This is a genomic window from Actinopolyspora lacussalsi (assembly GCA_030803735.1).
GTDB classification, from domain to species: Bacteria; Actinomycetota; Actinomycetes; order Mycobacteriales; family Pseudonocardiaceae; genus Actinopolyspora; species Actinopolyspora lacussalsi.
Genome location: JAURUC010000001.1, coordinates 1,681,893 through 1,738,664, shown reverse-complemented (window position 1 = coordinate 1,738,664; position 56,772 = coordinate 1,681,893). Strand labels below are relative to the sequence as shown.

Sequence of the window (56,772 nt, the reverse complement as noted above, 5' to 3'; positions counted from 1 at the left end):
TGGATTGACCGGGTTCGCGCGGTTCGGTCCTCGACGTTGTTCGGTCGGCGGACCCCTCGCGGGGCTCTCGCCCCGGGAGCCCCGACATCGGAGCGGTCGCTCCGGCTGCCCGCACCGACTGGTGATCTCGGGGAAAACTCGTACCGTGATTCGAGGGGGCCGTATCAAGGCCGTTCGGGAGCCGAGGCTCGACCGAAACCGGTTCCGTGAGTCCGGGCCCTCGACATCGCCGGTGGGACGCGAGGTGTCCGATGATCACGAATCCCAAGTTCGTGGTGCTCTACGTGACCGACCAGCAGACCGTGCTCGATTTCTGCACCCATAAGCTGGGGTTCGAGCTCAGGACCGATGTGCCCTACGGGGACGGTCACCGTTGGATCGAGGTGAGCGTGCCGGGTGCCGAGACCTACCTGGTGCTCGCCGAGGGGGACCCGCGGGTGCGTGATCTCGTGTTGCAGCGGTTGGGCGAGCTCAGCCACGTCTGGTTCGACTGCGACGACCTCGACGCCACCTTCGACGAGTTGCGTGCCAGGGGAGTGCGGTTCCCGGTCGAACCGCGCACGGCGCCGTGGGATCCCGAAGGCAGAACCCGCTGGGCGCAGTTCGCCGATCCGGAGGGAACGCTCTACGGGCTCACCGAACGCGGGGCGTGATTCGACTACGACAGTGCTCGGCCGCTGTCCCGGCGGGCGCCGCCCCGGCGGTACCGGGGCGGCGACGCGTACTCGAAAGCCACGACGGAGCCCGCGGGGCGAGCTCTCGTCACGCGCTCTCAGCCGCCGAGAGTGGAGTCCTTGGCCGCTTCGCGGTCCAACAACCACAGCGTCCGGTCCCGTCCCCGGGCACCCGCCGCCGGGATGTCGACCGGATCGGCCCCGGTCAGTGCCCGTGACACCGCCTCGGCCTTGCCCGCTCCCGTGGTCATCAGCCACACCTCGGAGGCGGACGCGATCGCGGGCAGGGTCAGTGAGATCCGCGTCGGCGGTGGCTTCGGGCAGTCCCGAACAGCCACCGCGGTGCGCTCGCGTTCGCGCACGTAGGGCGTGTCGGGGAACAGCGAGGCGGTGTGCCCCTCCTCGCCGACACCCAACAGCAGCACGTCGAACCGGGGGACCCCAGTGTCCGAATCCGTACCCGCCAGGGTGCGCAGCACCTCGGCGTAGTGGTCCGCCGCCGACTCGGCGTCCGCGCCGAACCGGCCGTCGGACGGGGCCATCGGGTGTACCCGCCGCGGGTCGAGCGGCACGTGATCCAGCAGTGCCGCACGCGCCTGGGTCTCGTTGCGCTCGCCGTCGCCGTCGGTCAGGAACCGCTCGTCACCCCAGAACAGGTTCACCGCGGACCAGTCCACGGCCGAGCGGGCGGTCGAGTCCCGCACCCGTTCCAGCACGCCGATTCCGGTGCGCCCGCCGGTCAGCACCACCGAGGCGACACCGCGGGCCGCCTGGGCGTCCACGATGCTGGTGAGCAGCCTGGCGGCCGTCGCCTCCGCGAGCACCTCCGCGTCCGGGTGCACGATCATCTCGTTGTCGCTCATCACTGCTGTCCCGCCGAGACCGGTTCCGCCTGTTCCTCGTTCTCGGAGCCCTCGCCCCGCACCACGTTCGAGAGGCCCCGTAACGTGCTCTCGTAGATCTCGTCCGGGCCGAGTCTGCGCAGCTCCTCGGCCAGGCAGTCGCGTACCGCTCTGCGGTGCAGCGTCACCCTGCGGTCCTGCTGGCCGGGTTGGGTGAGGTAGCCGACCTTGCCGTCGGGTCGAACCACCTCCACGTTCCCACTCGGGCGTTCCAGCACCGCGGAGACGATGCCCGGACCCCGGTGGACCTCCCTGCGCACCGGGATACCGAGGCTGGCCGCCAGCCAGCCCGCCAGCAGATCCGTCGAGGGCGAGTCGGACTCGCCGCTTACGACCGCTCCCTCGATCGGTTCGAACGGCGGCAGGTCCAGCGAGGCAGCCAGCAGGGCACGCCACGAGGTGAGCCGGGTCCAAGCCAGATCGGTGTCGCCGTCCACGTAGGAGCGCACCCTGGTGCGCAGCGCCTCGATCGGGTCCGGCTCGGCGGCGGCGTCGGTGATCCGCCGATGCGCCAGTTCCCCGATCGGGTCCTTGGCCGGGAACTCGGGGGCGTCGTTGGGCCACCACACCACTACCGGGGCGTCCGGCAGCAGCAGCGGCACGACGGAGCCCGCACCCTCCTCGGCCAGCGGGCCGTACAGCCGCAGCACCACCACTTCCGAGGCCCCGGCGTCGCCACCGATGCGGATCTGGGCGTCCAGCCGGGCCGCGGCCTGCCTGGCACCCCTGGCGACCACGATCACCCGCGCCGGATGCTCCCGACTGGCCTCGTTGGCCGCCTGGATCGCCTCTTCGGTCTCGGTCCCGTCCCCGGTGACGATTACCAGCGTCAGCACTCTGCCGAGCGCGACGGCACCACCGGACTCGCGCAGCTCGACCATTTTCTTGTTGACCTGCGAAGTGGTGGTGGAGGGCAGATCGACGATCACGGCCGCCTCCAGACGCGTCCAGTGCGGGCCAGCATCGACTCCGCCGACGGTGGCCCCCAACTTCCTGCCTTGTACTTCTCCGGATATCCGTGTTCGGCCCAGTAGTCCAGGATCGGATCCAGGATCTGCCAGGACTTCTCCACTTCCTCGTTGACCGGGAACAACGACGGCTCACCGAGCAGCACGTCCAGCAACAGCCGTTCGTATGCCTCCGGGGAGGACTCGGTGAAGGCGTGGCCGTAGCCGAAGTCCATCGTCACGTCCCGCACCTCCATCGAGGTGCCGGGAACCTTCGCGCCGAACCGCATCGTGATGCCCTCGTCCGGCTGCACCCGGATCACCAGGGCGTTCTGACCGAGCTCCTCGGTCATGGTGTCGTCGAAGGGCTGGTGCGGCGCCCGCTTGAACACCACGGCGATCTCGGTGACCCGCCTGCCGAGGCGTTTGCCCGTGCGCAGGTAGAACGGCACACCGGCCCAGCGGCGGTTCTCGATCTCCAGCGTGATCGCCGCGAAGGTCTCCGTCTTGGAGTCCGCGGCGAAACCACCCTCCTCGTGCAACCCGGGAACCTGCTGGCCACCCTGCCAACCGCCGGTGTACTGGCCCCGAGCGGTGGTGTCGGCGAACGGGCCCACCGGTTTGGTAGCCGAGAGCACCTTGCTCTTCTCGGCACGCAGGTCGCTCGGCGCGAAGGACAGTGGTTCCTCCATCGCCGTCAGCGCCAGCAGCTGCAGCAGGTGGTTCTGGATCACGTCCCGGGCCGCGCCGATGCCGTCGTAGTAGCCTGCACGACCGCCGAGCCCGATGTCCTCGGACATGGTGATCTGCACGTGGTCGACGTAGTGGGCGTTCCACAACGGCTCGAACAGCTGGTTGGCGAACCGCAGCGCCAGGATGTTCTGCACCGTCTCCTTGCCGAGGTAGTGGTCGATGCGGAACACCGAGTCCTCGGGGAAGACCTCGTTGACGATCCGGTTGAGTTCCTGGGCGCTCTCCAGGTCGTGCCCGAAGGGCTTCTCGATGACCACCCGCCGCCACTGGTCCTCGGTCTGTTCGGCGAGTCCCGAGTTGGACAGGTGGGTCAGCACGGTCGGGAACATCGAGGGCGGTACCGAGAGGTAGAACGCGTGGTTGCCACCGGTGCCGCGCTCCGCGTCGAGCTGCTTGACCGTACTGGTCAGCCGTTCGAAGGTGTTCGGATCGTCGAAACTACCGGAGACGAACCGGATCCCCTCGGCCAGTCGGTCCCAGACGGCCTGGTGGAACGGCGTGCGCGCGTTCTCCTTGACCGCCTCGTAGACCACCTCGCCGAAGTCCTGGTTCTCCCAGTCGCGCCTGGCCACTCCCGTCAGGGCGAATCCCGGCGGCAACAGTCCCCGGTTGGCCAGGTCGTAGATGGCGGGCATCAGCTTCTTGCGGGACAGATCCCCGGTGACGCCGAAGATCGTCAGGCCAGCCGGGCCCGCGATGCGCGGCAACCGCTTGTCACGCGGATCGCGCAGTGGATTGTGCTCGGGGGAGCTCACGTGTTTTCCTTTCCTGCCGCTCGCGCCTCAGCTCGCCGTACGCAGATCCTGCACCGCTTTGACCAGCTCCACCAGTCCGGTGGTCCGGTCCGTGAGGTGCAGCCGGAGCACCGGCCGGTTCCGCTGCGCGAGAACCTGGCCGTCCCCGAGGGCCTGGGCACGTTGCAGCCCCGAGAGGGTGTACGGACGTCCCGGAACCTCCATGTCCTCATCGACCGCGCCGGTCACCTGCAAAAACACCCCGTTCTGGTGACCGCCCTTGTGGTACTGGCCGGTGGAGTGCAGGAAGCGGGGACCCCACCCGAAAGTCGTCTGCAGCCCGCTGCGGCGAGCCAGTTCGGGACGAAGCACGCTGATCGAGGCGTCGTCGAGCCGATCGAGGTAGGCCTGTACCGCGAGGTAGCCGTTCGCGGGAGCCGCGTTGACCAGCGCCCGCAGCGCCTCGGCCACGGTGCCGACACCGGGGGAGAGCCACTCACCCGCCGCGTGGATCTCGATGTCCCCGTCCACGGCGGCCGGCGTCGCCGCCGGGCCTCCCGCCGGACCGTCCAGCAGGCCGCGTGTCGCCTGCTTGGCGGCCTCGACGTCGGGCTGGTCGAACGGATTGATACCGAGCAGCCTGCCCGCCAGTGCCGTGGCGAACTCCCACAGCAGCATCAGGCCACCCAGCGAGCCGTGCGTGCCCACCGCCGCGGCACCGGCCGCGGGGCCGATGGTCACCGGTGTGGCGTCGCCGCCCGCCGTGGCGAAACCGGGCGCTTCCACGTTCTCCACCGGCACGGGAAGCAGTCCGATCCCGGACTTGCCGGTGGACTCGGCGATCAGCTGTTCGACCCAGTCGGCGAAGCCCACTATGCCGGAGCCGCTGTCGGCGAGTACCACCTTTTCCGACCCCGAGCCGTGGGCGGCCGACAGCGCGGCGGCCAGCCGGATCGCGGGGTTCGACTCGTCGTCGGCACTCACCGAGGGGAAGATCGATTCGGCGTCGTCCAGCAGCCCGGCGATGTCGGCACCCGCCAGCCCGGCGGGCACCAGGCCGAAGGCGCTCAGCGCCGAGTAGCGTCCGCCCACGTTCGGGTCCGCGGTGAACACCTTGCGGTAGCCGGACTCCTCCCCGGTGGTCTGCAGCGGGGAGTCGGGGTCGGTGACCACGATCATGCGCCGTGCGGGGTCGATGCCCTCCTCGGAGAACGCCCGCTCGAAGATGCGCCGGTGGCTGTCGGTCTCCACAGTGGTGCCGGACTTGGAGGAGACCACCACCACGGTGCGCTCCAGCTCGCCCTCCAGGGCGTCACGCACCTGGGCCGGATCGGTGGTGTCCAGCACGACCAGCGCGGTACCGGCCGTGGCCGTGATCACCTCCGGAGCCAGCGAGGAGCCGCCCATGCCCGCCAGCACGACCCGGGTCAGCCCTTCCTCGTAGAGCTCGGCGCGCAGTGCGTCGATCTCGGCGACCAGACCGCGCGAGGTTTCGTGCAGGGTGGTCCACGACAGCCGGATCGATGCCTCCGACTCGGCCTCCGGACCCCACAGCGTCGGATCCTGCGCGGCGAGTTCGCTCGCGGCACGGTCGTTGACCAGCCGCTGGACCAGGGGCTCGGCCTCCCGTGCCAGCGAAGGATCGGCGATCTCGGCTGAGGTTTCAGTCGTCATATGGTTCCTTCGCGTTCGATCGTCAACACACGACGAGACGGATGGTGCACACGTTTACAGGCGGCCGCCGGTTCGCGAGGCCCTTTCACGAGCGAGGGCGTGGTCCGGGAGGACTTCCCGGTACCACCGCCGTGTTCCGGCCGGTCGTCCGTGCCGAACACCCACTCGTCAGGATTCCTCGATCCGACCGGGCGGCCGCCTGCGTTCGCGTGGTTTTCACCCGTGCGGGGAGTGCTCCCCACACGGGTGAGGCACCGTTACCGAGCCTGTTCGAGCTGCTGCGAAACCGTCCGCAGCAACTCGTCCCAGGACTTCTCGAACTTCTCCACGCCTTCCCGCTCCAGCACGGTGTAGACGTCGTCGAGGTCGATGCCGATCTCGGACAGCGAGTCGAACACCTGCTGCGAGGCCCCGGCGGTGCCGCTGACCGTGTCGCCCAGGACGTTGCCGTGGTCGGCGACCGCTTCCAGGGTGGACTCCGGCATGGTGTTGACCGTGTTCGGTGCCACCAGTTCGTCGACGTAGCGGGTGTCGGAGTAGGCGGGCTCCTTGACACCGGTCGAGGCCCACAGCGGTCGTTGCCGGTGTGCTCCGACCTGTTCGAGGGCCTGCCAGCGCTGGCCGGTGAAGACCTCCTCATAGGCCGCGTAGGCCAGCCGGGCGTTGGCGATGGCCGCCTTGCCGTACAGGTGCTCCGGTCCGTCCAGTTGCTTCAGTCGCTTGTCGATCTCCGAGTCCACGCGGGAGACGAAGAACGAGGCGACCGAGAAGATCTGGCTGATGTCGTGCCCGTTCTCCCTGGCCCGCTCCAGGCCGGTGATGAAGGCGTCCATGACCTCGCGGTAGCGCTGCACCGAGAAGATCAGCGTGACGTTGACGCTGATGCCCTCCGCCAGCGTGCGCGTGATCGCGGGCAGTCCCTCCACCGTGGCCGGGATCTTGACGAACAGGTTGGGGCGGTCCACCGCCTTGGCCAGTTCCAGGGCCTCCTTGACCGTGCTCTCGGTGTCGTGGGCCAGCCTCGGGTCGACCTCCAGCGAGATGCGGCCGTCCTCACCACCGGTGGCGGTGTGCACCTCGCGGAAGACGTCCGCCGCGTCGCGGATGTCCTTGGTCATCAACTCGCGGACGGCCTCTTCCACCCCGGCACCCCGACCGGCGAGTTCACGTACCTGGTCGTTGTAGTCCGCCGCGTTGGACAGCGCGCTCGCGAAGATCGTGGGGTTGCTTGTGACCCCCACCAGGTTCTTGTTATCGATCAGCTCGGCCAGATTGCCCGAGTTGATCCGCTGCCTGGACAGGTCGTCCAGCCAGATGGCCACGCCGGCGTCGCTGAGTGCCTGCAGATTGCTGTTGCCGCTCACTAGTTACCTCCGTCGTTCGCAGCGGTTGCGGTTCGGCCGGGTGCGACCGGTCTCAGTTCGACCGCGCGCTGCTCAGGCTCCGCCGGGCCGCGGCGACCACGGCTTCGGTGGTGATACCGAACTTCTCGAACAACGTCTTGTAGTCGGCCGAAGCACCGAAGTGCTCCAGCGAGACGATCTCGCCGCTGTCACCCGTGAAGCGGTGCCAGGGTTGCGCGATGCCCGCCTCGACGGCGACCCGCGCACGCACCGCCGTCGGCAGCACCCGCTCCCGGTAGCTCTCGTCCTGCGCGTCGAACCACTCGACGCACGGCATAGAGACCACGCGAGTGGGGACGCCCTCGTTCTCCAGGATCCCGCGGGCCTCCACAGCCAGCTGCACCTCGGAGCCGGTGGCGATGAGTACCAGCTCCGGTGTACCCGAGGAGGCATCGGCCAACACGTAGCCACCCCGCGCGACACCCTCGCTGTCGGTGCCCTCCAGCGTCGGCACGCCCTGGCGGGTCAGCGCCAGCCCGGCCGGTCCCTCGGGCCGTTCCAGCACGCTCTTCCACGCGGCCGCGGTCTCGTTGGCGTCGGCCGGACGCACCATCGACAGCCCGGGGATCCCGCGCAGGCTCGCCAGCTGCTCCACCGGCTGGTGGGTCGGCCCGTCCTCGCCCAGCCCGATCGAGTCGTGGGTCCAGACGTAGATGGTGGGAACCCGCATCAGCGCCGCGAGCCGCACCGCGGGCCGCATGTAGTCGGAGAAGATCAGGAAGGTGCCGCCGTACGGCCGGGTGCCGCCGTGCAGCGCGATCCCGTTGAGCAGCGAGCCCATGGCGTGTTCCCGGACGCCGAAGTGCAGCGTGCGGCCGTGGGGCTGTGCCTGGAACATCTCCGTGGAGATGCTCTCGGGGCCGAACGAGTCGGCGCCCTTCATCGTGGTGTTGTTGCTCTCGGCCAGGTCGGCCGAACCGCCCCACAGCTCGGGAAGCACATCCTTGAGCGAGGCCAGCACCTCGGCTGACGCCTTGCGGGTGGCGATGCCCTTGGCGTCCGGTTCCCAGCTGGGCAGCGCGTTCGCCCAGTCGGCGGGCAGCTCACGGGCGCTCAACCGGTCGAGCAGTGCCTTGCGCTGCGGATTCTCCGCCGCCCACGAGTCGAAGGCGATCTGCCACTTCTGGTGCGCGGCCCTGCCCTGCTCGGCGACCGTGCGGGTGTGGGCGATCACCTCGTCGGCCACCTCGAAGGACTTGTCCGGGTCGAAGCCCAGTGCCTTCTTGACCTCGGCGACTTCCTCGCCGCCCAGCGCGGCGCCGTGGGACTTGCCGCTGTTCATCTTGTTCGGGGCCGGGTAGCCGATCACCGTGCGCAGCACGATCAGGCTCGGACGCTCGGTCTCGGCCCGCGCGGCTTCCACCGCGTCCAGGAAGCCCCGCACGTCCTCGCCGCCGTCGACGGTGACCACGTGCCAGCCGTAGGCCTCGTAACGTTTGGCCGTGTCCTCCGACAGGGCGATGTGCGTGTCGTCCTCGATGGAGATCTCGTTGGAGTCGTAGATCACCGTGAGGTTGCCCAGCCGCTGGGTCCCGGCCAGGGAGGACGCCTCGGAAGTGACACCTTCCTCGATGTCACCGTCGGAGGCCAGCGCGTAGATCTGGTGGTCGAAAACGCTCTCGCCCGGCTCGGCGTCCGGGTCGAACAGGCCGCGCTCGCGCCTGGCGGCCATCGCCATGCCGACCGCGTTGGCCAGTCCCTGGCCCAGCGGGCCGGTGGTGGTCTCTACACCCGTGGTGTGGCCGTACTCCGGGTGTCCGGGAGTGGCCGAGTCCCAGGTGCGCAGCGCCTTGATGTCTTCCAGCTCCATCCCGTATCCGCACAGGTAGAGCTGCAGGTACAGCGTCAGGCTCGAGTGCCCGGCGGAGAGCACGAAGCGGTCCCGGCCGATCCAGCTCGCATCGTTGGGATCGTGGCGCAGTACCCGCTGGAACAGCGCGTACACGGCCGGGGCCAGGCTCATCGCGGTACCGGGGTGGCCGTTGCCGCACTTCTCGACCGCGTCGGCGGCGAGTACGCGGATCGTGTCCACGGCGCGTTGGTCCAGCTCGGTCCAGTCCTCGGGAACTCGTTTGGTGGTCAAACGGGCAAGGTCGTCTGTGACGGACACTCCTCGCGGCTCCAGTTTCCCTCGCGCGGTGAATCCGGTCGAACTTGACCGATTCGTTCCGCTGTTATCCCTCGTCCAACGTGCAGCGTAATCCTGTTGTGTGCTCGGTGTCGCGACCCGTCCGCCTCGTGGATGCGTTCGATGCCTCACCCCCGTTCGTGTGAACGCGCGAAACGTGCTATCCGTGTTCGGATAATCACTCGGAGTTATCGAATCGAGGCTTCCTCGTCGCCTTCGACGCGGGAAGTCGCCTTCGACGGAGGAAGCGGAAAAGCACGGATCCGTTTCCCGTGAACAGGATGCCGGTGCCGCGGTTCGGACGAACTCACTCCGCCTCGGCGTGGCATTCCGCCTCGGGGCAGTGCTCCGGCTCTTCCCGTCGCTGCCGGCGCGCGCGAGCCCGTCGAACGAGCACGAGCCCCGCGATTCCGACGGCCAGCACGCCGAATACCCCCCAGCTGGCGTTGCCGAGTATCGCCCCCACACGTTCCAGCGAAGCCCTGGCCAGCGCACCAGTGCACACGTAGACCAGTGACCACAGCGCCGCCGCGGACAACGAGGCAGGCAGAAAGCGGTTGTAGCGCAGTTGCGAGACCCCCGCCGCCGCGGGTGTGAAGGTCCTGACTATCGGCACCAACCTGGTCAGAAAGATCGCCAGGCCCCCGTGTCGATCCAGTGTGGCGGTGGCCTGGTCCCAGCGTCGCACCCCCATGCGTCGCACGATCGAGGTGGAGCGCATCGCCGGGCCGTAGCGTCTGCCCAACAGGTAACCCACGTGGTCACCCCCGGAGCCGCACACGGTGACCACCAGCAGCATCACACCGAGCAGTGCCCGGTTGTCCACGGAGGCACCGGCGATCAGCACGCCGGTCTCGCCGGGGATGAACATCCCCATCCCCAGGCCGGACTCCACGAACGCCATGGCCCCCGCGACGGTGAGGAGCAGCTCGTCGGGAAGTGACGAAAGCGTGTCCAACACGTCGGAGACCAGCGGCATACGTGTGCTCCAGAACTACGTAGTGATCGCGCGGGAGTTTCCCGCACGATCCTACACAGTCACTCTTTCGATTCAGTTTTTCAGTAGGGGTTCGCCGTCACGGTCTTCGTGGCCGTTTCCGTGACGGAATCCCGCACGTGGCAGCGGGGTCGACTGCGCAGGCAGCAGATGCGTCCCCGTCCGGTCCGTGGTGGCGCACAGCGAACAGACGACGTCCTCGTGCGTCGGACAGGCCAGCACGTCGGGCCGTTCGAAGTCCTGCCCGCACACGTGGCAGCGGTACGCGGTCGCCACGGGAGTGCCCGTGCCGTCGAACCTGGGCTCGGGGATCCCGTCGTCGGTGCGCCGCAGGTAGAACCTCCCTCCGGTGGCGATGGCGACCATCGGGGGCAGCACCAGCGCGAGCAGCACCGCCGCGATCGGCGAGTAGGGCTGCAAGGCGGAACCCAACGCCCCGAAGTACATCGCGATCGAGATCACGCTCGCTGCCGAGAACGAGATCACTCCGACCGGGTTGATCGGGTGCAGCATCCCCCTGCGGTACTCCGGCACCCGCGGCGAGAGACGCAGCAGGTACTTGTTCAGCACGATGTCCGAGGCGACCGTGACCACCCACGCGATCGCGGTGTTGGCGTAGAAGCTCAGCACCGAGTTCAGGAACGCGAACATGTTCGCCTCCATCAGCACCAGTGCCACGGCGAGGTTGCCGAACACGAACACGTTGCGTCCCGGATAGCGACGCGTGAGCCTGGTCGCCGAGTTCGTCCAGGTCAGCGAGCCGGAGTAGGCGTTGGTGACGTTGATCTTGATCTGGCTGACCACGACCAGCACCACGGCCAGGGCCACCGCCAGCCATCCGGGCAGGAACAGCCCGTAGACGCCGAGGAACTGCTCCACGGGTTCGGTCGCGGCGGAACCGGCCACCCCCAGCACGAAGAACGCCAGAAAAGCCCCGGTCGCCTGTTTGAGCGCGCCGAGCACCACCCAGCCCGGCCCGGCCGCGACCACCGAGATCCACCAACGCCGCGAGTTCTCCCGGGTCTTGGGTGGCATGAAGCGCAGGTAGTCCACCTGCTCGCCGATCTGGGCCATCAGCGACAGCGCCACCCCGGCACCGAGCAGCACCGCGGCGACGCTCACGCCGCCCGAGCCGTCCCGTCCCGCGAAGGCCAGCCACTCCCCCAGGGAACCGGGATCACTGAGCACCAGGTAGGCCATCGGGGCGACCATCAGCAGCAACCACACCGGCGTCGTCCAGACCTGCAGTTTGCTCAGGGCCGACATGCCGTAAACCACCAGTGGGATCACGATCAGCGTGGTGATCAGGTAGCCGAGCCACAGCGGGATCCCGAGTCCCACCCGCAGCCCCTGCGCCATGATCGCCCCCTCGGTGGCGAAGAAGATGAAGGTGAAGCTGCCGAAGATGACGCTGGTCAGCACCGAGCCGTAGTAGCCGAACCCGGATCCGCGAGTGACCAGGTCGAGGTCGATGTTGTAGCGCGCGCAGTAGTACGCGATGGGCAGCCCGGTGGTGAATATGATCAGTGCGGCCACCGCTATGCCCAGCAGCGCGTTGCTGGTGCCGTGCGTGAGCCCGATGCCGGCTCCGATGGAGAAGTCGGCGAGGTAGGCGATGCCGCCGAGTGCCGTGGTCGCGACCACGGGAGGACTCCATCGCCGATAACCGCGCGGGGCGAACCGCAGGGTGTAGTCCTCGAGCGTTTCGTCGGCCGCTCGGGTGGTCGTGCTCGCGTCGCTGGTCTGCCGCGGCAATACGCACTCCTCTCACCGTTTTCGCTCTCCCGGCGGGCTGAGCCGGGTGCGGCGGGGATTCTGGTGCGGTTCTGTTGCGCGGTGACTCCGAACGTGTTTCCGGAGTGTTTTCCCGTAGCGTTCTCCGCTCGAACACACGGCGTGCTTGTTCGGGAGCTCCGAGACGGTCGGGCGGTGTTCGTCGGCAGGGCCGTGAAGTTACTTCCGGTGTTTACGCGGCAATTACGTCCCGGAAAAGCGAGCAGGATTCACTCGGGGGTGACGTCGAATTCCCAGTTCCGGAGGCAGTGATGACCACTATTCACGAGCAGCTCGGTGGCGAGCCCGCAGTACGCGAAGTCGTCTTCCGGTTCTACGAAAAGGCACTGGCCGATTCCCGGCTGGCCGGGTACTTCCACCGGGTGGATCTGAGCCTGCTGCGGGAACACCAGGTCCGGTTGTTCACCGCCGCGCTCGGTGGTGCCGGAGCGGTCGATGGTTCCGGCGCGGGCGCCGAGCCGGACACCGCCGCTGCGGAGGGAATCCACCACGACGAGTACGACCTGGTGATCGGGCATCTCGCGGACTCGCTGCGTGAGAGCTCCGTACCGGAGCCGCTGCTCACCGGAACCCTGTTCGCCATCGCGCCCCTGGCCAGGGACGTGATCACCGTCCCCGTGATGACCACGTGACACCGCCGTCCGGTTCCGCCGGGCACACCGTCGCCCACGGCTGAAGCGGAGTCCGCCGGGACGGGTTCGCACCGTCCCGGCGGACCGCGATCAGGGTTCCAGCAGTACCTTTCCGGTGGTCCGGCGCCCTTCCAGCGCCTCGTGGGCCTCCGCCGCCTCGGCCAGCGGATAACTGCCCCCGATGCGGATCCGCAGTTCGTTGCGTGTGATCAGGTCGAACAGTTCACCCACTCGCCAGTCCAGCTCCGCGCGGTCCAGCATGTGGTGCGCCAACGTCGGCCTGGTGAGAAAAACCGAACCCGCCGAGTTGAGCCGCTGCGGATCCACCGGCGGCACCGGGCCACTGGCGGCACCGAACAGCGCCAGCGTGCCGCGCGGACGCAGCGAGGCCAGGCTCGCGTCGAAGGTGTCCCTGCCGACCCCGTCGTAGGCGACGTGCACCCCGACTCCGCCGGTCAGCTCCCGCACCCGCGAGGCCACGTCCCGCTCGGTGTAGCGAATGACGTCCTCGGCCCCCGCCTCGCGCGCCAGCCGTTCCTTCTCCGGAGTGGAGACCGTGCCGATCACGTGGCCGCCGCGCAGCGTGATCAGTTGCGTCAGCAGCAGCCCCATCCCACCGGCCGCCGCGTGTACCAGCGCGACCGTGCCCGGCTTCACCACGTGTGTGGAGGCGGTGAGGTAGTGCGCGGTCAGGCCCTGCAACATCGCGGCCGCGGCGGTGCGCTCCCCGAGCGCGGTGGGCAGTGCCACCGCTTTGTCCGCGGGTACCACGGCGCGCTCGGCGTAGCTGCCCGGAACCATGGCCCACGCCACCCGGTCGCCGATCTCGAAGCCGTTCACGCCGGACCCCACGGACAGCACGGTCCCCGCACCTTCGGAGCCCGGCGTGAACGGCAACGACACCTGGTAGAGCCCACCGCGCTGATAGGTGTCGATGAAGTTCACGCCGCTGGCGGTGATCCCGACCAGCAGCTCCTCCGGGCCGGGTTCGGGGTCCGCCACGTCGACGGTGTGCAGCACTTCTGGGCCGCCGTGCTCGGTGACCTGAACAGCGCGCATGCGCGGCCTCCTGATCCGTGGTTTCGCCTGGCAGTTCCGTGGCGTTCGATCATGCCACGAGAACTCCGTTCGGTACCGCTCAAGGTGATTCCAGCGGCATGCCCCGAGCATTCGCCGGGTGGTGTGGCTCACGCGTCGCTCCGTCATCGGCCGGGCTACCGTTACGATCAGCCGCGTGACTACGCAGCAGACTGGTGAGACCGCGCCGACGCGGCCTCCGAAACGTGCCGTGGCCACCGCCACCGAGTTCGTCGCCCGACACGGCGGTTCGGCACGTGCCGTGGTGGAGAACCTCGGCAAGGGCGGGGCACGGATAGTGCTCATCGGCCAGGACGGCGCGCTCGGCGACGTACTGGTTCCCGACCCGACAACGGGTGAGTCGGTCGTCGAGGCCGTGGCAGGTCTGGAAAGCGGTGACTGGGACTCCGATACCGCGGCGGCGTTGACGATCGGACCAGCCCACCGCAGGAAGATGGCGGGGGCACGCGCGAGGTGACCAGCGATACGCACCGAGCCGGTGGCCGTCCTCGCGTGCTGCTGGCGACCTACTCCGACATGCCCGAGTCCCACGAGGACGAGCGGTCGTTGCTCGCCGCGCTCGACGAACTGGGAATCGACAGCCGCTGGGCGGTGTGGGACTCCCCGACCGAACCCTTCGAGACCGCGGACCTGGTGGTGCTGCGCAGCACCTGGGACTACACCTCGCGGATGAAGGAGTTCGTGGACTGGTGCGAGTCCGTACCGGCGTTGGCGAACCCGGCGCGGGTGGTGCGCTGGAACAGTGACAAGCGGTACCTGGCGGAACTCGCCGAGGCCGGGGTATCGGTCACTCCCACCCGGGTCGTGGAGCCCGGTGATCAGGTGCGGGCCGACGACGCTCCCGAACTGCCGGAGCGGGAGTTCGTCGTCAAACCCACGGTGGGGGCCGGTTCGCGGGGCGCGGCGCGGTTCCTGCCCGAACAGCGCGAACGGGCCCTGCTACATCTGCGTTCGTTGCACGATGAAGGCATCCCGGCGCTGGTGCAGCCCTATCAGCCCGTGGTCGATCGAGAGGGTGAGACCGCGCTGGTCTTCTTCGGCGGGGTGTACTCGCACGGTTTCGTGAAGGGGCCGTTGCTGGACCCGGCCGATGACGCGGCTGGTTCGGCGGAGCTCGGCAAGGGGCCGTTCGCCACCGATCCCGCTCCCGAGCTGCGGCGGGTCGCCGAGGACGTGCTCGACGCCACCGGGCAGCTGTTGGGCGTGGCGCGGTACGAGTTCCTCTACGCGCGCGTGGACCTGATCCGTGGCGACGACGGCGACCCCATGCTGTTGGAGCTGGAGCTGATCGAACCGCGGCTCAATTTCCTGCTCGCCGACCGGGCGGCTCCGCTGCGCTTCGCCTCGGCCGTGCGCGCCGAGCTCGCGCGCCGGGCTTCCTGACTCGCATCGGGCCGCCTGACCCGGGTGCTCCGTCCGGCTCGTCGCGGGATCGGTGGGTGGGCCCGCACCCCGGTCCCGCGTAAATTTCTCGCGAAATCGCCGTGCCGGGGAGGCGTCTTGTCTTGTGTGTCGGTTCCACCTATGGTTTCAGTGTTTAGCGAAACCGATCACGGTGCTTCCGTGGTCCGGATCCGGAAGCGAGCACACCAGTGGTCGAGTACACCCAGCGCACGGACCGCCCCGCCATGTCGGAGTGGATCGAGCAGATGGCGGCCTACTTCGAGTCCACCGAAGGGATGCCGCTGATCGCCGGGCGAGTCCTTGCCTTCCTGCTGATCTGTGATCCGCCGGAACGCACCGCCGCGGAGCTCTCGCACGCGCTCAGTGCCAGTACCGGCTCGATCAGCACCAACGTTCGGTTCCTGGTGCGGCTGGGGATCGTCTCCAAAACCACCCGGCAAGGCCGAGAGGCCGCGCTCTACCGGGTGGAGGAGCATCGTTGGCCGGAGCTGGTCAGCGCCCGGATGCACCGCATGGTCGAGCTGGAGAGCCTGATCGACTCCGGGCTGCGCATGTTCAGCGGACAGGGGGAGCGCGCCCGCAGACTGCGGGCGGTACACGAGTTCTACCAGTGGCTGTCCGAGGAGATCCCGGAGCTGTGGCGCCGCTGGGAACGGGACTCCCGCAGGCGGAGCTGATCCGGCAGGCTCCCGGAGTTCACCCCCCGACGCGCCATCCCGGCGACAGCGGGTTCGTTCAACCACTCACCGGTTCGCTCGCCACGTGAACCGAGCGCGGCTGCCGCCGGTTGGGAGCCGGGCCCCGGTAGCGGGACTCCGCCCAGAGCAGGGACACCGTCGCGATCACGATCGTGGAGCCGAGGACGTGGGCCACCACCAGCCCCTCGGGAACCCCGGTGACGTACTGCACCGACCCGATCACCCCCTGCGCGAGCACCACGAGGCAGGCGGTGGCGTAGGCACGCAGCAGGCCACGAGTCGGCGAGGTGCCGCGCAGCCAGAACCCGAACACCGCCAGCAGGCAGAGATAGGCCATCACCAGCAGCCCGTGCAGCTGGGTCAGCAGCGGAATGGACATCGGCAGCCGCGGGGTGCTCGGGTCACCGGCGTGCGGACCCGCCGCCGTGACCAGCGTGCCCGCGAACAACATCGCGGCCGCGACCGCTGTCAGCGCCACCAGAACGCCGCGCATCCTGCCGGTGACGACCGGATACGGTTTCTCGTCACCCTCGCCCGCTGCCTTGACCAGCAGCCCGGAGATCCAGATCAGCACCGCCGATGCCATGAAGTGCAGCGATACGCTCCACCAGCGCAGATCCAGCAGCACCGTCATACCGCCGATCACGGCCTGCACCGGAACACCGATCAGCACCAACCCGGCCAGTAGGCGCAGTCTCGGGCGGACCGGGCGCACTCGCCATGACAGCAGCAGACAGATCAGCGCCGTGGCCGCGACGACCCAGGTCAGCAGCCGGTTGCCGAACTCGACGGCTTGGTGCAGCGGCGCGATATCGGCGTGCGAGACCGGCACCATGCTGCCGGGGAAACACTGCGGCCACGTCGGACACCCCAGTCCCGAGCCGGTGACACGCACGACCGCGCCGGTTACCGCGATCATCATCTGGGTGACCAGTACCGCGACGGCCGAGGCGCGAACCAGCCGGGCGGAGGGGCGGGTTATTCGTTCTGGCAACGACAGGGTCGGCACGAGACGATGGTAGGCACACCAGGGCGTCGCCCGGCGCGGGGGACCGCGCGTCGGTGTCGCACGCCACGGTGGTGATTCCCGCCGGACGGGGACCACCACCGCGAGAGTGCGCAGCCCGGCGGAGTCAGTGCTCGAAGAGCCGCTTCGGCACCGCGCCGGCCTCGTGGAGCTGTTTGCTCAGTGCGCCGCCGTGTTCGAGCAGCTTGGAGAACTCCGAGGTGTCGAGCGCGCGCCACGGTTCCAACGAGGCCGCGTCGGTGGTGTCCTCGATCTCGTCGAGCAGTTGCTCACCGGCCGCTGTCACCGCTCCGGAGGAGTCCAGCAGGCCCCGGTCGGCCAGTTCCAGTTGTGCGTCGGTCCACTGTTCCTCGGACCAGGCCCGGGTCTGTTTCAACGTCGCGGCGTTCATCCCCCGTCCGGCCGCGCTCTGCAGCACGGGTGCCTGCAGCGGGCCGAGTCCCGCCTGTTGCAGTACGGCGATGTGCGCGTCGCCCCGGAACTCCCGTAACAGTGTCAGGGCGTGCCACAGGCGCAGATGCGGTTCGTCCGGGTACTCGATCTCCGCGTGTCCGGCGAACAGAGGTTTGCCCGCGGGCGAGCACCTCTCGGCGGCCTTGGCCGCGAGCCGTCCGGCTTCGTCGACCGCCTCCGAACGGACCGCTTCCCGTCCCAGCATTCGTTCCAGGGCTCCCGAGACCGCGCGGAACCGTGCGGCGACGATGTCCTCCGGATCGGCGACCGACCAGGCGGCGGGAATGTGCTGGCGCACCAGTTCGGGGTTGAAGTTGTAGAAGGTGGCGGTCACCAGGTTCGCCCCGACGGCGCCCAGCGGGGCGGCACGGCTCGCGAAGTAGGCCCTGCTCCAGGAGTCGATCCCGAGCTCGGACATTTCCCGTTCCAGCTCGGGAGCGAAGTAGATCATGGCGTGCGGTAGGTCGAGAGCGTTCTTGGCCCGGCGCGCGTTTCGGTTTTCCATGGCCCGCACTCTAGTGATCCCCGGACCGCGCCGGAGCCGGGATCAACTGAGGCGGGTGGTGCGCACCGCCAGGGCTCCGGCGATGACTCCCCAGCACAGCAGGACCAGTAGTGATCCCGCGGTGGGCGCCGTCCCGTCGGCGAGGCAGGCGTCGAGCGTTTCGGCCAGGGCTCCGGAGGGCAGGTACTCGGCGAGCGAGCTCATGACGCCGGGCAGGTGCCGGGCGGGGATCGCGAGTCCGCCCGCCAGCAGCAGCGCGAACCAGGCCGTGTTGGCCACGGCGAGCACCGTCTCGGCCCGCAGCGCGCCACCCACGAGCACTCCGCCCGCACCGAAGACGAGTGTTCCCAGGATCAGTACCGGGACCGCCGCCGCCACGCCGGCACCGGAGGGGTGCCAACCGAGTACGAGGGCGGTACCGCCGAGGACCACGGTTTGCAGTGCCACGACCAGCAGTGCGGCGAGTACGCGGCCCGCGATCAGCACCCAGCGGGGGAGGGCGGTGGCGCTGAGGCGCTTGATCACGCCGTAGCGGCGGTCGAATCCCAGTGCGATGGCCTGCCCGGTGAATCCGGTGGACATCACCGCCAGCGCGAGTATCCGCGGGGTGACCGAGTCGACGCGGGGCTGTTCCACCAGTCCGATGTCGAGGGTACTCATCCCGATCAGCAGTACGAGCGGGATCAGCAGGGTCAGCAGTGCCTGCTCCGGGTGCCGCAGCGTCAGCAGCGATTCCGCCCGCGTCTGGGTGAGCAGCATCCGCAGCGGATTGGCCCGTCCCGGAGAGGGGCGGAAGGTTCCCGGTGCGAAGGTGGGGTTCCGGGTGGTCCGTTCCGGTGTGTTCGCGAGCCCCTCGTACGCGCTGTCGGAGCTTTCCTGTCGTGTCAAGCGCGCAGCTCCCGTCCGGTCAGTTGGAGGAAGACGTCCTCCAGGCTGCGTCTGCCGATCCGCAGTTCGTCGGCCATTACTCCGTGCCGGGCACACCACGCCGTCACGGTGGAGACGGTCTGCGGGTCGATGTGACCCCGCACCAGGTACTGTCCCGGACGCACTTCCCGGGCGGAGCACCCTTCCGGCAGCGCGGTCAGCAGCTGTTCGAGGTCCAGTCCGGGGCGGGACCGGAAGTGCAGTTCGCGGTGTTCCTCGTCGCCGGAGGTGAGTTCTTCGGGGGTGCCCCGTGCGAGCACGCGGCCGTGATCGATGATCACCACCCGGTCGGCGAGGGTCTCGGCCTCGTCCATCAGGTGGGTGGTCAGCAGCACACCGACCCCGTCGGCGCGGAGCGCCGACATCAGTTCCCAGACCAGGTTGCGCGCGTGGGCGTCCATTCCCGCGGTCGGTTCGTCGAGGAAGACCAGTTCCGGTCTGCCGACCAGCGCGCACGCCAGTGACAGTCGTTGTTGCTGCCCGCCGGACAACCGCTTGTAGGGGGTCGTGCGCACTCCGTCGAGTCCGAGAATGTCCAACAGCCAGGCCGGGTCGAGCGGCTCGGCGCAGCAGGCGGCCACCAGGCGCAACATCTCCTCGGTGCGCACACCGGGGTAGGCACCGCCCCCCTGGGGCATCACCCCGATGCGGGGGCGGAGCCGGGCACCCTGGTCGACCGGATCGAGTCCGAGCACTCGGACCTGCCCGGCGTCGGGACGCAGGAAGCCCTCGCAGATTTCCACGGTGGTGGTCTTGCCCGCGCCGTTCGGGCCGAGCAGGGCCAGCATCTCACCGCGCGCCAGGTGCAGGTCGATCTCGGACACGGCGGTGTTGCCGCCGAATCGTTTGGTCAGCCCCCGTGCCCGCACAGCGGCGGAGTCGGCGTCTGGGTTCACGCTCCGCCAGCCTAATACCGTTCTTCCGGCACGGTTTTCGTAGGTGCTCGTTCGGCGGAACCTCGGGAGCCGGTGGTGAGGTTCATCGTGAGTCAGGCGTGGCCGGTCGACGCAGGCTGGGCAGCAGCCGCGGCACCCTGCCGCGGGTGAGCAGCAGGATCGCGGCGAACGCGATCAGGGCGGCGATCACGGCGAACGGGATCATGTAGTAGCGCAGTACGTACCCGGCGCCCGTCGGGGGCACCAGCAGCGCGACCGAGGCGCTGATGGCGATGGTGACCACCCGGAACCGCGAGTCGTTCGTGGACACCGCCAGCGGCGCAAGCGCCCACAGCAGGTACCAGGGGTGCAGCACCGGGCCGAGCAGCGCCACGGCTCCCAGGGTTATCCCCAGCCCGGTCAGGGGTTCGATCCGGCCGCGGAAGGAGGTCCAGAGCAGTCGTAGGCACACCAGTGCGCTGATCCCGTATCCGATCACCTTGGTGATGCTCAGCATCGCGTCGGTGTGGTTGCCGAGTCGCAGCAGCATGCTCACGCCGCCGCCGCCGAACATGCCGACCGCGGTCATCGGGGCCAGCCATGTCTTGATGCGGTTCGGCACGTCGAACGTTTCGAGCCAGCCCAGGCCCCAGCCGCTGGTCACCGTGATGACGGTCATGGTCGCGAGGAACACGGCGACCATCGCCGCGGCCACGAGCAGCAGGTCGGTGAGTCGGCCGCCGCGTCGGCGCGCCAGATACATCCCGAGGAAACCGAGGGCGATGAAGGCGGGGGGTTTCACGGCTCCCGCCACGACTATCACCACCGACCCGACGACGAGTCCCATCGGGCGCGGCAGCCGCAGTCCCAGCTCGATGCCCGCCAGCATCAGGCCCATCAGCAGCGCCTCGTTGTGCATACCGCTGACCACGTGGAACAGCACGATCGGGTTGGCCGCGCACAGCCACAGCGCGCACACGGGCGGCACGCCGCAACGCCTGGCCAGGTGGGGAATGGCCCAGACGGCCAGCGCCAGCGACAGCAGCATCACCACTCGCCACAGCAGCACGCCGAACACGATGTTCTCCCCGACGAGCGCCGCGATGCCCCTGCCGAGCATCAGGAACAACGGCCCGTAGGGGGCGGGGGTGTCCCGCCAGATGTTGGGGACGTTTCCGGTCAGCGGGTTGTCCACGCCCAGTGCCTCGGAGGGGCCGAATTCGTAGGGGTCGGCTCCGCTGGCAGCCACCGCGCTCTGTGCGAGGTAGGCGTACATGTCGCGGCTGAACAGCGGTGGGGCTATCGCCAGTGGAAAGCCCCACATGACTATGGTGCGGCCGAGCTGGGTGTGCGAGACGAGGCGGCTACGTCCCGGCAGCGCGAGCCTGCCCAGCCACAGCCAGCCGATCACGACCATCAGCATGCCCAGCCAGGCGCAGGCCATCGCCACGGTGGGCATGCGGGCGGGCAGGCTCAGCACGCGGATTCCGGAGATCGGGTTGTCCACCGGTGCCGCTCCCGCTCCGACCGCGGCGAACGCGAGCAGCAGGGCACCCGTGGTGCCGAACCGGCGTACGAGTGCCAGTTGGCGGCGTTCGTTCCGGTCGAGTGGTCCCGGGACGTCGTTCGTCTCCGGTGCGATCGTGGTGGTTCCGGCGTCCTCCCGTGTTCGGTCCCGCCGGCCGGAGTGGCTCCTGTCCGAGTCGCCGGTGTCGGTTGCTTCGCCTGCCGCCATGTTGACCGAGCCTAGCCACTCGACCGACGGGTACGTGGCAAGGGCGAGTGGTGCGTTCGGGTAACCGGGGTGTGAGACAACTCATGTGCTCGGACCTGCCCGCTGTCGTGCCGTTCCAAATTAGGTAACATCAGTGTTGTGAAAAACGTCGGAACCTCCCCAGCGGGCGCGGCGGTCGAGTGGGCCGCCGAGGAGCCGGGCTCTGCGCGGCAGGGTGCGGCTCCGAGCGCCGGTGACGGGCGGACCCGGCAGCTGGTCGCCCGGACAGTGCTCGAACAGGGCCCCGTCACGGCGGCCGGGATCGCCGAGCGGCTCGGTCTGAGTCCGGCGGCGGTGCGCAGGCATCTCGATGCGCTGGTCGCCGATGGCGAGGCGTGGATCAGGGAGTCCTCGTCTCGTGGCCGCAGGGGGAGGGGACGTCCGGCTAAGCTGTTCCTGTTGACCGAGAGCGGGCGGGCACGGTTCGGCCATGCCTACGACGATCTCGCCGTCTCGGCTTTGCGGTTTCTGGCCGAACAGTCCGGCGAGCAGGCGATTCGCTCGTTCGCCGAACGGCGGATGGCCGCTCTGGTCGAGCACCACCGTGAGGCGTTGGCAGCGAGTGGGACCGTCGCCGAACGGGCCCAGGTGTTGGCTGACGCGCTCACGCGGGAGGGCTATGCCGCTTCCGCTCGAACCGTCGGGTCAGGGGAGCAGCTTTGTCAGCACCACTGCCCGGTGGCGCATGTCGCTGCGGATTTTCCGCAGTTGTGTGAGGCCGAGACGGAGGCGTTCGCCGAAGTTCTCGGCACCCACGTGCAGCGGCTGGCCACGATCGCCAACGGCGACGCGGCCTGCACCACGCACGTTCCGCACGCACGATCGGAGGACCGTACGGCGAGCCGTCCGGAAACCGATCACAACGCTGTCGCTTCGGGATCCGCGTCGCGGAGCCCGGACCGACAGGACACTGCCCCGAGTCCTCATGGAGGGGAGCCCGTATGACTGCCGCTGCGGAGCAGCGCACACCCACCACGGTGCCCAGTTCCGAACCAATGTCCCAGGAAGAAACCCTGGCCACACTCGGTAACTACGAGTACGGCTGGTCCGATCCGGACGTCGCGGGCGCGAACGCGCAACGCGGCCTCAGCGAGGCCGTCGTCCGGGAGATCTCGGAGCGCAAGGAAGAGCCCGACTGGATGCTGCAGGCGCGGCTGAAGGCGCTCGGGCTGTTCGATCGCAAGCCGACGCCCGCCTGGGGCGCCGACCTCTCGGAGATCGACTTCGACAACATCAAGTACTTCGTGCGCTCCACCGAGGAGCAGGCACAGACCTGGGACGACCTGCCCGAGGACATCAAGAACACCTACGACAAGCTGGGTATCCCCGAGGCGGAGAAGCAGCGTCTGGTCGCCGGTGTCGCCGCGCAGTACGAGTCCGAGGTCGTCTACCACAAGATCCGCGAGGACCTCGAGGAAAAGGGTGTCAAGTTCCTCGACACCGACACCGCGCTGCGGGAGCACCCCGAGATCTTCGAGGAGTACTTCGGCTCGGTCATCCCGGCCGGTGACAACAAGTTCTCCGCGCTCAACACGGCGGTGTGGTCCGGCGGCTCGTTCATCTACGTGCCCAAGGGCGTGCACGTCGACATTCCGCTGCAGGCCTACTTCCGGATCAACACCGAGAACATGGGCCAGTTCGAGCGCACCCTGATCGTGGTCGACGAGGGTGCCTACGTGCACTACGTCGAGGGCTGCACCGCGCCGATCTACTCCACCGACTCGCTGCACTCGGCCGTGGTGGAGATCGTGGTCAAGCGCAACGCCCGTTGCCGTTACACGACCATCCAGAACTGGTCCAACAACGTCTACAACCTGGTCACCAAGCGTGCCAAGGCCGAAGAGGGCGCCACCATGGAGTGGGTCGACGGCAACCTGGGCTCCAAGGTGACCATGAAGTACCCGTCGGTGTTCCTGATGGGCGAGCACGCCAAGGGCGAGGTGCTCTCGGTGGCCTTCGCCGGTGAGAACCAGCACCAGGACGCGGGCGCGAAGATGGAGCACATGGCGCCGCACACCTCCTCCTCGATCGTCTCCAAGTCGATCGCGCGTGGCGGTGGGCGCACCTCCTACCGCGGGCTGGTCAAGGTGGCCAAGCGCGCCAACCACTCCTCGTCCAACGTCAAGTGCGACGCCCTGCTGGTGGACAACATCAGTCAGTCGGACACATACCCGTACGTGGACGTCCGGGTCGACGACGTGACGATGGGCCACGAGGCCACCGTGTCCAAGGTCAGTGACGACCAGCTGTTCTACCTGATGCAGCGGGGGCTGACCGAGGACGAGGCGATGGCCATGGTGGTGCGCGGGTTCGTCGAACCGATCGCCCGCGAACTCCCCATGGAGTACGCCCTGGAACTGAACCGTCTGATCGAGCTGCAAATGGAAGGGGCCGTCGGCTGATGACGGAGTCGACTCTCGAAACGTCCGGCCGGAACGGCCTCGACGAGCGCGATCCGCAGAACTCCGCGGTGCCGCCGCGGAGTTCTCGCGGGCACCGCTTCACCTCCTACGACGTGCGTGCCTTCGAGGTGCCCGGTGGGCGTGAGGAGGACTGGCGCTTCACGCCCATGAAGCGGCTGCATGGACTGCACGACGGCTCGGCCGAGGCCACCGGTTCGCTCGATGTGGAGGTCAGCGGGGACTCCGCCGTGAAGGTGGAGACCGTGGACCGCTCCGACGAGCGGCTGGGCGCGGCCGGCGCTCCCGCCGACCGGATCGCCGCCCAGGCGTGGAGCTCGTTCACCGAGGCCACCGTGGTTACGATCCCGAAGGACACGCAGGCCACCGACCCGGTCACCGTCACCGTGCACGGCCCGGGGCAGGACCGTACCGCCTACGGGCACCTGCAGGTCCGGGCCGAGCCGCTGTCCGAGGCCGTGGTCGTGCTGGACTACCGCGGCTCCGGGATCATCGGCGACAACATCGAGATGATCGCCGAGGACTCGGCACAACTGTCGGTGGTGACCATCCACGACTTCGCCGACGACGCCACCCAGGTTTCCTCCGAGCACGCCTACCTCGGCAAGGACGCGGTGTTCCGCCATTTCGCCGCCTCGCTCGGCGGCGATCTCGTGCGGGTCAACACCAAGGTGACCTTCGGTGACCGCGGCGGCGACGCCGACGTGCTGGGGGTGTACTTCGCCGACAGCGGTCAGCATCTGGAGCACCGGCTGTTGATGGACCACGCGCAGCCGAACTGCCGCAGCAACGTCACCTACAAGGGGGCGCTGCAGGGCGATTCGGCCCGCTCGGTCTGGATCGGCGACGTGCTCATCCAGGCGGCGGCCGAGGGGACCGAGACGTTCGAGCTGAACCGCAACCTGGTGCTCACCGAGGGAGCGCGTGCCGACTCGGTGCCCAACCTGGAGATCGAGACCGGCGAGATCGCCGGGGCGGGGCACGCCAGCGCGATCGGGCGCTTCGACGACGACCAGCTGTTCTACCTGCAGGCCAGGGGGATTCCGTACGACCAGGCACGCAGGCTGGTGGTACGCGGCTTCTTCGGCGAACTCCTGCAGAAGATCACGGTCGACGAGGTCCGCGAGCGGCTGGAGGCCGCGATCGACAAGGAACTGGCGGCGGTCGGAGCATGAGCCGGCCACGGCCGGAACGCTCGGCGTTTCGGCCGCCCGCCCACCGCCGCTGACGCGGCAGCAAGACACAGCTTTTCGCGCAACCACCTGGAGAAGACGAACACGATGGCCACCCTGGAGATCAAGGACCTGCACGCCGAGGTCAACACGGAGGAGGGCTCGAAGGAGATCCTCACCGGCGTGAACCTCACCGTGCGCTCGGGCGAGATCCACGCCTTCATGGGACCGAACGGTTCCGGCAAGTCCACCCTGGCCTACGCGATCGCCGGACACCCCAAGTACAACGTCACCTCGGGCTCGGTGCTGCTCGACGGTGAGGAGGTCCTGGAGATGAGCGTCGACGAGCGCGCTCGTGCGGGCCTGTTCCTCGCCATGCAGTACCCGGTCGAGGTTCCGGGCGTTTCCATGTCGAACTTCCTGCGCAGTGCCGCCACCGCCACCCGGGGTGAGGCCCCGCAGGTTCGGCACTGGGTCAAGGAGGTCAAGCAGGCGATGAGCGACCTCGAGATCGACGAGTCGTTCTCGGAGCGCAGCGTCAACGAGGGCTTCTCCGGCGGTGAGAAGAAGCGTCACGAGATCCTGCAGCTCGACCTGCTCAAGCCGAAGTTCGCGATCCTCGACGAGACCGACTCCGGTCTGGACGTGGACGCGCTGCGCGTGGTTTCCGACGGCATCAACCGCTACACCGAGAGCGGTGACAAAGGTGTCTTGCTCATCACCCACTACACGCGCATCCTCAAGCACATCAAGCCCGACTACGTGCACGTGTTCGTCAAGGGCCAGGTCGCCGAGTCCGGCGGTCCTGAGCTGGCCGACGAGCTCGAGGAGTCCGGCTACGTCCGCTTCACGGAGAAGAAGGAGGCAGCCGCGCAGTCATGACCGTTGAGCCTCCCGGTGTCCGGGGGTCGGACACCACGCAGACAGGTGCGGGCACCGCACCGGCACCGCTGGACGTGGCGGCGCTGCGCGCCGACTTCCCGATCCTGCGGCGCACGGTGCGCGACGAGCGTCCCCTGGTGTATCTGGACTCCGGGGCGACGTCGCAACGCCCCACCCAGGTGCTCGACGCGGAGCGCTCCTTCGTGGAGACCTCCAACGCGGCGGTGCATCGTGGTGCTCACCAGCTGGCCGAGGAGGCCACGGACGCCTACGAGGGTGCGCGTGCCAAGATCGCCAGGTTCGTCGGTGTGGCGACGAACGAGATCGTGTTCACCAAGAACGCCACGGAGGGTGTCAACCTCGTCGCCTACGCCATGAGCAACGCGGCGACCGCCGGTCCGGAGGCCGAGCGGTTCCGGATCGGCCCCGGTGACGAGGTCGTGGTCAGCGAGATGGAGCACCACGCCAACCTCGTGCCGTGGCAGCAGCTGTGCCAGCGGACCGGTGCCACGCTGCGCTGGTTCGGGGTCACCGATGAGGGCCGACTGGACCTTTCGGAGCTGGACACCCTGATCAACGAGCGCACCAGGGTGGTGGCCGTGACCCACCAGTCGAACGTGCTCGGCACGGTCAACCCCCTCGAATCCATCGTGGATCGGGCGCACCGCGTCGGCGCGTTCGTGGTGCTCGACGCGTGCCAGTCCGTCCCGCACGGGCCGGTCGACTTCGCCGCGGCCGGCGTCGACTTCGCGGTGTTCTCCGGGCACAAGATGCTCGGCCCGTCGGGCATCGGGGTGCTCTACGGCAGGCACGAGCTGCTTCGGGCTATGCCGCCGTTCCTCACCGGCGGATCCATGATCGAACTCGTGCACATCGACCGTTCGACCTTCGCCGAACCGCCGCAGCGTTTCGAGGCGGGCGTTCCGATGACCTCGCAGGTGGTCGGCCTCGGCGCTGCCGTGGACTATCTGTCCGTGGTGGGAATGCAGCGGGTATCCGCGCACGAGCACCGGCTGGTCGAGCGGGCGCTGCGCGAGCTGTCCGCCGTGGAAGGGGTACGCATCATCGGCCCCGAGAGCACCGAGAACCGTGGTGGTGCCGTGTCCTTCGTGATCGACGGGGTGCATCCGCACGACGCCAGCCAGGTGATGGACGACCAGGGTGTCGAGATACGAGTGGGCCATCACTGCGCTTGGCCGCTGCACCGCAGGATGGGTGTGCCTGCCACGATCAGGGCCAGTTTCTACCTCTACAACGAGTTGGACGAGGTGACCGCTCTGGTGGATGCTGTCCGCGAGGCCCAGCGTTTCTTCGCGGTGACACCGACGGCAGGCTGAGGATGTGGTGATGCAGCTCGAACAGATGTACCAGGAGATAATCCTGGATCACTACCGGAATCCGCACCGGCACGGCCTGCGGGAACCGTTCGACGCCGAGTCGTTCCAGGTCAACCCGACCTGTGGTGACGAGGTGACGTTGCGGGTGCGGTTGGTCGGCAGTGGTACGGAGGCGACGGTGGCCGACGTCTCCTACGCCGGACAGGGCTGCTCGATCAGTCAGGCTGCCACCTCGGTGCTGACCGACCTGGTGGTGGGCCGTCCGTTGCAAGAGGCACTGGACAAGCAGGCGGCCTTCACAGAGTTGATGGAAGGCCGCGGCCAGGTCGAACCCGACGAGGACGTCCTGGAGGACGGAGTCGCCTTCGCAGGGGTCGCCAAGTACCCGATGCGGGTCAAGTGTGCGCTGCTGGGTTGGATGGCATTCCGGGACGCCGTATCGCGTGTTGTCGATGAGGTGGGAGCGTCATGACCAGTACCGAGAATCAGACGCAGGAGCAGCGGGGCACCGCCGCCCCCGAGGACGGTACCGAAGTGGTCCGCGGAGTCGAGGGTATGCCGGAGCCCCCGGCCGCCACGGCCGAACTGGCTGCTGTCGAGGACGTCGAAGAGGCCATGCGGGACGTGGTCGACCCCGAGTTGGGGATCAACGTGGTCGACCTCGGCCTGGTCTACGGTGTCCAGGTCGAGCAGGACAACTCGGCTTCGATCGACATGACGTTGACCTCGCCGGCGTGCCCGCTCACCGACGTGATCGAGGAGCAGGCACGTTCGGTGCTGACCGGCGGTCCCAACGGTGGTCTCGTCAACGATTTCCGGATCAACTGGGTGTGGATACCGCCGTGGGGGCCGGAAAAGATCACCGAGGAGGGGCGTGAGCAGCTCAGGGCACTGGGCTTCACCCTCTGACCGAGGTTCTCCGGTCGGGGTGTCGGGGTGCCTCGCTTGGCGGAACCTCCCGCCTGCTCTCGCCCCGGCAGGACCCGAGCGCTCCGGGATGATCCGGAGCGGTAGCGCTTCACGAAGGCGCACGGTAGTGGTCCCGCGGACGTACATCGGGGACGTCGGTTCACGGGTCGGATCCCGTCGAACCGGCGTCCTTCTCTCGTGTGGCCGGCCTTCGTTCCCGTGGTCGCCGGGGTCGGCAGCGGGAGTCGGGCGGGACTCCGCCACGACCCGCCGCGGGGCTCGGAGGAAGCGGTCCTACTGGGCGGACGAGCCGGTGCCTTCCGCCTCGTGGGCCGTCAGTGGCTTGGCCAGGTTCTCCAGGCTGGAGCGTTCGGCACGCACCCCCAGGATCAGTTCGGCGAGACCGCCGAGCAGCATCACCACGGCGCCGATCAGGAACGCCAGGGTCACGTTCCCCACCCGCTCGGTTTCGATGAGCTGGCCGAACAGCAGCGGCCCCGTGATTCCGCCGACCGCGGTGCCGACCGCGTAGAAGAACGCGATCGCCAGTGCGCGGGTCTCCATCGGAAACACTTCGCTGACGGTGAGATAGGCGGCGCTGGCCCCGGCGGAGGCGAGGAAGAAGATCCCCACCAGCAGCGCCAGGAACGTCCAGCGGTTCAACATCCCGTAGAGCAGCAGCATCGCCAGCGGCACCGTCAGCAGGGCCGAGCCGATGTAGGATCCCGCGATCATGGGAATCCGGCCCACCGTGTCGAACAGCCGGGACAGCAGCACCGGGCCGGTGAAGTTGCTCAGCGCGTAGATGACGATGAACACCGGCACGATCGTCGAGGAGACGCCGAAGAACGTGCTCAGCAGGGTCCCGAGGTTGAAGGTGAGACCGTTGTACAGGAACGCCTGGCCGATGAACAACGCGAGGCCCAGCACCGCACGGCGGGGGTAGCGCCGGTAGGCGGTCTCGGCGATCGTGCGGAACGGGATGGATCGCCGCTGTCGAACCGTGATCGACTCGCCGGGTTCTTCCAGCCTGGTGCCGCTCCGTTCGGCCACGTCCCGCTCGACGCGGTCCACGATCCGTTCCGCCTGTTCCTGGTAGCCGTGGATGAACAGCCAGCGCGGGCTCTCCGGGACGTTTCTGCGCACCAGCAGAATGCCCAGCCCGAGCACCGCCCCCACGCCGAACGCCACTCGCCAGCCGACGGCGGCGTCGAACACGGCCCGGTTGAGGAAGAAGACCGCTGTTGCCGCACCGCCTGCCGCGCCGAGCCAGTACGACCCGTTGATGATCAGGTCGATTCGGCCGCGTACCCGTGCCGGAATGAGTTCGTCGATGGCGGAGTTGATCGCGGCGTACTCACCGCCTATCCCGGCCCCGGTTATGAACCGGGCCAGGTAGAAGTACCAGGGGGCGAAGGCGAACGCGGTGGCCACCGTGGCGATCAGATACACCAGGAGAGTCAGCAGAAACAACTTCTTGCGGCCGAACCGGTCGGTGAGCTGGCCGAAGAACAGCGCACCCAGACAGGCCCCGAGGACGTAGATCGCGGCGGCGATGCCGATCTGTCCGGAACTGATGGGGATACCGCTGTCGGACTCGGTCAGCCGGGACGCCACGGAGCCCACCATGGTGACCTCGAGACCGTCGAGGATCCACACGGTTCCCAGCCCGATCACCACCCGCCAGTGGAATCGGGACCAGGGCAGCCGGTCCAGCCGTGCCGGGATTCGAGTTCGGATCGTCCCCAGTTCGATCGCCATCGACCACGGGGATTACCCGGGTAGGTCGCCGGGTATGCCTCCCACATGATCGGATGTCGAGTGCTGGGGCATCGCTATCGTTTCCGCGCGGTCGACGCGGAGTTGAGGTGGCACTGCGAGCGCGGTTGCGGAGCCGGTGCGAGCAAGCGGTACCCCACGGCCGAGCTGGCCGCGCGTTATGCCACCGCGTTGGACCGGGAGGATCGCGCCGCTCTCGGTGAACGCGCTCCGTTGATCGGGCTGTTGCCGCTGCGATTGTGGCGGTCACTCGGCCAGAAGCGGCGGGGAAGTCGTTCTCCGACCGCGGAAGCTGATCACCGACCGTCCCGGTGACGGGCCCCGTGGTCACCCGGTCGTGGTGGAGGTGGGTCCGGATCGCGGGTGGGAAATCCCGGCTCGCCCTGCTCGGGGATGTCCTCGCGGGAACCGCGCAGCACGTCGACCCGGTCCGAACCGATCCGCGACATCACCCAGCTGGAGCCGGTCAGCGACTTCGCGTGCTTCTTCAGCGGGACCAGCAGCCGCGAGGCGTCCTGGTAGGAGGTGGTTCCGGTCTGCGTGCAAACCAGCGTGGAAAGCGAGAGGGTGACGTCGATGCCTCCGGCGCGTCTGGGCGGGTCCAGCACCATCCGTGCCAGGTTCACCAGATCGTCCAGATCGGCTACCAGCAGGAAGTCGTCCCCTCCCACGTGTCCCACCCGCACCGAGCCCAGTGAGGTCGCCGCGTCGGTGAGTGTTCTGCCGACCGAGCGGATCAGCTCGTCACCGGCGGAGAACCCGGCGGTGTCGTTGACCGTCTTGAACCCGTCGATGTCCAGCCAGTTCAGTGCGAACACCTCGCCCGCGGCGATGCGGCCGTCCACGTCGCGCTGGATCGCGTCGCTGCCCGGCAGTCTGGTCAGCGGATTCAGTGCCGCCGCCTGCTCCGCCTTGAACTCCGCCATGCCGCGGATCAGATGCACCGCACGCACGGTTCCCAGGCACCTGCCCGCCTCGTCAACCACGATCGCGTCGTCGTGCACCCGGGTGTGGTCAGCCCCGCTGACCAGGGTCAGTGCTTCCATCGCCGTGGTGGCCGTGTTCACCAGCCGGGGTTCGTCGGCCAGGCGTGCCGCCGGGCGTTGCGCGTGCAGCGCGTGACCGTAGGGGCCGGTTACCGCCAGCAGGAACCGGTTGCGGTCTATCGAGTACTCGGGGCGGTTGTGCTCGTCCACCAGCACCACCCCGCTGATCTCGGGATGGTCCGCCAGCACGCCGCGTACCGAGTCCGCCGTGGCGTCCCGGGAGAGCATCGTCGCGGGGGACAGGAATTCGGTCACCCGGGGGCCCGCGGGGGTCGGTTTCGAGCCGCCGTACGGGTCGTCGGTCTCGGCCACGGCCTCGGGGATCTGCAGTGAGGTCGGTGGACGCCGTGCCGCCGATGCCAGCAGGTTGCCCTGGACCACTCGCACACCCGCGGCGCGCAGCGCTGCCAGCTGCTCCTCCCGCTCCGCTCCCTCGGCGATCAGAATGGCGCCGGTGGCGTTGCACAGTCCCTGCAACGATTCCAGCAGCGCGGCCTGCCCCGCGTTGTCGGGAATCCCCTCGATGACCCTCTTGTCGAGTTTGATGGCGTCCGGTGCCAGCTCGGCCAGCAGCGTCAGCGGTATGTCACCGTCGCCGACCCCGTCCACCGCTATCCGGTAGCCGTGCGAACGCAGGTTCGCCACCTCCGAACGCAGTTTCCGCCCGTCGAGTCGGGAGAACGGCGGCGCGAGCTCAAGCGTGATCTCCGTGGCGCGTCGCCCCACCTCGGCCAGTTTGTCGTGCAGCGCGCGGAGTCGGTGCGACTCGTGCGTCACGGTTCCGCCGAAGAGGTTCAGATGCAGCGGCAGCAGCGACTGCTGCTCGTGCGCACGGTCCACGGCGGAGACCGCCAGGTCCGCGTCCAGCTCTCCGACCCGTTTCTGCCGGGCGGCCTCCCGGAAGAAGTCCGTGATGTGTCCGTCGGCGGGGCGGGCGAGCGCCTCCACGGCGACCACCGCTCCCGTACGGATGTTGATCAGCGGCTGGAAGGCGAACCGCACATCGTTGGCCGGTCCTAGCACGTGATCGATGTTGCCGGGGTTCATGTCGTCTCGGCGAGCCCGTTCACCAGCTGTTCAATGACATGTAAACGCTCCTGTCCGTTGTCCTTCGACAACATAGCGCGTTCGCTCGTGCCGTGGCAGCAACCGTGAACTGAGAATGTGGTAACCGGCACAACACGACGGCCGCGGTTGGACACTGTTCGTAGTGAATTCCTCGTTAGGGTGGCGGTACGTGTCCACCCGGTGCGGTGCCGTGTGGTCGAGGTCGGGGAGTTTCGTGGCGGGACCGCTGGTGAGGTTCCGTGTCTCGGGACAAGCGACGCGTCCGATTCCGCGCGACCGCCGGGTGGTGCCGAACACCGCTCCGGGCCCTGCCTGGGCCCGTCAGGAAGCCGGACCGACCAGCCCGCCCACGACCAGTCGTCGTCGCAGCCACCAGGGGGACCGGTTGAACAGCTCGGTCATGGCCTCGCGGCACTCCCGGGGTGAGGCCAGTGGTGTCAGGAACGCCCGCTGTTTCCGGGGCGGCATGTCGAAGAACACGTCGAAGAAGTCCGGAACCATTCGCGGCGGCATCGCCAACAGTCCCTCGGCCGCGCACAACCGCAGCCGTCGCGTGGTCAGTGCCGGAAGTGGCCACAACACCGAGCGGGCGTCCCGAGCCGCCGTGACCGGATCCCGCTCCAGACCGTCACTCAGGGCCGCGGCCACGAGCGGCGCCAGCTGCAGCACACCGGCGACGCTGAAACCCGTGGTCGGGTGTATCAGGCCGGCGGCGGCGCCGAACGGCACCGTCGCGAACGGGACGGTGCGCTGCCGCTCGGGCACCGGATCGTCCAGTCGGAACCGCACTCGCTCCTCGGGGGGTTGGCCGGGTGCGGTCACCCCCGCAGCCCGCAGCCGGGCCCACAGCCGTCGACGCAGCGTCGCCAACGGAAGTCCCGGACGACGCGCCAGGGCGGTCTCCTCCAGCAGCGTTCGGTCACCCGGCAGCGGGACGGCGTAGAGGAAGCTCGGCCACGGATCGTCGTTGGAGGGTGGCTGTCGCCAGTCCATGAACACGCCCCGGCCCGCGCCGACCAGTCGCTCGGCGTGCTCGTCGGGAAGTACCGCCCCCACGGCGGTCTGTTCGCTGGCCACCCGGTCGACGCGCCCACCCGAGAGGACCCGGTTGCTGCCCGACGCGTCCACCAGTACCGCCGCGCGCAGTTCGCGCCCGTCCCGCAGCCGCACCGTGCGTCCGGCCGTGTCGTGTTCGGCCTCGCGGACCGTGCCGGTGACCTCGCGGATCCCGTCGCGGTGCAGCAGCCGCCGCAGTGCCGGGTTGTCCAGTACGCAGTACTCGCCGTGCAGCAGATGCGGTCGCGTTCCCACCGCGGTCGTCCTGCTCGTGGTGCGCGCCACCGCGGTTTCCGCTACCGCGGTGGGCAGCTCGTCCCGCCAGCAGGCATAGGTGTTCGGCCACGGTCGCCGCGGCGCGGGGTCGACGAGGGTGACCCGCAGTCCGGTGTCGGCACAAGCCGCGGCCAAGGCTCTGCCCGCCGGGCCGCCTCCAACCACCAGCACGTCCACCATGCGTCCATCAGATCACGGCGATTCGCGGGAGGGTAGCCGGTGGTGGACGCGCTAGCGTTGCGGTATGGATCCCCAGCCGCCGTCCGGGCGAACCGCGCGGCGCGGCCACCTCGTTCGTACCGCGGCGGAGCCCGCTCACGTCGCCCAGCCGTACGATCTCGCGGCGAGCCCGTTCCGGGCCGACCGGGACCGCATATCCGGCTCGGCGTTCTTCGCCCGCCTCGGCGGCGTGACCCAGGTCGTCAGCCCGAGTGGATCCGGACTGTTGCTGCACAACAGGTTGACGCACAGCCTCAAGGTCGCCCAGGTGGCCAGGGCCGTCGGGGAGAGCCTGTCGGATGATCCCGAAAGTCGGGCCGCCGTGACGCGGCTCGGCGGATGTGATCTCGACGTGGTGGAAAGCGCGGGCCTGGCGCACGATCTGGGGCATCCGCCGTTCGGCCATCTCGGCGAGCGGGTGCTGGATCGGATCGCGCGGGAGCGCTTCGGGCTCGTCGACGGTTTCGAGGGCAACGCGCAGACCTTCCGGATCGTCAGCAGCATCGACGTGCGCGGTGGCGGCGGGGACGGTCTCGACCTGACAGCCGCGGTGCGGGCGGCGCTGCTGAAGTACCCCTGGACCCGGCTCGCGGCACCCGATCCGCGTTCGCTGCCGTTGCCGCCCCGTGGCGCGTCCGAACCGGAGGACGCCCCCGGCACTGGTGCCGCCAAGTTCTCCGCCTACATCACCGAGCTCGACGACATGCTGGACTGCCGGGCCCCGTTCGCAGCGGCGCTGGCGGGTTGGCAGCAGACCGTCGAGGCATCGGTCATGGACACCGCCGACGACATCGCCTACGCCATCCACGACCTGGAGGACTTTCACCGGGTGGGGATCCTGCAGCACGCGACGGTGTCCACCGAACTGACCGAATGGCTCGGCAGGGCGGCGGAACTGGCGAGGTTCGACGACGCCGAGCTGCGAAGCCGGTCCGAAGCCCCGGGGTACTCGCTGGAGAGCCTGCGCAGGCGCCTGCATGTCAAGGACTCCTGGATCGCCGCCGACGACGCCTTCGTCGGGGCGGTCAAGAAGGTGCAGTCCGACCTGGTCACCAAATTGCTGGAACAGCCGTTCGACCGTTCGAAGCAGGCCGAGCGTGCCGTCGCGGCCTTCTCCGGAACCTGGACGCGTCGACTGGTGCGTGGTGTGCGGGTAGAGCTCGACCCGACCACCCGTTCCGGACACGTCGTGCTGGACCGCGAGCAGTGGCACGAGGTGCAGATACTCAAGTTCGTGCACCGCCGGTTCGTGCTGCAGCGCCCCGATCTCGCGCTGCACCAGCGCGGTCAGGACCGGTTGTTGAGCAAACTGGTGCAGGCGTTGGACGAGTGGCTGATCGACCGTAGCGAGTCCGCCAGGCTGCCGCACCGGTTGCGCGATCTGTTCGAGCACGCAGCCGTCGAACTCGACGCGGTCCGACGCGACGATCCCATCTCGCTGCTTCCGCGCTCCGAGCGGTCCTCGGCCGAAGCCCCCGACCGGGAGCAGCTCGAACGGATGGCCCGGGGGAGGGCCGTCATCGACTTCGTCGCCTCGCTCACCGACGAGCAGGCAGCCGCCCTGCTGGAATCGCTGTCCGGCCGCACCACGCAGCTGTGGTCCGACACCTTCGTGCTCTGAGCGGCCCGCTCCCGGACGCCTCGGTTCCGGGAAGGCCCGAGCGGACAGTATGATCCCCGAACCGTGAGCAGCAGGGTGCGGCAACTACCCGGCGGCGGTAGAGCGGTGGAGGTGGAACCGAATCGGCTGGCCGGTTGGTTCGAGCGGTTCGGGCGGCGCCACGAGGGGGTGGCCCGGACCTCGGAAGCGGCCGACGTCGTACGAGTGAGTGCCGTCGACGGCGCGGAAGCCGTGGTACGGGTTCCGTTCGGCGGACTGGCCGAGCCGGGTGGTGAGGCCGAGGGGCTCGCGATATCCGGGCTGCTCGAACACGTCTCGCGTTCACGACGGCTCGGCCTGGTCCTGGTGCGGCACGGGGCGCACAGCATCGGTGTGGTGCGGGACGGCGAGGTCGTGTCCTCGACGACCGATCGCCACTACGTGCAGGGGCGGACCAAGGCCGGCGGCTGGTCCCAGAAGCGCTACGCGCGCAGGCGGGCCGGGCAGTCGCGCAAGGCGGTGAGTTCGGCCGCCGAGGCCGCCGCGGAACTGCTGCTTCCGGTGCGCCGGGAGCTGGACGGCGTCGTTCTGGGGGGCGACCGCGCGGCGCTGGACGAGCTGACGGCGGACCCCCGCCTGGCCGGGATGCTGGCCGCGGCCGAGCCGCGCGTGCTGGACGTCCCCGAGCCGAGGTTGGCGGTGTTGCGGGAGGCCGCCGGCCGTGCGGTCTCGGTCGAGGTGGAGGTTCGGGAACCGCAGTAGCGGTTTCGCCGCTTCCGTCACCGGGCCGGCTCGGCAACCCGGGTGAACAACCAGAGCAGCTGTCGAAAACCCGTCGCCCGACCGGTATGATTGCGGTGGTTTGTGATCGCTTTCCGTCGCGGCGCGTGTGGTGGACGGACGTCGGTCGTCGTGCCCGGTGTGCCGAGGTCGATGGGGAGTTCCCGCCGCGTGACCGGATGGTTACGGTCCTGTGGGCCGTGGCTTGCCCGTGGTGCGCCCCACAGTACGTGGGCGCTGCCGCGTGCCGTTCGCACCGTGAAGTTTTCCGCTGTCGTGGGGAGTCGTCCCGTGCGGACGCGGCCGACGAGGTTCACGGTCGCGGGGCCGCCGGACGACGGTGCCCACTGACAAGCACGTACGCCGATATGTCTCGATCCGGAGTTTGCGTTGATCTCTGCCAGTGGCCTCGAACTCAGGGCCGGTTCCCGTATCCTCCTCGCGGATACCTCACTGCGTGTTCAGCCCGGTGATCGAGTCGGTCTGGTCGGGCGGAACGGCGCGGGCAAAACGACCGCGTTGCGCGTGCTGGCGGGTGAGGGCGAGCCCTACGGCGGCGAGATCACCAGCCATGGCGAGATCGGTTATCTGCCGCAGGACCCCCGGGAGGGAGACCTGTCGGTCACGGCCAAGGATCGGGTGCTCTCCGCCCGCGGGCTGGACCGGATCCTGCGTGACATGGAGAAGACGCAGTCCGAGATGGCCGAGTTCGTCGACGACTCCGCGCGGGACAAGGCCATCCGCAAGTACGGCAAGCTGGAGGAGCGGTTCGCCGCCCGTGGTGGTTACGCCGCGGAGGGCGAGGCCGGGCGCATCTGCAGCAATCTCGGCTTGCCCGACGGTGTGCTGCAACAGCCGTTGAGCACCTTGTCCGGTGGGCAGCGCAGGCGTGTCGAACTGGCCAGAATCCTGTTCGCCGCTTCGGAGACCGGTCCCGGCGGCGCGTCCAACACCACTCTGCTGCTCGACGAGCCCACCAACCACCTCGACGCGGACTCGATCAACTGGTTGCGGGACTTCCTCAAGGTCCACGACGGTGGTCTGGTGGTCATCAGCCACGATGTCGAGCTCATCGACGCCGTGGTCAACAAGGTCTGGTACCTGGACGCGGCGCGCGGCGTCGCCGATGTCTACAACATGAACTGGCAGCGCTACCAGGAGGCCCGCGCCGACGACGAGAAGCGCAGGCGTCGGGAACGGGCCAACGCCGAGAAGAAGGCGGCCACCCTCAAGGCGCAGGCGGACAAACTGGGCGCCAAGGCGACCAAGGCCGTGGCCGCGAAGAACATGGCGCGGCGTGCCGACCAGATGATCGCCGAGTTGGACGAGGAGCAGCCCACCGAGCGGACCGCCAAGATCAGGTTCCCTTCGCCCGCACCCTGCGGCAGTACACCGATGACGGCGCGGGGACTGTCCAAGTCGTACGGCTCGTTGGAGATCTTCAGCGGTGTCGATCTCGCGGTGGACCGCGGTTCCAAGGTGGTGGTGCTCGGGTTCAACGGTGCGGGCAAGACCACGCTGCTGCGGCTGCTGGCAGGCATGGAGGCGCCGGACGCGGGCGAGGTGCAACCCGGTTACGGTCTGCGGGTCGGCTACTACGCGCAGGAGCACGAGACGCTGGACACGAACGCGACCGTCTGGGAGAACATCCGCACGGTCGCGCCCGACACCTCCGAACAGGAGCTGCGCACCCTGCTCGGCGCGTTCCTGTTCGCGGGTGAACAGCTGCAGCAACCGGCCGGAACCCTCTCCGGCGGGGAGAAGACGCGGCTCGCGCTCGCCGGGCTGGTCTCCAGCGCCGCCAACGTGCTGCTGCTGGACGAGCCGACCAACAACCTCGATCCGGCCAGTCGGGAGCAGGTGCTCGACGCGCTGCGTAGCTTCACCGGCTCGGTGGTGCTGGTCACACACGATCCGGGAGCCGTGCAGGCGCTGGAGCCGGAGCGGGTGATCCTGCTTCCCGACGGCAGTGAGGACCACTGGTCCGAGGAGTACATGGACTTCGTGCAGCTCGCCTGAGCGTGGCTTTCCGGTCTGGTCTCCGGGGAGGGGCGGAAGGGCTCCGCCGTTCCGCCCCGGGCGCACCCACGAGGCCGGTCATGGTTCGGGGTCATCCGCCGCGAGTCGGGCTCGGCCGGTGGTTCGCTCACGCACCGTCCCGTTCGATCATTCGGGCTGTACCGATTCGGTTCGGTGAATGCCGGACTTGACGCGGTTCATTCTCGTGTCCGCGCTCTCACTGAACGGAAGCGCGTGTACCGGAAACGAAATGTTGATCTTGTTTTGTGTCCCGCAATACCTGATTTCCATGATCAATAGGAATATATCTGCCCGTTGGGCGGGATCTGTTGGCAAGGTCGTCTGGCGTTTCCGGCTTTCCTGTTCGATCATTGGCCTGACAGGGGTCGCGAGCGGCCCGACCTGTTCTACGGGGAAGGCGGGGACACAGTGGTTGACCTGAAGAAGGGTGCGCGAATCACCGGAAGCGCACGAGACAAACTGGCCAGTGACCTCAAGAAGAAGTACGAGAAGGGGGCGAGCATTCGTTCCCTGGCGGAGGCGACCGGTCGTTCATACGGTTTCGTGCACCGCGTACTGGTCGAGTCCGGAGTGCAATTGCGGGGGCGCGGTGGTGCGACCCGCTCCAAGAAGAAATAGGTATCCACGGCTGCGGCGTGCCCGGCACGCTGTCGGCACCGGGCACGCCGTGTCCGAACGGTCCGTACCGCGCGGCCTCCGATCGCGGCACCATGATCGGTCTTCTAGGGTGGTTGCCATCCCGACCGCTGGTGTGTAGCGACGGAGGACCCGTTTGACGGAATCGGCAATTGATCCCGGTGTACTGGATCGTGGGCACGTTCGACTGATGTTGCGCGGTTCCCGCGCGACGATCGTTCTCGATCGACCGGATCAACTCAACGCGCAGACGCCGGACACGTGGAAGGCGTTGCGCGAAATCGGACAGAACCTCGCACCCGAGGTGCGCGTCGTCGTTGTCCGGGGGGAGGGGAGGGCGTTCTCCGCCGGGTTGGATCGGCGACTGTTCGAATCCGAACAGGTCGACGGTGCGCCCGGGCTGTTGTCGCTGGCCTCCAGCCCGGTAGAGCAGGGCGACGCCGACATAGCCGCGTTCCAACAGGGATTCAGTTGGTTGCGTGATCCCGAACGGGTGACGATCGCGGCGGTTCGGGGCCACGCCATCGGCGCGGGTTTCCAACTGGCACTGGCCTGTGACATGCGTGTGCTGGCCACCGACGCCAAGTTGCGCATGGCCGAGACCAGTCTCGGTCTGGTTCCCGACCTCGGGGGGACGTTGCCGCTGGTTCGGGCCGTCGGTTACTCCAGAGCCGTCGAGATGTGCCTGACCGGGCGGGAAGTGGACGCCGATGAGGCCTCCCGGGTCGGGTTGGCCAACTCGGTGGTCGAACCCGAGCGGCTGGAGGACGCTACCGATCAGCTCGTCGAGGCGATCACCCGATCGCCCACCGGGGCGGTACGCGAGACTCTCGCGCTGTTGTCCCAGGCGGAGGAGGCCGAGGATCCCGAGCAGCAGTTCGCCGCGGAACGAGCGGCCCAGCTGCGCAGGCTGCGGGAGCTGATGGGTGGTTCCGGCGGCGAGTAGAGCTCCGTCGGAACCACCTGTTCGGACGGTGCGGGCCGTGGAAAGGGAGTCGGGCACGGGCCGCACCGGGCCACGCCTCGGGACGAGCGCGCCCACAGCGGTGGCCGGGTCCACCGGGGCGGCGCCGGCTCGCGACGGTTCTGACCCACTTCGGTCTAGACCAGTCGCGACGCCGGCGGGGAGTCGGTTCATGGTCACTCCCGGCGTGCTTGCCGGTTCAGCGCAGCCGCGGTACGCGCTTGCCGTAGTGCTCCAGCCGCTCGGCGTTGGCCTCGTCACCGCCGGGAACGTTGGAACTGCGCCACCACGGCAGCGAGATGCCGACCTCACCGGCACGTTCGTACGTCTCGACCATGAGCAGATTCCACAGGAATACGTTGGCCAGTGACGACCCCGGTGCCGTAGCCGGTCGCTGTTCGGGGTGTGTGATGTCGCCCGCCGGCACCATGGTGTCCAGCACGACCGTGGCCTGATCCGCCAGCGTGCCCTCCTCCGTGCGGCGCGGGGCTCCCGCCGCCGCGGCGGGTGAGGTCACCGCGATGACCTGTGACCCCTCGCGGCGTGCCGTGGCCGCCAGTTCCACCGGATAGGGATTGATCCCCGAGTTGGAAAACACCACGAGCACATCGGTACCGCCGCGCAGCCCCGATTCCCGGAGCACGTCTTCGGCGAGTCCCTCGCGCCGTTCGGTGGCCGTGCTGGTCGCCGCGCCGTGCAGCGGGAGCAGATCGGGGTGGTACAGCGGGCGAACCGCGGCCAGCCCTCCTGCCCGGTAGAAGCTTTCCAGTACACCGGCGAGGGAGTGCCCCGCACCCGCGGTGAACACGAGACCGTCTGCCTCGACGCAGTCGATCAGCGTTTTCGCCGCCTCACCCAGTGCGGCCCTGTTGTGCTCGGCCGCTCGATCCAGGTCCTGCAGGCTCCGTTCGGCGTGCTTGCGTGCGTGCGAACCGTCCGTCATGCCGTCCTCTCGGCTGGATTCTGGTGTCGTGAGCCGATAATCGCAGCGGAACCCCCGAGGCTGTGCCATGTGTGACAGATCACTCCTCGCTGTGTGTCCCGGCACGTGTGCCGCGAACCCGGCGCCGGTCGTCGGAAACCGGTAGCCGAGCCGTGCGCGGCGTTGTCCACCGTTCGGTGATTTCCGCCGGTGCCGTATCGGATCACTACGTGTACCCACGGTAATCTCTCGAGCGGTCCCGGAGTCTACCGATCTCGCTTCCGATCACCGGCCCGTTCGGTCGCACCCCGAGGCTGGCAGCATGATCGCAACAGCTTGGTGGGTTCTAACGGGTGCCACCAGGGAAACGGGTACACGGATTGGAACACGGAAGGCATGTCGAATCCGCCGTCACACGACGAGCCGACCGCGCCGGGGAATCTCTCGGAGATCTTCGCCCGCTTGACGGATGTGCCGTTGGACCACGTGGACAAGCTGCTCGAGACCACCGAGTCCGTCTACGCGGACCTCAACAGGGTGATGGAACATCCGTACTGGGCGGATCTGGTGTTCCACCAGGGGGCCGCGCTGCGGGCACTGCGAGAGGCCCGGGCCGAGCTCGACGCCTTCCGTGCCGAAGCCGTCGGAGCGCGCAACACCGAACTCGGGATCACGGTCGCCACCGGTGTGATCGGTGACGAACGGGAGTACGCCGAACGCGACGAGCGCAAGCGTGAACTGGTGGAGAAGTTGCTTCGTCCGCCGCGACAGGGCCGAGCCTGCCAGCTCTACGTCTGGGACCGTCCGTACGAGAACGAGGAGGAGCCCGGCCCCTACAGCGGGATTCGGGTCGTGACCTCGGCCGACGACGAGATGGGAGTGCTCAACTACACCGAGGAGGACGAGGAGGGGCAGCTCTCCTCCTGGCAGACCCGTAGCGGTGATCCCGATCCACAGGCCCCCGTGCTGCGTTTCGACCTCGGTAGCCCGCTGGCCTTTCCCGCCGACTCGGTGCTGGGGTTCGCCGAGCTCCGCGCGGCGCTGGACGAGTTCGTCCGCACCGGTGCCCGTCCCGAGTCGGTCCACTGGCAACAGGCCCGCTGGGGACGGTAGTGGGTTCCGGTCGTCGCTGCCCGTCGTCGGACCTCCCGGAGCGCTAGCCCGCGGGAGGTTCCGCCGAGCGAGTAGCTCGACAACCCGACCGGAAGACTTCGATCAGCCGTAGAGCTCCTGCACGGCTCGGGAGGCCACGGTCGTGATCACCTTGAACGTTTTCATCGCCGTGGTCATGTCGGCTGCCTCGAACTCCACCGCACGAGCGCCGGTTCGTTCCACCGTGGGAATCAGTTCGACGGCATCGGCGAGGTGCGTACCGGTGAACTCGAGTTCGATCCGGTGGGTCGAGGTTCTCGGGGTGCCGCGTCCCGCCTGCCGCATGGACAGCTCGGCGGCGGAGCTGATGTCGGATGCGGTGCGTTCCGGCGGCGAGCAGACCGCGGCGTACCTGCTCACGCACTCCTTGACCGCGACCGTGTGGCTGCCCGGGGTGTAGTCCCGCGCGTCCGAGCAGGTCAGATCATCACCGGTGATCAGCAGTACCGGTACCCCGTACTCGGCGGCCAGCGCCGCGTTGAGCCTGCCCTCGCTCGCGTGCGCGCCGTCCAGCCACACCCCGAGCAGTCCGTTCTCCATGTAGGTGTGTGACAGGACGCCGTCGGCACCCGCGCCGGTGTGGTAGCCGAGGAACACCACTCCGTCCACGCCCGAGTCGATACCTTCCATCATCGACAGTGGTTTGTGGCGTCCGGTCAGCATGCGCGCACGCGTGTCGAGTCGCTCCAGCAGCAGGTGCCGTTGGATCGAGTGCGCCTCGTTGACCAGCGTCGCGTTCGCGCCACCGGCCACGAGCCCGGCCACGCAGGCGTTGACGTCGCCGGTGAACAGTTCTCGGAACCGTTGCCAGGCTTCGGTGCCCGCCACCACGTCGTCCGTACCGGTGACACCGGTGGCGCCTTCCATGTCCGCAGAGATCAGGATCCGCACGGTCGTCCACCCTAGACGCCCGGCGCCGTCCCGGGCAGTCCCGAAGCGCGCGTGGCGTTTCGGCGTGCTCGCCACGCCGAACCGGTGAATCATTGACCGGGAACCGTTTCGAGTGGTTAGTTCGTCACTAAGAGCGAAGGGGTGATCACAGTGGGTGTGAGATCTTCAGGGGCTCGGAGAGCGGCCCCACGCGCCCTGCTGCTGATCCTCACGCTGCTTCTCGCGGCGCTGGTGCCCGCCCTCGGGAAGCACGAGCCCGCTACCGCCGCTGATTCCCCGAACGGGGGAGGGGTCACCCTTCGGGTCGGTATCCAGCAGGAATTCGACTCGCTCAACCCGTTCCTCGGGTTCAGCCTCGCTTCGACCGACGTGTTCCGGTTGATCTACCCCACACTGACCACCTACAGCGCCGAGGACTTCTCGGTCGTACCGGAACTCGCCACCGACTGGAAGTCCTCCGAGGACAAGCTCACCTGGACGTTCCACATCAGGCAGGGAGTGAACTGGTCCGACGGAAGGCCCGTGACCGCCCACGACGTGGCCTACACCTTCAAGCGGATGATGAACGACCCCGCCGCGGCCACGGCCAACGGCAACTACGTGGACAACTTCAGCTCGGTGAGCGCTCCCGACGATCGCACCGTGGTGATCCGCACCGAGAGCCCACAGGCCACCATGCGCTCCATCGCCGCGCCGATAGTCCCCCGCCACGTCTGGTCGAGGATCGACAACGTGGCCGAGTTCGCCAACCAGCGGATGCCCGTCGTGGGCAGCGGTCCGTTCGTGGCCACCGAGTACCGTCCCCAGCAGTATCTGACGCTGCGCGCCAACGAGGACTTCTGGCGTGGCGCTCCCACGATCGACCGGCTGCGGTTCGTCAACTTCGAGAACAGCGACGCCGCCGTGCAGGCGCTGCGCAAGGGTGACATCGACGTGGTCCGCGATCTCACTCCCACCCAGTTCGACGCGCTGCGTGGCACCGACGACATCCACCGGGTACGCGGCAAGGGGCGGCGGTTCTTCGAGATCGTGCTCAACCCGGGTGCCGCCAACAGCGCGGGCGATCCCATCGGAACCGGACATCCCGCGTTGCGCGACGCCCGCGTACGCAGGGCCATCGATCGGGCCATCGACCGTGAACGCCTCGTCGAGCGGGTGCTCGGCGGTTACGGAACGGTCGGAGCGGGATACCTGCCCCCCATATTCGAGGACTACTACTGGACGCCTCCGCCGGAGACGAGGCGCCCGTTCTCGATCGAAGCGGCCAACCGGGCGCTGAACGAGGCGGGCTATCCCCGCGGTCCCGACGGAGTTCGCCGCGGCCCCTCCGGCAGGGCCCTGGACTTCGAGTTCGTGCTGCACGGTGATTCGCCCACCGACGCGCTGGTCGGGAAGTTCGTCAAGGAGTGGCTGTCCCGGTTGGGAATCCGGGTAAGGCCGCAACCGGTTTCGGACAACCAGGTCAACCAGCGCACCACGGCCGGTGACTTCGACATGGTGGTCAGCGGGTGGTCGGTCAATCCGGACCCGGACTACGTGCTGCGACTGCAGACCTGTGGTGCCAGGCCCAAACCAGGTGGGGGCGGTCTGCCCGACAGTTTCCTCTGCGATCGGCGTTACGACGAGCTCTACGCCCGACAGCTCGCCGAGTTCGACCACTCCAAACGGGTCGACCTGATCCGAGAGGCACAGCACCGGTTTCACCGGATGGCCACCGGGCTGATCCTGTTCTACCCCAACACGCTGGAGGCGTACCGGTCCGATCGTTTCGAGGGATTCGAGTCGCAACCGTCCGAGGACGGTGTCATCACCGCGCAACAGGGCTACTGGGGCTACTACGGAGCCCGTCCCACCGAGCAGGCCCGAACGGCCTCGGGCGGCGCCGGATACCGCTCGGCGGCCTTCGTCGTCGTCGGAGTCCTACTGCTCGGAGCGATCGTGGTCGCGTCCGTGGCGGCGCGTCGTCGACACACAGCGGAACACCGGGAATAGGCCATGACGGACACTCGTGACGAACTCGAGACCCGCGGCCCCGCGAGCGGGCCGCCACCACTGCTGCGGTTCGTGGCCGCGAAGGTCGGCGGGGGCGTGGTGAGCCTGTTCCTGGTGGCAGTGCTCGGTTTCTTCCTGTTCCGGGTGCTGCCGGGCGATCCGGCGCGCACCATGACCAGATCCACACCGGTCAGCGCCGAACAGCTGGCCGCGCTGCGACACCGGTTCGGCCTGGACCAGCCGTTGTACCTGCAGTTCCGCGACTTCCTGCTGAACCTGCTGCACGGCGACCTGGGGACGTCCTACATCTACAATCGCCCCGTAGCGGAACTGATCGTCGAACGGATCGGTCCCACCGTGCTGCTGGTGGGCACCGCCACCGTGCTGGCGGTGCTGGTCGGGCTCTGGATGGGAACCCGTGCCGCCTGGCGGCAGGGCGGTGTGGTGGACCGGTGGTTCACCTCGGTGGGGTTGACGTTGTGGTCGGTCCCCACCTTCTGGCTCGGACTGCTGCTGCTGATGGCCTTCGGGGTCGGCGTCGGTCCGCTTCCCGGGTTGTTTCCCGTGGCCGGCATGTCCTCTCCCGACGTTCCGGCGGGCGTGGTCGCCCGGGTGCTGGACGTGGCCCACCACCTGGTGCTGCCGTGCGTGACGCTCGTGGCGGTGATCTACGCGCAGTTCATGATGGTCATGCGCACCTCGCTGCTCGAGGAGATGGGGGCCGAGTACCTGACCACCGCCCGCGCCAAGGGGCTGCGCGAGGATCTGGTGCGGCGCAGGCACGCCGTGCCGAACGCTCTGCTTCCCACCGTGACGCTGATCTTTCTGCACCTCGGGCTGGTGGTTGCCGGGGCGATCACTGTGGAGACCGTCTTCTCCTGGCCCGGACTGGGATTGCTGACCTACGAGGCGCTGCGGGTGCCCGATCTGCCGTTGTTGCAGGGAACGTTCATTGTGCTGGCAGGGAGCGTGATCGTGATGAACGTGCTGGCCGAGCTGATCTACCGATTCCTCGACCCGAGGGTGCGTGACTCGTGAGCGCCCCGCCGAACCTCACCGGAGTGACGGGGCGGCGGCTAGCCGCCCTGGCCGAGGGATGGCGTGTCTACCGCGCCGATCGGGGCGGGCTGTTCGGCCTGGCAGTGCTGCTGGTGGTCGTGGGGCTGGCTCTGCTGGCGCCGGTGCTCACCCGGTCCGACGAGCTCGACGTCACCAGGGTGCGGGGGGAGCCGCTGCGACCACCGAGCGCGACGAACTGGTTGGGAACCGACGAGTCGGGGCGTTCGGTGCTGCTGCTGACCTGGTGGGGAGCCCGCATGTCGTTGCTGGTCGGGTTGTCCGCGGCGGTGCTGTCGATGGTGATCGGAACAGTGGTGGGGTTGCTGGCCGCCCACTTCGGTGGTTGGGTCTCCACCCTGCTGCTGCGGGTGACCGATTTCTTCCTGGTGCTGCCCGCGCTGGTGCTGGCCATAGCCCTGTCCACCGTGCTGTCGAGAGGCGTGTTCACCATCGTGCTCGCCATCGGGGTGACATCCTGGCCGCAGACAGCCCGGCTGGTGCGGGCACAGACGCTCACGGTGGAAACGCGTCCCTACATCGAGCGAGCCAGAGCACTCGGCGGGGGGCATCGGCATCTGCTCGGAAAGCACGTGCTGCCCGCTGTGCTGCCGCTGGTGTTCGCCACCACCACGCTCACCGTGGCCAGCGCGATCATCGCCGAGTCGACGCTCTCCTTTCTCGGGCTGGGGGATCCGTCCATGATCTCGTGGGGATCGATGCTCAAATCCGCCATGGACACCGGAGCCGTGACGGCGGGTGCCTGGTGGTACCTGCTACCGCCCGGTCTGGGCATCGCGATCGTGGTGCTGAGCTTCACGTTGTGCGGCCGTGCGCTGGAAACCGTGCTGAATCCGAAATTGCGGGGAACACGCCGATGAATCCGATACTGCGTATGGACGGGGTTTCGGTCACCTATGGCGGTTCGGCGCGGCCGCGACAGGCCGTGATCGACGCGAACCTGACGTTGGAACCCGGCGCGACGCTGGGACTGGCGGGCGAGTCCGGCTGCGGCAAGACGAGCCTCGCTCTGGCGGTGCTGCGGCTGTTGCCGCGTTCGGCCGATGTCGACGGCACGATTCTGCTCGACGGTCAGGACATCGAGCGACTCACCTGGGGCGGGTTGCGCGCCGCACGGTGGGCGAGCGCATCGGTGGTGTTCCAGGGGGCCATGCACGCGCTCAATCCGGTTCGCACCATCGCCGACCAGATAGCCGAGCCGATCCGGTTGCACTCCTCCGAGCGTCTCTCGGCGGCGGTGTCGCGTGCCAGGGTGGTCGAGCTGTTGGAGCGGGTCGAGATTCCCGCTCGGCGTCGCGACGCCTATCCGCACGAGCTGTCCGGTGGACAGCGGCAGCGTGTGATGATCGCGATGGCCCTTGCCTGCGAGCCGCGCCTGATCATCGCGGACGAGCCCACGACCGCGCTGGACGTGGTGGTCCAGTCGCAGGTGCTGTCCCTGTTGCGGCGCCTGGTCGCCGAGCGCGGTATCGCGTTGTTGATGATCAGTCACGACCTCTCGGTACTGGCGGCGAGCTGTCGGCGGCTGGCGGTGATGTATCGGGGACGGCTGGTGGAGGAAGGTCCCGCTCACAGACTCGCGAGCGCTCCGGAGCACGAGCACACCCGAGAACTGGCGGCGGCGTTTCCCACGATCGGTGATACCGCTTCCCGCTATCCGGGGGCCGGTGAGCCCGCCGGGGCGGCCGGTTCCACCCGGCGACCGCTGCTGTCGGCCGAAGGGGTGAGCGTGGAGTTCACGGACCGCCACCGCAACCGGGTGCCGGCGGTGCGCGAGGTCGATCTGGACGTCACCGGTGACGAGATACTCGCGCTGGTCGGTCAGTCCGGTTCCGGGAAGACCACGCTGGCCCGCACCCTGCTCGGACTGCGGCACCCCGATACCGGGGTGGTCCACTACGACGGGCGCCCGATTCCCACTTCCGGGCGGCGACTGCGCGATTTTCGGGGCAATGTGCAGCTGGTGCTGCAGGATCCCACGGGCGCGCTGAACCCCCGCCACACCGTTTACGAGGCGGTGGCGGAGGGACTGCGGGTGCACGGCGGAGCGACCGACGAGACGGCCCGTGTGCACGAGGCGCTGGAAGCGGCCGAGCTGCGGCCCGCCGAGGAGTTCGCCGGGCGGTTCCCGCACGAGCTGTCCGGTGGGCAACGGCAACGTGTCGTCATCGCGGGTGCGTTGGTGCTGTGCCCGCGGGTGCTGGTCGCCGACGAGCCGGTCGCCTCGTTGGACGCCACGGTGCGCGGTGAGATCCTGGCGCTGCTGCTGCGGCTGCGGCGCGAGCGAGGTGTGTCCAGCCTGGTCATCACGCACGATCTCGGGCTGGCGTGGAACGTAGCCGATCGGGTGGCGGTGATGCGGGCAGGGGCGATAGTGGAGACGGGACCGGTCGAGCGGGTCCTGATCGATCCCGAGCACGAGTACACCACCGAACTGCTCGCGGCGGTCCCCTCGTTCGAACGAAGTGTTTCCTGAACGGTCGCTTCCGGCGGTTTCGATGATCGCGGTGTACCTCTCCTCGGGATGCTCGATTCCCCGGAACGCTCGACCGAAGGCGAGCGGGTGAGCGTGTCCGTGGTGTGCTCTCAGCTCAACGAGTCCACTATCGCGGGACGTTCCGGACGGTCCATCCGGACCAGTCGGTCTGCCAGCAGGTCGGGGCGGATCTCCCGCTGGTAGTCGTCGAAGGCGGGCAGCTGCCACTCGTTCTCCGCGGCGACCCGTCGCAGCAGTACCTTCTCGGACATCCACAGGTGTACCGCGAAATCCGTTTCGAGCCCGCCGCCGAGCAGGAACGGGCCGTCGACGACCACCACACCGCCCTCGGTGAGGCGCACGCGTTCCATGCGCGGGGAACGGTCCAGTTCCGCATCCCACAGTGTCGGAAGTACGAGACCGCTGCCTGCCGGCCGCAACGGCGCGAGGACCTCCCTCGTCAGGGCGCCGAAGTCGAACCAGTCGAACCGGAAGGAGTCCGGGTCCTCGCGCCCCCGCTCCAGCCGAAGCGAGGCCGGGCGGACGTAGTCCCATAGGCGTACCCGCACTACGTGCCTCCCCCGCAGCCGCAGCTGTTCGGCGAGCGAATCGGCCAGCTCATTCGTGCCGGTGAGGGGATGTCCGTCGAGTGCCACCCTGCACCACGGTTGTCCGGTGCCCTCGTGCAGCACCTCGCTCAGCTCGACGGCCAACAGCTCCCGGCTGGTGGAACGTACCCGCATCCCTCGTACCGCCGCCCCTCGCGAGGTGGCCCGCCGTGGCGGACCACGATTCAGCCGGGTCCGGTCGCGTCGAATGTGAGAGTGCCAGCCTCGGCGTCGAGCTCGGCGCTCACACCGAGCGGCACCGTGAGCTGGCCGTCGCAGTGACCGAATCCCAGTTCCCACAACACCGGTACCCCGAGATCACCCAGGATGTCGAGCAGCGTCGCACGTACGCCCTCGAGTGGCCCGCAGTCCTGCCAGGAGCCCAACACCACCCCGGTGGCCGTCTCGAACCACCCCGCCCGTTTCAGCTGGGTGAGGTACCGGTCCAGCTGGTAGGGCTGCTCGGTCACGTCCTCCAGCAGCGCCAGACCGGGATTCGGTGGTTCGGGCAGCTCCCCGGAGCCGAGCAGCCCGGCCAGCACGCTCAGGTTGCCGCCGTGGGTGACCCCCGCCGCGCACCCACTCCGCAGCGCGGCCGAGTGCGGGCTGCTCAGGCGCGTCCCCGCCGGTTCGAACAGGGCGCGACGCAGGTGCTCGCGGGCGGTGACGTCCTCGGTGAAGGCTTTCGTGGCGATCATCGGCCCGAACAGGCCGGCCAGTCCCAGCCGTCGGCCGATCGCTTCGTGCAGTGCCGTCGTGTCGCTGGAGCCCACCAGAAGCTTGCCCGGGGCCCGTTCCATGGCTCGCCAGTCGAGCCGTGGCAGGATCCGCACACTGCCGTAGCCACCGCGTGCGCACAACACCGCGCTGACCTCGGGGTCGCACCACGCTCGTTCCAGGTCCGCTGCCCGATCGGCGTCCGAACCGGCCAGGTAGGCCAGCCGGGGATGCCGATCCCTCACGTGATCGCCGACTCTGACCCGCAGCCCCCACGATTCGAGCAGCCCGACACCGGTTCGCAGTTGCTCCTCCGGCACGGGGCCCGCGGGGGCGACCACCGCGACCGTGTCCCCGACGCGGAGCGGGGGAGGGATGGTGCGTGCTGCTGTGATCGTCGGCATGACCTCATGGTGCACCGCTCGGGGCGTGCCGAAGCGCGCACGGCAGTGGTCACTTTCGGTTCGGGTTTTGCTACGTTTGGTGACAGACGCCTCGCGGGGTGTGTACGAGCTCCGTTCGGTTCGTGGTCGTGCGGAACGGTGACTGTTGTTCGCGGGTGGCGAACATCGTCCCGGTGGGGTGGTCGTGGGCCGATCCGCCCGGCGGGTGAGATCGACATCGACGCTGCCAGGGACGATCCCCCTTCGTGCGCGAGGGGAAGGGGCTGCATGATCAGCAGCGCTGTGACTTAGTGTCGAGGGTGTCATGGCTCGTGTCATCCACGTATTCCGTCAGCCCGACCGTTTCATCGTGGGAACGGTCGGTGAGCCCGGCGATCGCACCTTCTATCTGCAGGCCACCGAGGACTTGCGGACGGTGAGCGTTCAACTGGAAAAACAGCAGGTCTCGGTGCTGACAGAACGCATCGACGCCCTGCTGGAAGAGGTGCAGCGCCGATTCGACACCGAACTGCCCTCCGAACCACCGGACGAACTGGTCGACTCCGGTCCGTTGGAGGTGCCGGTAGAGGAGGAGTTCCGGGTCGGCACCATGGGGCTCGGTTGGGATGCCGAGACCGAGGCGGTCGTCGTGGAACTGCTCGCGGTCACCGAGGAGGAGGTCGACGAGTCCGTCGTGCTCGACGACACCGACGAAGGGCCGGACGCGGTTCGGGTGTTCCTCAGCGCGGCGCACGCGCGCGCCTTCGCGGAGCGCGCGCAGCGAGTGATCGAGGCGGGCCGGAAACCGTGCCCGCTCTGCTCGGAGCCGCTCGATCCGGAGGGCCACATCTGCCCACGGCAGAACGGTTACCGCCGTTCGGAAGAGGAGTAGCGGCTCGTGCTCGCCGACGACGTCGCTGTCGAGCTGTTGCGCGAGGGGAGTCTGGAGGTTCAGGGCCGTCTCGTCGAGGCCTCCAACGCCACCCTGCTGTGCACGGTGGAGAACGACGGGTTGCGGGCCGACTGCGTCTACAAGCCGGTGCGTGGTGAACGGCCGTTGTGGGACTTTCCGGACGGCACACTGGCCGGTCGTGAGGTCGCCGCCTATCTGCTTTCCGAAACGCTCGGATGGCATCTGGTGCCGCCGACACTGTTACGGGACGGCCCCCACGGTCCGGGCATGGTGCAACTGTGGGTGGACACCGAGCAGGACTCCGAACTGGTCGACATCCGCACTCCCGAGGACGTGCCCTCGAACTGGCTGACCGTGCTGCACGCGCGGGACGATCAGGGTGAGCCGGTTGTGCTCGCCCACTCCGACCACGACGAGCTGCGTAAGCTGACCCTGTTCGACGTGGTGCTCAACAACGCGGACCGCAAGGGCGGTCACGTGTTGTGCACCTCGCGGGGGCGGGTGCTCGGTATCGATCACGGTGTGAGTCTCAACGCCGATGACAAGCTGCGCACCGTGTTGTGGGGCTGGCTCGGGCAGGCCCTCCACGGGACGGAGGTCCGCTCCCTGGAACGGTTGCGCGCTGAGTTGGACGGCGAGTTCGCCGCCGGATTGGTCGAGCACATAACCCCGAAGGAAGTTCAGGCCCTGCGGGACCGGATCGACCGGTTGCTGCGGGGCGGGGTGTTCCCGGCGCCCTCCGGCGAGTGGCCCGCCATACCCTGGCCCCCCTTCTGATGGCGGTGACAGCGGTTGCGTGCCTGGTCGGTTAGCCGGCACGTGAGTCGGCGCCTTGCCGCGTTGGGCCGGCTCTTGAGTAGCGACCTACGCGGCGAGCGGCCCGGCCTCGCAATGCATCCGACTCACGCACCGGGGCCCGCGCTGCTTACTCGCATGGTCGCGTCCGATGGGGGCGGTACCGGGGGAGTCAATTTCCGCTTTGCTTCGACCGGTGCGGGTCGCGTGGGTGGTGGGAGTGCGGCCCTGTGCTGCCCCACCGCCCGGCGATTTCGCGAGAAATCGACGCCGGAGGCTCCGGGGCGGGAAAGCTCCGGCCCGTCACGGGTCACTTAACCGTGGCGGCTAGGGTCGGACACATGCAACCCTGGTCATCGGTTTCCGTGCCCAGCCTGCCCGGTACTGCGCATCCGTTGCGGCTGTTCGATACCGCCACCGGCGAAGTAAGACCGGTCGGTACCGGTTCTGGGGTGCGGATGTACGTCTGCGGCATCACTCCCTACGATGCGACCCACCTCGGTCACGCCGCCACATACATCGCCTACGACCTGGTGCACCGCATCTGGTTGGACAACGGCAGCGATGTGCACTACGTGCAGAACGTCACAGACATCGACGATCCGCTGCTGGAGCGTGCCACGCACGACAACGAGGACTGGGTCGTGCTCGGGATGCGCGAGACCGCGCTGTTCCGCGAGGACATGGCGGCCCTGCGCGTACTGCCACCGCGGGACTTCGTCGGAGCGGTGGAGTCGATCCCGGAGATCGAGCAAGCCGTGACCAAACTGCTTTCCTCCGGTGCGGCCTACCGGGTGGACGACGAGTTTCCGGATGTCTACTTCCGGCACGACGCCACCGGTAAGCTCGGGTACGAGTCCCGTTACAGCAGAGCCGAGATGACGGAGGTGTTCCCGGACAGAGGTGGCGATCCGGACCGCCCGGGCAAGGAGCACCCGCTCGACGCCCTGCTGTGGCGCATGGCTCGCCCGGACGAACCCTCCTGGGACTCCGAGCTCGGTGCGGGTCGTCCCGGCTGGCACCTGGAGTGTTCGGTGATCGCGTTGAACAGGCTCGGGATCGGGTTCGACCTGCAGGGCGGCGGCTCGGACCTGGCCTTTCCGCACCACGAGTTCAGCGCCGCGCACGCGGAAGCGCTGACCGGGCAACACCCCTTCGCGGGCCACTACTCGCACGCCGGGATGGTGGGACTGGACGGGCAGAAGATGTCCAAGTCCAAGGGCAACCTCGTGTTCGTCTCCCGGCTTCGTGGCGATCGAGTGGATCCGATGGCCATCAGGTTGGCGTTGTTGAGCGGTCACTACCGTGCCGATCGTTCGTGGAACGCCGATCTGCTCACCACCGGTGCCGCCAGGCTCTCCCGCTGGAAGCAGGCGGTGGAGCTGTCGGAGGGGCCTCCCGCCGACTCGACTCTCGACCGGTTGCGGGAGCGGCTCAGCGACGACCTCGACACCGAAGGGGCGCTGCGAGCCGTGGACGCCTGGGTCGACGAGGCGCTGTACGAGGGGGGCGAGGACACGACCGCGCCCTCGACGATTCGCCGTGCGGTGGACGCCCTGCTGGGCGTGGCCCTGTAACCCCGCCGTCCTCGGAGCCGGGGAACGGAAGCACGTTCGGCGCCCCGCCGCAGGGGCGCCACTTCCGGTTCCGGTTCGGAAATCCCGTCGGTCGCGGTGGCAGGCTCGGATATCCCGAGTGGCGGATTTTCGTGGCCGGGACGGCATTCTCCGTTTCCGGCGGCAATAGGAACCCCGCGCGCCGTGAACCCTTCCGGCGATTCTCACGGTATTCCGCGGTTGTCGACTTCGGCCTGCGCGACACGTTTCCGAGAGTTTCCTCGGCCTCGCTCCTGCTGCCCTGTACTGCGACGATACCGCGTGTCGTGGTGGGGGTGCGCGATGTTTTCGCCGCTCACGCCGTTGCTTCTCCCTACAGGCCGGGTCGGGTCGGCGAAGAGATGGTGGTCGCGACATTCGACTCGGGTTTTTGTTCCGATGAGCTGGGAAAATGCTCTTGACCGTCGAATTTTCGGTAATATGCGACAACCACCGGCCACCCCGACCGGCCAATAGGAACACAACGTAGACTTCCGCCAACCGATCTGATTGGATCTCGTGACACGAGTCCGCACGAAGCCCGGATCGGTAATAGGTGCTTTGGTTGCGAGGTGGGATGGTGAGTCGGGTATGGGAGATGCTCGAACGCTCGCGCAGATCGTTACGGGACGGTGCGGCGAGACAGCGGTTGGAGGGATCGACCAGACAACTGTTGCAGCGTTCACGGGACACCGTGGCGCAGATTATCGGTCCTTCGCCTTCGCGTGAGCCGAGTTCACAGGATGTGTTGGCAGGGGTCTGCTCCAGTGTCGCCCTGCGTGATCTGAACCTTGTGGACTCACTGCTCGAGCAACTGGAACAGATGGAGTCCGAAGAGGACGACCCGGAGTCGTTGGATCGCCTCTATCGGCTCGACCACCTGGCCACCCGGCTGCGGCGCAACGGTGAGAACCTCCGTGTGCTGGCCGGGCGGGACGCCGGTGGTGCTAAGCCGGAGACGGCTTCACTGGTCGACGTGATCCGTGCGGGTATGTCCTCCATCGAGCACTACAACAGGGTGGAACTCGGCAGGGTGACCGAACTCGGCGTGGTCGGGTTCGCCGCGGACGACGTCAGCAGGCTGCTGGCGGAACTGCTGGACAATGCCACGGCGCATTCCCCGCCGAATTCGTCCGTGACCATCAGCGCGCATCTGACCGAACAGGGCAGCATGATGGTGCGTGTCGAGGACGCCGGTATCGGCCTCCCCGCTGCGAGGCTCTCCGCGCTCAACGAACGGCTCGCGAGTGCCCCGGTGCTCGATCGCAACGCGGTGCGCCACATGGGGTTGGCCGTGGTGCGCAGAATCTCGGGCAAACACGGTATTCGGGTCTGGTTGGCGCGTCGTGCGCCACACGGGACGACCGCCTCGGTGCTGCTGCCGCACGCCCTGGTGCACGAGAACGCGGCACCCAACGGGGGCGTGTCACGACAGGTTCCGGTGTCCGAGGAACCGGCGATCCCGAACATGCGTTCCGCGCGGGCGACCACGGAACCCCGGGCGAACGCGGCCGCCGAAACCCCGTCCGAAACCCCGTCCGAAACCACGGAGGCCGGTGTGGAGACTCCCGCGGTGGCGGCCGAGCCCGTTTGGCCCTCCGAGGAGCAGGCCGCGGCGCAGCAGGACCAGTCACAGCCCGCCACCACGGCCAACGGGTTGCCACGCAGGGTTTCGCAGAGTCTGAAGGGATCCTCCGGCGGGAGCAGCGGCTCCGCCGTGCCCGCGCCGGAACTCCGCTCCGACGACACGGAACGCGACATCCGCGAGAGCCATCAGCAGTTGCTCGCGGACCTGGGAGATTTCGCCGAGGGCGAGTTGGAAGCCAGGCAGCACAACGAAAACGACGATGCCGAGAGGCCACAGCAGTGACGGCTGCAGAAAACAATGCCCAGTCCGCGAATTTCGACTGGCTGGTCGACGATTTCGTGCACCGGGTGCACGGCGCCACCCACGCGTTGATTCTGTCGGCGGATGGCTTGCCACTGGCTGCTTCCTCATCGGTCACCTCCGATGAGTCCGAGCAGCTCGCGGCGATCTCCAGCGGCATGCTCAGCCTGGCGCACCACGGTTCCGCGTTGTTCGAGAAGGGTGATTGCGAACAGATCATTCTCCGGCTGCGGCACGGATACTTTCTGTTCATGGGTATCGGTTCCGGCGCCGGACTCGCCGTACTGACCTCGGCCGAGGCGCAGATGCGCGTAGTCGCCTACGAGATGACCCAGTTCGTGGAAAACACCGGGCACGCGTTGACACCGGAGGTCCGTGCCGACTTAAGGCGCGTCGTAACCGCGCGAAGGCCGCGTGACTGATCGGTTAAAGGAAGACCCATGGTCACACACTCACAGAACCAGCGGGAAAGCCGCAGTAGCCGGGTGCGGCCCTACGCGCTCACGCACGGACGGACCCGAACCCGGCACCAGCTTCTCGTGGAGACGATGGTTTCGGTGTCGGATTACGACACCGAACTCGCCGAAAAGCTGCTTCCGGAATCCCGGTCGGTTTACGAGCACGCCCGACGGCCGATATCGCTGGCCGAACTCTCCGCCTCGCTGAACATCCCGCTCGGGGTGATACGAGTGCTGGTCAGCGACTTGGCGACGGAAGGGGCGATCGTCATTCACCCCACCGGACAGGCTTACAGTTACGATCACAATATCCTCGAGAGGATTCTCGATGGCCTCAACAAGCTCTCCGCGTGACCACTCCGAGCTGATGCTCTCGGCGAAGATCGTGGTCGCGGGTGGATTCGGAGTCGGCAAGACCACATTCGTATCGTCGGTGTCCGAGGTCGCTCCCCTGAACACCGAGGCGTGGATGACCGAGGCCAGCGAAGGCGTGGACGATCTCGATCCCGCCGGGGAGAAGACGACCACCACCGTGGCGATGGATTTCGGGCGTATCCAGCTGCACCCGGACCTGATGCTCTACCTGTTCGGAACCCCCGGACAGTCCCGTTTCTGGTTCCTCTGGGACGACCTGGCCAGAGGCGCGCTGGGCGCGGTCGTGCTGGTCGACACCAGACGGATAGCGGAGTCGTTCGCCGCGATCAACTACTTCGAGCACGACTCGGACATCCCGTTCGTAGTGGCCGTCAACCTCTTCGAGGGAACGTTGACCCACGAGCTGGAGGAGATCCGCGAAGCACTCGCGATCGCTCCGGACGTCCCATTGATCACCTGCGACGCACGTGATTCATTGTCCACTGTAGATGCTTTACGGACGCTGGTTACCCACACGATGCGGTTGAACGTGACGCACGGCGCCGCGTGATTCGTCGCCGTGTCCCGCGGGGACCGGTGTCGTAGTGGAGGGGTCTCGTCGGGTGAAAGGAAGGGTGCGATGCGCAAGATCCTCATAGTCGGAGCCGGCCAGGCCGGGTTGCAGACCGGTCTGTGCCTGCTGGAACACGGCTATGACGTCACGATCATGTCCGCGCGAACGCCGGAGGAGATCCGTGGTGGTCGTGTCATGTCGACACAGGCCATGTTCCACACCGCGTTACAGCACGAACGGGACTACAAGCTCAACCTCTGGGAGGGTCGCGCACCGCGGATCCAGGGATTGGGTGTCTCCATCGCGGCCGAGGACGGCACCAGGGCACTGGACTGGGTCGGCATGCTGGACGACTACGGGCAGTCGGTCGACCAGCGGGTCAAGATGGCAGGTT

General features: G+C 68.2%; 53 protein-coding genes (2 of these 53 running past the window's edge). 32 read left to right on the top strand and 21 right to left on the bottom strand.

All coding sequences use genetic code 11. The annotated features are described in order from the left end of the window. Together rraA and J2S53_RS07605 are read left to right on the top strand one after the other, a co-directional pair. Window positions 1–8, top strand: partial view of a ribonuclease E activity regulator RraA gene (gene rraA / locus J2S53_RS07610; protein WP_092973504.1) — the 3' end only. The gene continues 469 nt to the left of window position 1, outside the view; 8 of the gene's 477 nt are visible here — the last part of the coding sequence; its start codon lies off the left edge, out of view; the stop codon is at window positions 6–8. A 243-nt stretch (window positions 9–251) separates the two neighbouring features. Beyond that, complete coding sequence (locus J2S53_RS07605; protein ID WP_456240397.1) at window positions 252–653, top strand: VOC family protein; 402 nt, start codon at window positions 252–254, stop codon at window positions 651–653. A 119-nt stretch (window positions 654–772) separates the two neighbouring features. On the opposite strand, the gene pgl is transcribed toward J2S53_RS07605, so the two are convergent. The 8 genes from pgl to J2S53_RS07565 form a co-directional block, all read right to left on the bottom strand. After that, window positions 773–1,537 carry a 6-phosphogluconolactonase gene (gene pgl / locus J2S53_RS07600; protein ID WP_456240396.1) on the bottom strand — a complete coding sequence of 255 codons (765 nt, stop codon included), beginning with the start codon at window positions 1,535–1,537 and terminating at the stop codon, window positions 773–775. Further along, a complete protein-coding gene (gene opcA / locus J2S53_RS07595; RefSeq protein WP_456240395.1) occupies window positions 1,537–2,505 on the bottom strand; it encodes a glucose-6-phosphate dehydrogenase assembly protein OpcA in 969 nt (322 codons plus the stop codon). The genes pgl and opcA overlap by 1 nt, the downstream gene beginning before the upstream one ends. Then, complete coding sequence (gene zwf, locus J2S53_RS07590) at window positions 2,502–4,031, bottom strand: glucose-6-phosphate dehydrogenase (protein ID WP_092973497.1); 1,530 nt, start codon at window positions 4,029–4,031, stop codon at window positions 2,502–2,504. The genes opcA and zwf overlap by 4 nt, the downstream gene beginning before the upstream one ends. 27 nt (window positions 4,032–4,058) lie before the next feature. Beyond that, entirely contained in the window at window positions 4,059–5,684 is a 1,626-nt protein-coding gene (locus J2S53_RS07585; protein WP_456240394.1) for a glucose-6-phosphate isomerase, read from the bottom strand. 257 nt (window positions 5,685–5,941) lie between these two features. Then, window positions 5,942–7,048: a transaldolase gene (tal, locus tag J2S53_RS07580; RefSeq protein WP_456240393.1), complete on the bottom strand. Its 1,107-nt coding sequence runs from the start codon at window positions 7,046–7,048 to the stop codon at window positions 5,942–5,944. A 52-nt stretch (window positions 7,049–7,100) separates the two neighbouring features. Continuing rightward, a complete protein-coding gene (gene tkt / locus J2S53_RS07575) occupies window positions 7,101–9,170 on the bottom strand; it encodes a transketolase (protein ID WP_456240392.1) in 2,070 nt (689 codons plus the stop codon). Window positions 9,171–9,522: 352 nt separating this feature from the next. Further along, window positions 9,523–10,194, bottom strand: a complete 672-nt coding sequence (locus J2S53_RS07570) for a DedA family protein (RefSeq protein ID WP_456240391.1) — start codon at window positions 10,192–10,194, stop codon at window positions 9,523–9,525. 72 nt (window positions 10,195–10,266) lie between these two features. After that, a complete protein-coding gene (locus J2S53_RS07565; protein WP_456240390.1) occupies window positions 10,267–11,967 on the bottom strand; it encodes a purine-cytosine permease family protein in 1,701 nt (566 codons plus the stop codon). 290 nt (window positions 11,968–12,257) lie between these two features. Here J2S53_RS07565 and J2S53_RS07560 point away from each other — a divergent pair, with 290 nt between their 5' ends. Next, window positions 12,258–12,638: a group I truncated hemoglobin gene (locus J2S53_RS07560; RefSeq protein ID WP_456240389.1), complete on the top strand. Its 381-nt coding sequence runs from the start codon at window positions 12,258–12,260 to the stop codon at window positions 12,636–12,638. A gap of 90 nt (window positions 12,639–12,728) precedes the next feature. On the opposite strand, the gene J2S53_RS07555 is transcribed toward J2S53_RS07560, so the two are convergent. Continuing rightward, window positions 12,729–13,697, bottom strand: coding sequence for a quinone oxidoreductase family protein (locus tag J2S53_RS07555; RefSeq protein WP_456240388.1), 969 nt, complete (start codon window positions 13,695–13,697; stop codon window positions 12,729–12,731). 175 nt (window positions 13,698–13,872) lie between these two features. Here J2S53_RS07555 and J2S53_RS07550 point away from each other — a divergent pair, with 175 nt between their 5' ends. The 3 genes from J2S53_RS07550 (at window position 13,873) to J2S53_RS07540 (ending at window position 15,817) form a co-directional block, all read left to right on the top strand. Further along, window positions 13,873–14,193, top strand: a complete 321-nt coding sequence (locus J2S53_RS07550; protein ID WP_092973482.1) for a hypothetical protein — start codon at window positions 13,873–13,875, stop codon at window positions 14,191–14,193. 59 nt (window positions 14,194–14,252) lie between these two features. Further along, entirely contained in the window at window positions 14,253–15,119 is an 867-nt protein-coding gene (locus tag J2S53_RS07545; protein ID WP_456242732.1) for an ATP-grasp domain-containing protein, read from the top strand. Between the two features lie 209 nt (window positions 15,120–15,328). Next, entirely contained in the window at window positions 15,329–15,817 is a 489-nt protein-coding gene (locus J2S53_RS07540; RefSeq protein ID WP_092973480.1) for a GbsR/MarR family transcriptional regulator, read from the top strand. A gap of 58 nt (window positions 15,818–15,875) precedes the next feature. On the opposite strand, the gene J2S53_RS07535 is transcribed toward J2S53_RS07540, so the two are convergent. From J2S53_RS07535 to mptB, 5 genes are all read right to left on the bottom strand, one after another. Continuing rightward, on the bottom strand, window positions 15,876–16,847 hold the full coding sequence (locus J2S53_RS07535) for a COX15/CtaA family protein (protein ID WP_092973478.1): 972 nt from the start codon (window positions 16,845–16,847) through the stop codon (window positions 15,876–15,878). A gap of 124 nt (window positions 16,848–16,971) precedes the next feature. Further along, window positions 16,972–17,823 (bottom strand): SCO6745 family protein, encoded by an 852-nt coding sequence (locus J2S53_RS07530; protein WP_456240387.1) that lies wholly within the window; start codon window positions 17,821–17,823, stop codon window positions 16,972–16,974. A gap of 42 nt (window positions 17,824–17,865) precedes the next feature. Beyond that, a complete protein-coding gene (locus tag J2S53_RS07525; RefSeq protein WP_456242731.1) occupies window positions 17,866–18,582 on the bottom strand; it encodes an ABC transporter permease in 717 nt (238 codons plus the stop codon). 125 nt (window positions 18,583–18,707) lie between these two features. Then, window positions 18,708–19,646, bottom strand: coding sequence for an ABC transporter ATP-binding protein (locus J2S53_RS07520; RefSeq protein WP_456240386.1), 939 nt, complete (start codon window positions 19,644–19,646; stop codon window positions 18,708–18,710). Between the two features lie 82 nt (window positions 19,647–19,728). Then, window positions 19,729–21,360 carry a polyprenol phosphomannose-dependent alpha 1,6 mannosyltransferase MptB gene (mptB, locus tag J2S53_RS07515; RefSeq protein ID WP_456240385.1) on the bottom strand — a complete coding sequence of 544 codons (1,632 nt, stop codon included), beginning with the start codon at window positions 21,358–21,360 and terminating at the stop codon, window positions 19,729–19,731. 138 nt (window positions 21,361–21,498) lie between these two features. On the opposite strand from mptB, the gene J2S53_RS07510 reads away from it, so the two are divergent. The 7 genes from J2S53_RS07510 to J2S53_RS07480 all read left to right on the top strand — a co-directional run bounded on the left by J2S53_RS07510 (window position 21,499) and on the right by J2S53_RS07480 (window position 28,119). Further along, window positions 21,499–22,344 (top strand): helix-turn-helix transcriptional regulator, encoded by an 846-nt coding sequence (locus J2S53_RS07510; RefSeq protein ID WP_092973470.1) that lies wholly within the window; start codon window positions 21,499–21,501, stop codon window positions 22,342–22,344. After that, on the top strand, window positions 22,341–23,801 hold the full coding sequence (gene sufB / locus J2S53_RS07505) for a Fe-S cluster assembly protein SufB (RefSeq protein ID WP_092973468.1): 1,461 nt from the start codon (window positions 22,341–22,343) through the stop codon (window positions 23,799–23,801). Before J2S53_RS07510 ends, sufB begins: the two co-directional genes overlap by 4 nt. After that, window positions 23,801–24,994, top strand: a complete 1,194-nt coding sequence (gene sufD / locus J2S53_RS07500; protein WP_130467716.1) for a Fe-S cluster assembly protein SufD — start codon at window positions 23,801–23,803, stop codon at window positions 24,992–24,994. Before sufB ends, sufD begins: the two co-directional genes overlap by 1 nt. A gap of 105 nt (window positions 24,995–25,099) precedes the next feature. Then, the gene (gene sufC / locus J2S53_RS07495; RefSeq protein WP_092973464.1) at window positions 25,100–25,873 is read left to right on the top strand and encodes a Fe-S cluster assembly ATPase SufC; all 774 of its coding nucleotides are present in this window, start codon (window positions 25,100–25,102) and stop codon (window positions 25,871–25,873) included. Next, a complete protein-coding gene (locus tag J2S53_RS07490) occupies window positions 25,870–27,210 on the top strand; it encodes a cysteine desulfurase (protein ID WP_456240384.1) in 1,341 nt (446 codons plus the stop codon). The genes sufC and J2S53_RS07490 overlap by 4 nt, the downstream gene beginning before the upstream one ends. A gap of 10 nt (window positions 27,211–27,220) precedes the next feature. Next, window positions 27,221–27,682, top strand: a complete 462-nt coding sequence (gene sufU, locus J2S53_RS07485) for a Fe-S cluster assembly sulfur transfer protein SufU (RefSeq protein ID WP_092627700.1) — start codon at window positions 27,221–27,223, stop codon at window positions 27,680–27,682. A gap of 83 nt (window positions 27,683–27,765) precedes the next feature. Further along, on the top strand, window positions 27,766–28,119 hold the full coding sequence (locus tag J2S53_RS07480; protein WP_207227649.1) for a metal-sulfur cluster assembly factor: 354 nt from the start codon (window positions 27,766–27,768) through the stop codon (window positions 28,117–28,119). A 294-nt stretch (window positions 28,120–28,413) separates the two neighbouring features. Here J2S53_RS07480 and J2S53_RS07475 read toward each other — a convergent pair whose 3' ends face one another. Beyond that, on the bottom strand, window positions 28,414–29,880 hold the full coding sequence (locus J2S53_RS07475) for an MFS transporter (RefSeq protein ID WP_456240383.1): 1,467 nt from the start codon (window positions 29,878–29,880) through the stop codon (window positions 28,414–28,416). Between the two features lie 45 nt (window positions 29,881–29,925). Between J2S53_RS07475 and J2S53_RS07470 the strand changes: the two genes are divergently transcribed. After that, window positions 29,926–30,213: a hypothetical protein gene (locus J2S53_RS07470; RefSeq protein ID WP_456240382.1), complete on the top strand. Its 288-nt coding sequence runs from the start codon at window positions 29,926–29,928 to the stop codon at window positions 30,211–30,213. Here J2S53_RS07470 and J2S53_RS07465 read toward each other — a convergent pair. Both J2S53_RS07465 and J2S53_RS07460 read right to left on the bottom strand, forming a co-directional pair. Next, the gene (locus J2S53_RS07465; protein ID WP_456240381.1) at window positions 30,195–31,991 is read right to left on the bottom strand and encodes a GGDEF domain-containing protein; all 1,797 of its coding nucleotides are present in this window, start codon (window positions 31,989–31,991) and stop codon (window positions 30,195–30,197) included. The genes J2S53_RS07470 and J2S53_RS07465 overlap by 19 nt on opposite strands. A gap of 342 nt (window positions 31,992–32,333) precedes the next feature. After that, window positions 32,334–33,524 (bottom strand): lycopene cyclase family protein, encoded by a 1,191-nt coding sequence (locus J2S53_RS07460; protein ID WP_456240380.1) that lies wholly within the window; start codon window positions 33,522–33,524, stop codon window positions 32,334–32,336. Window positions 33,525–33,588: 64 nt separating this feature from the next. Between J2S53_RS07460 and J2S53_RS07455 the strand changes: the two genes are divergently transcribed. The 5 genes from J2S53_RS07455 to J2S53_RS07435 all read left to right on the top strand — a co-directional run bounded on the left by J2S53_RS07455 (window position 33,589) and on the right by J2S53_RS07435 (window position 39,565). Further along, window positions 33,589–35,184, top strand: coding sequence for a deoxyguanosinetriphosphate triphosphohydrolase family protein (locus J2S53_RS07455; RefSeq protein WP_456240379.1), 1,596 nt, complete (start codon window positions 33,589–33,591; stop codon window positions 35,182–35,184). Window positions 35,185–35,247: 63 nt separating this feature from the next. Further along, window positions 35,248–35,925 carry an acVLRF1 family peptidyl-tRNA hydrolase gene (locus J2S53_RS07450; RefSeq protein ID WP_456240378.1) on the top strand — a complete coding sequence of 226 codons (678 nt, stop codon included), beginning with the start codon at window positions 35,248–35,250 and terminating at the stop codon, window positions 35,923–35,925. 408 nt (window positions 35,926–36,333) lie between these two features. After that, a complete protein-coding gene (locus J2S53_RS07445) occupies window positions 36,334–37,962 on the top strand; it encodes an ABC-F family ATP-binding cassette domain-containing protein (RefSeq protein ID WP_456240377.1) in 1,629 nt (542 codons plus the stop codon). Window positions 37,963–38,391: 429 nt separating this feature from the next. Continuing rightward, complete coding sequence (locus J2S53_RS07440) at window positions 38,392–38,601, top strand: helix-turn-helix domain-containing protein (protein ID WP_017975887.1); 210 nt, start codon at window positions 38,392–38,394, stop codon at window positions 38,599–38,601. A 154-nt stretch (window positions 38,602–38,755) separates the two neighbouring features. Beyond that, window positions 38,756–39,565 carry an enoyl-CoA hydratase/isomerase family protein gene (locus tag J2S53_RS07435; protein WP_092973448.1) on the top strand — a complete coding sequence of 270 codons (810 nt, stop codon included), beginning with the start codon at window positions 38,756–38,758 and terminating at the stop codon, window positions 39,563–39,565. Window positions 39,566–39,782: 217 nt separating this feature from the next. On the opposite strand, the gene J2S53_RS07430 is transcribed toward J2S53_RS07435, so the two are convergent. Further along, window positions 39,783–40,526, bottom strand: a complete 744-nt coding sequence (locus J2S53_RS07430; protein ID WP_456240376.1) for a sugar isomerase domain-containing protein — start codon at window positions 40,524–40,526, stop codon at window positions 39,783–39,785. A gap of 450 nt (window positions 40,527–40,976) precedes the next feature. Here J2S53_RS07430 and J2S53_RS07425 point away from each other — a divergent pair, with 450 nt between their 5' ends. Further along, entirely contained in the window at window positions 40,977–41,618 is a 642-nt protein-coding gene (locus tag J2S53_RS07425; RefSeq protein ID WP_456242730.1) for an Imm1 family immunity protein, read from the top strand. Between the two features lie 102 nt (window positions 41,619–41,720). Here the strand turns inward: J2S53_RS07425 and J2S53_RS07420 are convergent, their stop codons facing one another. Beyond that, window positions 41,721–42,548 carry a M55 family metallopeptidase gene (locus tag J2S53_RS07420; RefSeq protein WP_456240375.1) on the bottom strand — a complete coding sequence of 276 codons (828 nt, stop codon included), beginning with the start codon at window positions 42,546–42,548 and terminating at the stop codon, window positions 41,721–41,723. Between the two features lie 156 nt (window positions 42,549–42,704). Here J2S53_RS07420 and J2S53_RS07415 point away from each other — a divergent pair, with 156 nt between their 5' ends. The 4 genes from J2S53_RS07415 to nikE are packed head-to-tail and all read left to right on the top strand — an operon-like array spanning window position 42,705 to window position 48,093. Beyond that, window positions 42,705–44,540 carry an ABC transporter substrate-binding protein gene (locus J2S53_RS07415; RefSeq protein ID WP_456240374.1) on the top strand — a complete coding sequence of 612 codons (1,836 nt, stop codon included), beginning with the start codon at window positions 42,705–42,707 and terminating at the stop codon, window positions 44,538–44,540. Window positions 44,541–44,543: 3 nt separating this feature from the next. Beyond that, on the top strand, window positions 44,544–45,578 hold the full coding sequence (locus J2S53_RS07410) for an ABC transporter permease (RefSeq protein WP_456240373.1): 1,035 nt from the start codon (window positions 44,544–44,546) through the stop codon (window positions 45,576–45,578). Next, window positions 45,575–46,477, top strand: coding sequence for an ABC transporter permease (locus J2S53_RS07405; protein WP_456240372.1), 903 nt, complete (start codon window positions 45,575–45,577; stop codon window positions 46,475–46,477). Before J2S53_RS07410 ends, J2S53_RS07405 begins: the two co-directional genes overlap by 4 nt. Continuing rightward, window positions 46,474–48,093, top strand: coding sequence for a nickel ABC transporter ATP-binding protein NikE (nikE, locus tag J2S53_RS07400; RefSeq protein ID WP_456240371.1), 1,620 nt, complete (start codon window positions 46,474–46,476; stop codon window positions 48,091–48,093). The genes J2S53_RS07405 and nikE overlap by 4 nt, the downstream gene beginning before the upstream one ends. 110 nt (window positions 48,094–48,203) lie before the next feature. Here the strand turns inward: nikE and J2S53_RS07395 are convergent, their stop codons facing one another. Then, window positions 48,204–48,836 (bottom strand): uridine kinase, encoded by a 633-nt coding sequence (locus J2S53_RS07395; protein ID WP_456240370.1) that lies wholly within the window; start codon window positions 48,834–48,836, stop codon window positions 48,204–48,206. A 50-nt stretch (window positions 48,837–48,886) separates the two neighbouring features. After that, window positions 48,887–49,822 (bottom strand): S66 peptidase family protein, encoded by a 936-nt coding sequence (locus J2S53_RS07390; protein WP_456240369.1) that lies wholly within the window; start codon window positions 49,820–49,822, stop codon window positions 48,887–48,889. A 304-nt stretch (window positions 49,823–50,126) separates the two neighbouring features. Between J2S53_RS07390 and J2S53_RS07385 the strand changes: the two genes are divergently transcribed. The 8 genes from J2S53_RS07385 to J2S53_RS07350 all read left to right on the top strand — a co-directional run. After that, the gene (locus J2S53_RS07385) at window positions 50,127–50,693 is read left to right on the top strand and encodes a DUF3090 domain-containing protein (RefSeq protein WP_092927898.1); all 567 of its coding nucleotides are present in this window, start codon (window positions 50,127–50,129) and stop codon (window positions 50,691–50,693) included. Between the two features lie 6 nt (window positions 50,694–50,699). Beyond that, entirely contained in the window at window positions 50,700–51,491 is a 792-nt protein-coding gene (locus tag J2S53_RS07380) for an SCO1664 family protein (RefSeq protein ID WP_456240368.1), read from the top strand. A 359-nt stretch (window positions 51,492–51,850) separates the two neighbouring features. After that, on the top strand, window positions 51,851–53,086 hold the full coding sequence (gene mshC, locus J2S53_RS07375) for a cysteine--1-D-myo-inosityl 2-amino-2-deoxy-alpha-D-glucopyranoside ligase (protein WP_456240367.1): 1,236 nt from the start codon (window positions 51,851–51,853) through the stop codon (window positions 53,084–53,086). Between the two features lie 595 nt (window positions 53,087–53,681). Further along, a complete protein-coding gene (locus J2S53_RS07370; protein ID WP_456240366.1) occupies window positions 53,682–54,974 on the top strand; it encodes a sensor histidine kinase in 1,293 nt (430 codons plus the stop codon). After that, the gene (locus J2S53_RS07365; protein ID WP_456240365.1) at window positions 54,971–55,414 is read left to right on the top strand and encodes a roadblock/LC7 domain-containing protein; all 444 of its coding nucleotides are present in this window, start codon (window positions 54,971–54,973) and stop codon (window positions 55,412–55,414) included. Before J2S53_RS07370 ends, J2S53_RS07365 begins: the two co-directional genes overlap by 4 nt. A gap of 18 nt (window positions 55,415–55,432) precedes the next feature. Beyond that, window positions 55,433–55,804, top strand: coding sequence for a DUF742 domain-containing protein (locus tag J2S53_RS07360; protein WP_092973425.1), 372 nt, complete (start codon window positions 55,433–55,435; stop codon window positions 55,802–55,804). Then, entirely contained in the window at window positions 55,779–56,375 is a 597-nt protein-coding gene (locus J2S53_RS07355) for a GTP-binding protein (RefSeq protein WP_175496843.1), read from the top strand. Before J2S53_RS07360 ends, J2S53_RS07355 begins: the two co-directional genes overlap by 26 nt. 69 nt (window positions 56,376–56,444) lie before the next feature. Next, window positions 56,445–56,772, top strand: the start of a protein-coding gene (locus J2S53_RS07350) for a styrene monooxygenase/indole monooxygenase family protein (protein WP_456240364.1). It continues 905 nt past the right edge of the window; the window shows 328 of its 1,233 coding nt (coding positions 1–328); its start codon is at window positions 56,445–56,447; its stop codon lies off the right edge, out of view.

What these genes read in the sequence shown, in the direction of transcription:
- sufD (WP_130467716.1), top strand. Translation starts at nt 23,801, where the DNA reads ATGACGGAGTCGACTCTCGAAACGTCCGGCCGGAACGGCCTCGACGAG.
- J2S53_RS07490 (WP_456240384.1), top strand. Translation starts at nt 25,870, where the DNA reads ATGACCGTTGAGCCTCCCGGTGTCCGGGGGTCGGACACCACGCAGACA.
- J2S53_RS07585 (WP_456240394.1), bottom strand. Translation starts at nt 5,684, where the DNA reads ATGACGACTGAAACCTCAGCCGAGATCGCCGATCCTTCGCTGGCACGG.
- nikE (WP_456240371.1), top strand. Translation starts at nt 46,474, where the DNA reads ATGAATCCGATACTGCGTATGGACGGGGTTTCGGTCACCTATGGCGGT.
- J2S53_RS07370 (WP_456240366.1), top strand. Translation starts at nt 53,682, where the DNA reads ATGGTGAGTCGGGTATGGGAGATGCTCGAACGCTCGCGCAGATCGTTA.
- J2S53_RS07385 (WP_092927898.1), top strand. Translation starts at nt 50,127, where the DNA reads ATGGCTCGTGTCATCCACGTATTCCGTCAGCCCGACCGTTTCATCGTG.
- J2S53_RS07605 (WP_456240397.1), top strand. Translation starts at nt 252, where the DNA reads ATGATCACGAATCCCAAGTTCGTGGTGCTCTACGTGACCGACCAGCAG.
- sufB (WP_092973468.1), top strand. Translation starts at nt 22,341, where the DNA reads ATGACTGCCGCTGCGGAGCAGCGCACACCCACCACGGTGCCCAGTTCC.
- J2S53_RS07475 (WP_456240383.1), bottom strand. Translation starts at nt 29,880, where the DNA reads ATGGCGATCGAACTGGGGACGATCCGAACTCGAATCCCGGCACGGCTG.
- J2S53_RS07570 (WP_456240391.1), bottom strand. Translation starts at nt 10,194, where the DNA reads ATGCCGCTGGTCTCCGACGTGTTGGACACGCTTTCGTCACTTCCCGAC.
- J2S53_RS07525 (WP_456242731.1), bottom strand. Translation starts at nt 18,582, where the DNA reads ATGCTGCTCACCCAGACGCGGGCGGAATCGCTGCTGACGCTGCGGCAC.
- J2S53_RS07430 (WP_456240376.1), bottom strand. Translation starts at nt 40,526, where the DNA reads ATGACGGACGGTTCGCACGCACGCAAGCACGCCGAACGGAGCCTGCAG.
- J2S53_RS07360 (WP_092973425.1), top strand. Translation starts at nt 55,433, where the DNA reads ATGGTCACACACTCACAGAACCAGCGGGAAAGCCGCAGTAGCCGGGTG.
- J2S53_RS07390 (WP_456240369.1), bottom strand. Translation starts at nt 49,822, where the DNA reads ATGCCGACGATCACAGCAGCACGCACCATCCCTCCCCCGCTCCGCGTC.
- mshC (WP_456240367.1), top strand. Translation starts at nt 51,851, where the DNA reads ATGCAACCCTGGTCATCGGTTTCCGTGCCCAGCCTGCCCGGTACTGCG.
- pgl (WP_456240396.1), bottom strand. Translation starts at nt 1,537, where the DNA reads ATGAGCGACAACGAGATGATCGTGCACCCGGACGCGGAGGTGCTCGCG.
- J2S53_RS07555 (WP_456240388.1), bottom strand. Translation starts at nt 13,697, where the DNA reads ATGCGCGCTGTTCAGGTCACCGAGCACGGCGGCCCAGAAGTGCTGCAC.
- sufU (WP_092627700.1), top strand. Translation starts at nt 27,221, where the DNA reads ATGCAGCTCGAACAGATGTACCAGGAGATAATCCTGGATCACTACCGG.
- J2S53_RS07460 (WP_456240380.1), bottom strand. Translation starts at nt 33,524, where the DNA reads ATGGTGGACGTGCTGGTGGTTGGAGGCGGCCCGGCGGGCAGAGCCTTG.
- sufC (WP_092973464.1), top strand. Translation starts at nt 25,100, where the DNA reads ATGGCCACCCTGGAGATCAAGGACCTGCACGCCGAGGTCAACACGGAG.
- J2S53_RS07465 (WP_456240381.1), bottom strand. Translation starts at nt 31,991, where the DNA reads ATGAACCCCGGCAACATCGATCACGTGCTAGGACCGGCCAACGATGTG.
- J2S53_RS07410 (WP_456240373.1), top strand. Translation starts at nt 44,544, where the DNA reads ATGACGGACACTCGTGACGAACTCGAGACCCGCGGCCCCGCGAGCGGG.
- J2S53_RS07455 (WP_456240379.1), top strand. Translation starts at nt 33,589, where the DNA reads ATGGATCCCCAGCCGCCGTCCGGGCGAACCGCGCGGCGCGGCCACCTC.
- J2S53_RS07545 (WP_456242732.1), top strand. Translation starts at nt 14,253, where the DNA reads ATGCCCGAGTCCCACGAGGACGAGCGGTCGTTGCTCGCCGCGCTCGAC.
- J2S53_RS07530 (WP_456240387.1), bottom strand. Translation starts at nt 17,823, where the DNA reads ATGGAAAACCGAAACGCGCGCCGGGCCAAGAACGCTCTCGACCTACCG.
- mptB (WP_456240385.1), bottom strand. Translation starts at nt 21,360, where the DNA reads ATGGCGGCAGGCGAAGCAACCGACACCGGCGACTCGGACAGGAGCCAC.
- J2S53_RS07560 (WP_456240389.1), top strand. Translation starts at nt 12,258, where the DNA reads ATGACCACTATTCACGAGCAGCTCGGTGGCGAGCCCGCAGTACGCGAA.
- J2S53_RS07355 (WP_175496843.1), top strand. Translation starts at nt 55,779, where the DNA reads ATGGCCTCAACAAGCTCTCCGCGTGACCACTCCGAGCTGATGCTCTCG.
- J2S53_RS07470 (WP_456240382.1), top strand. Translation starts at nt 29,926, where the DNA reads ATGATCGGATGTCGAGTGCTGGGGCATCGCTATCGTTTCCGCGCGGTC.
- J2S53_RS07395 (WP_456240370.1), bottom strand. Translation starts at nt 48,836, where the DNA reads ATGCGGGTACGTTCCACCAGCCGGGAGCTGTTGGCCGTCGAGCTGAGC.
- J2S53_RS07480 (WP_207227649.1), top strand. Translation starts at nt 27,766, where the DNA reads ATGCCGGAGCCCCCGGCCGCCACGGCCGAACTGGCTGCTGTCGAGGAC.